This window comes from Streptomyces minutiscleroticus, assembly GCF_014650875.1.
GTDB classification, from domain to species: Bacteria; Actinomycetota; Actinomycetes; order Streptomycetales; family Streptomycetaceae; genus Streptomyces; species Streptomyces minutiscleroticus.
Genome location: NZ_BMVU01000003.1, coordinates 1 through 57,671 on the forward strand (window position 1 = coordinate 1; position 57,671 = coordinate 57,671).

The 57,671-nt window shown below is 76.4% G+C and carries 29 protein-coding genes (1 of these 29 running past the window's edge); 14 read left to right on the forward strand and 15 right to left on the reverse strand.

Translation table 11 applies throughout. The features are described from left to right. A partial coding sequence (locus IE271_RS05285; RefSeq protein WP_190189002.1) for an ATP-binding protein occupies positions 1–715 on the reverse strand: 715 nt, incomplete at its 3' end. 919 nt (positions 716–1,634) lie between these two features. Here IE271_RS05285 and IE271_RS05290 point away from each other — a divergent pair. From IE271_RS05290 to IE271_RS05305, 4 genes are all read left to right on the forward strand, one after another. Then, positions 1,635–7,106, forward strand: a complete 5,472-nt coding sequence (locus IE271_RS05290) for a type I polyketide synthase (protein WP_190189003.1) — start codon at positions 1,635–1,637, stop codon at positions 7,104–7,106. Next, positions 7,103–11,857 carry a type I polyketide synthase gene (locus IE271_RS05295; RefSeq protein WP_444546136.1) on the forward strand — a complete coding sequence of 1,585 codons (4,755 nt, stop codon included), beginning with the start codon at positions 7,103–7,105 and terminating at the stop codon, positions 11,855–11,857. Before IE271_RS05290 ends, IE271_RS05295 begins: the two co-directional genes overlap by 4 nt. 67 nt (positions 11,858–11,924) lie before the next feature. Further along, a complete protein-coding gene (locus IE271_RS05300; RefSeq protein WP_190189005.1) occupies positions 11,925–27,383 on the forward strand; it encodes a type I polyketide synthase in 15,459 nt (5,152 codons plus the stop codon). Between the two features lie 14 nt (positions 27,384–27,397). Beyond that, positions 27,398–31,267: a type I polyketide synthase gene (locus IE271_RS05305; protein ID WP_190189006.1), complete on the forward strand. Its 3,870-nt coding sequence runs from the start codon at positions 27,398–27,400 to the stop codon at positions 31,265–31,267. Between the two features lie 85 nt (positions 31,268–31,352). Here the strand turns inward: IE271_RS05305 and IE271_RS05310 are convergent, their stop codons facing one another. Then, on the reverse strand, positions 31,353–31,604 hold the full coding sequence (locus IE271_RS05310) for a hypothetical protein (protein WP_229919137.1): 252 nt from the start codon (positions 31,602–31,604) through the stop codon (positions 31,353–31,355). Positions 31,605–32,107: 503 nt separating this feature from the next. Between IE271_RS05310 and IE271_RS05315 the strand changes: the two genes are divergently transcribed. The 5 genes from IE271_RS05315 to IE271_RS05335 all read left to right on the forward strand — a co-directional run bounded on the left by IE271_RS05315 (position 32,108) and on the right by IE271_RS05335 (position 38,330). Next, positions 32,108–32,899: an ABC transporter ATP-binding protein gene (locus tag IE271_RS05315; RefSeq protein WP_190189007.1), complete on the forward strand. Its 792-nt coding sequence runs from the start codon at positions 32,108–32,110 to the stop codon at positions 32,897–32,899. Next, complete coding sequence (locus IE271_RS05320) at positions 32,899–35,397, forward strand: FtsX-like permease family protein (protein ID WP_190189008.1); 2,499 nt, start codon at positions 32,899–32,901, stop codon at positions 35,395–35,397. Before IE271_RS05315 ends, IE271_RS05320 begins: the two co-directional genes overlap by 1 nt. A gap of 86 nt (positions 35,398–35,483) precedes the next feature. Further along, a complete protein-coding gene (locus IE271_RS05325; RefSeq protein WP_190189009.1) occupies positions 35,484–36,782 on the forward strand; it encodes a sensor histidine kinase in 1,299 nt (432 codons plus the stop codon). Continuing rightward, the gene (locus IE271_RS05330) at positions 36,746–37,390 is read left to right on the forward strand and encodes a response regulator (protein WP_190189010.1); all 645 of its coding nucleotides are present in this window, start codon (positions 36,746–36,748) and stop codon (positions 37,388–37,390) included. The genes IE271_RS05325 and IE271_RS05330 overlap by 37 nt, the downstream gene beginning before the upstream one ends. A 175-nt stretch (positions 37,391–37,565) precedes the next feature. Continuing rightward, positions 37,566–38,330: a thioesterase II family protein gene (locus tag IE271_RS05335; protein WP_190189011.1), complete on the forward strand. Its 765-nt coding sequence runs from the start codon at positions 37,566–37,568 to the stop codon at positions 38,328–38,330. A gap of 25 nt (positions 38,331–38,355) precedes the next feature. On the opposite strand, the gene IE271_RS05340 is transcribed toward IE271_RS05335, so the two are convergent. The 3 genes from IE271_RS05340 to IE271_RS05350 form a co-directional block, all read right to left on the reverse strand. Beyond that, positions 38,356–40,449 (reverse strand): ATP-binding protein, encoded by a 2,094-nt coding sequence (locus tag IE271_RS05340; protein ID WP_190189012.1) that lies wholly within the window; start codon positions 40,447–40,449, stop codon positions 38,356–38,358. 190 nt (positions 40,450–40,639) lie between these two features. Next, positions 40,640–41,668 (reverse strand): DMT family transporter, encoded by a 1,029-nt coding sequence (locus IE271_RS05345; RefSeq protein ID WP_229919138.1) that lies wholly within the window; start codon positions 41,666–41,668, stop codon positions 40,640–40,642. Further along, positions 41,665–42,270 (reverse strand): TetR/AcrR family transcriptional regulator, encoded by a 606-nt coding sequence (locus tag IE271_RS05350; RefSeq protein WP_190189013.1) that lies wholly within the window; start codon positions 42,268–42,270, stop codon positions 41,665–41,667. Before IE271_RS05350 ends, IE271_RS05345 begins: the two co-directional genes overlap by 4 nt. Before the next feature lie 266 nt (positions 42,271–42,536). Between IE271_RS05350 and IE271_RS05355 the strand changes: the two genes are divergently transcribed. Beyond that, positions 42,537–43,391, forward strand: a complete 855-nt coding sequence (locus IE271_RS05355; RefSeq protein WP_190189014.1) for an alpha/beta fold hydrolase — start codon at positions 42,537–42,539, stop codon at positions 43,389–43,391. Positions 43,392–43,496: 105 nt separating this feature from the next. Further along, complete coding sequence (locus tag IE271_RS05360; protein ID WP_190189015.1) at positions 43,497–43,844, forward strand: VOC family protein; 348 nt, start codon at positions 43,497–43,499, stop codon at positions 43,842–43,844. A gap of 77 nt (positions 43,845–43,921) precedes the next feature. Here IE271_RS05360 and IE271_RS05365 read toward each other — a convergent pair whose 3' ends face one another. Beyond that, complete coding sequence (locus IE271_RS05365; protein ID WP_190189016.1) at positions 43,922–44,614, reverse strand: phosphodiesterase; 693 nt, start codon at positions 44,612–44,614, stop codon at positions 43,922–43,924. 581 nt (positions 44,615–45,195) lie between these two features. Here IE271_RS05365 and IE271_RS05370 point away from each other — a divergent pair. The 3 genes from IE271_RS05370 to IE271_RS05380 all read left to right on the forward strand — a co-directional run bounded on the left by IE271_RS05370 (position 45,196) and on the right by IE271_RS05380 (position 48,774). Then, positions 45,196–45,852 carry a DUF305 domain-containing protein gene (locus IE271_RS05370; protein ID WP_190189017.1) on the forward strand — a complete coding sequence of 219 codons (657 nt, stop codon included), beginning with the start codon at positions 45,196–45,198 and terminating at the stop codon, positions 45,850–45,852. A 752-nt stretch (positions 45,853–46,604) separates the two neighbouring features. Then, the gene (locus IE271_RS05375; RefSeq protein WP_190189018.1) at positions 46,605–48,146 is read left to right on the forward strand and encodes a hypothetical protein; all 1,542 of its coding nucleotides are present in this window, start codon (positions 46,605–46,607) and stop codon (positions 48,144–48,146) included. Between the two features lie 151 nt (positions 48,147–48,297). After that, positions 48,298–48,774, forward strand: a complete 477-nt coding sequence (locus IE271_RS05380; protein ID WP_190189019.1) for a spore-associated protein A — start codon at positions 48,298–48,300, stop codon at positions 48,772–48,774. 32 nt (positions 48,775–48,806) lie between these two features. Here IE271_RS05380 and IE271_RS05385 read toward each other — a convergent pair whose 3' ends face one another. The 9 genes in view from IE271_RS05385 to IE271_RS05425 are tightly spaced (each overlapping or abutting the next) and all read right to left on the reverse strand, a layout consistent with a single transcriptional unit that may run on beyond the window. Next, entirely contained in the window at positions 48,807–49,682 is an 876-nt protein-coding gene (locus IE271_RS05385; RefSeq protein ID WP_229919139.1) for a PIG-L deacetylase family protein, read from the reverse strand. Continuing rightward, entirely contained in the window at positions 49,679–50,959 is a 1,281-nt protein-coding gene (locus IE271_RS05390) for a glycosyltransferase family 4 protein (RefSeq protein WP_190189020.1), read from the reverse strand. Before IE271_RS05390 ends, IE271_RS05385 begins: the two co-directional genes overlap by 4 nt. Further along, positions 50,956–51,873: a sugar phosphate isomerase/epimerase family protein gene (locus tag IE271_RS05395; RefSeq protein ID WP_229919140.1), complete on the reverse strand. Its 918-nt coding sequence runs from the start codon at positions 51,871–51,873 to the stop codon at positions 50,956–50,958. The genes IE271_RS05390 and IE271_RS05395 overlap by 4 nt, the downstream gene beginning before the upstream one ends. Next, positions 51,870–53,357 (reverse strand): YcaO-like family protein, encoded by a 1,488-nt coding sequence (locus tag IE271_RS05400; protein WP_190189021.1) that lies wholly within the window; start codon positions 53,355–53,357, stop codon positions 51,870–51,872. Before IE271_RS05400 ends, IE271_RS05395 begins: the two co-directional genes overlap by 4 nt. Next, the gene (locus IE271_RS05405; RefSeq protein WP_190189022.1) at positions 53,354–54,181 is read right to left on the reverse strand and encodes an MBL fold metallo-hydrolase; all 828 of its coding nucleotides are present in this window, start codon (positions 54,179–54,181) and stop codon (positions 53,354–53,356) included. The genes IE271_RS05400 and IE271_RS05405 overlap by 4 nt, the downstream gene beginning before the upstream one ends. Next, a complete protein-coding gene (locus IE271_RS05410; protein ID WP_308435155.1) occupies positions 54,178–55,464 on the reverse strand; it encodes a Gfo/Idh/MocA family protein in 1,287 nt (428 codons plus the stop codon). The genes IE271_RS05405 and IE271_RS05410 overlap by 4 nt, the downstream gene beginning before the upstream one ends. Beyond that, on the reverse strand, positions 55,458–56,663 hold the full coding sequence (locus tag IE271_RS05415) for a class I SAM-dependent methyltransferase (protein ID WP_190189023.1): 1,206 nt from the start codon (positions 56,661–56,663) through the stop codon (positions 55,458–55,460). The genes IE271_RS05410 and IE271_RS05415 overlap by 7 nt, the downstream gene beginning before the upstream one ends. Beyond that, positions 56,660–57,607, reverse strand: coding sequence for a hypothetical protein (locus IE271_RS05420; protein ID WP_229919142.1), 948 nt, complete (start codon positions 57,605–57,607; stop codon positions 56,660–56,662). Before IE271_RS05420 ends, IE271_RS05415 begins: the two co-directional genes overlap by 4 nt. Beyond that, positions 57,604–57,671 carry the end of an inositol-3-phosphate synthase gene (locus IE271_RS05425; RefSeq protein ID WP_190189024.1) on the reverse strand. The gene runs 1,183 nt beyond the window's last position, so 68 of the gene's 1,251 nt are visible here — the last part of the coding sequence; its start codon lies beyond the right edge, outside the window; its stop codon occupies positions 57,604–57,606. The genes IE271_RS05420 and IE271_RS05425 overlap by 4 nt, the downstream gene beginning before the upstream one ends.

A 57,671-nucleotide genomic window follows, 5' to 3' on the forward strand; every position in this document is an offset into this window, starting at 1 on the left:
CGTCCAGCAGGGCGTGCACCAGCAGGGGACTGCCCGCGGTCGCCCGGTGGTAGGCGCGGCCGACGTTGCCGGGCAGCACGCGGCCCGCCTGGGCGGCGAGCAGTTCGCCGACGCCCTGTTCCGACAGGGGGGCGAGCCGTACGCGGTGGTGCGGCTGGCGGATCAGCTCCGCGTGGACACCGGTGCGCGCGGCGCCGGCCCGTCCCTCCGTGGCGCACACGACGAGCACCTTGCGGAAACGGCTGCGGCGCAGCAGCTGGACCAGCACGGCGAGCGACGCCCGGTCCATCAGGTGGGCGTCGTCGACGGCCACGACCAGGGAGCGCTCCCCGTCGGCGAGCCGCAGGAGGGCGTCGGCCGCCTCGTGTCCCACGGGCCCGAGAGCGGCTTTGCGCTTGTGCACGTCGAGTCGGGGGAATTTCTCCTCGGCGCCCCCCGCAGGACGCGTGCCGTTACACGTCGCGTACGCCATGTCGCCGTCGGGGGTTAATTGCCGTATCAGGCTCATCGGCCGGTCCTGATCGGCGGCGTTGGCCGTACCGGTCAGTATGCGGGTGCTCCCTCTGCCGAGCGTCGTCAGGAATTCATGAATGAGTTCGGTCTTTCCGGAGCCGGGGCCGCCCGTGACGATCACGAGCCGGCCGTTTCCGCGGGCGCTCTCGTCGAACGCTTCGCTCAGGGTCCGCAGTTCTCTGGTGCGGTCGAAAAGGCGCATCATGGTCCCCTGGTCCTGTTTCCCTGTGAGGTCGCGCCCCGTTTTCGTGTGTGACGTGGGGGGTGCGGTGCGACATGGTGTGGAGGGCCCGTGCGGGGCCGGCGCCGCCGCTGGACGGCGGCGTCGGCCCGGTCGGGCCCCGGCGGGGCGGTGCCTGACGGGACGCGTTGGGGGAGACGGGACGCGTCGGGCCGAAACCCTGGTCCGGGCCGGCGGTCCGGCCGTTCCGGCCCGTGCGAGGGCGCGTCCCGGGACGGGGCGTGCTCGTGCCGCCGCGGTGACTCCTCGCGCGCTCGCTCCTTCCGCCGGTGTGGTCAGAACGTGTGCCGTGGGAACGGCGACCCATCCTGGTGTTCCCCCGTTTTCCATCTGATGAAGACGGGCACTGCTTCATTGCAGTGCGGTGCCGGTTCGTTTCCGTTCGGTAACCGCTGCTTCGCCCGGAATACATGTGCGGAGTGGATCCCGGTCAATTCCGCTGTAATTCCATTCGGGCAGTTCGCGCTTTTATCGCCGGTCGGCGAAATCGGTCACCTGTTCATAGTGGGCAGAAAGGCTATCCGGCTGTTCCAATGTTGTCAACTGCACACTTGTGGCAGCCGGTTACTCCTTCAAGCCTCTCCCGCGGCACCCTTTCACATCCTATTGATTTACTGGTTTACCGGCCGGTAAAGGGTGGCGGGCGAGTGTGACGCTCGCGACATCGGGCACGAAGAAGCGTCTTCGTGCCCGTTCGGGCACCGCGCGCCGTGCTCCGGCCCCGGCGGGGCCCCGGGGCCCCTGGGGGCCGTAGGGGTATCGGGTGTCACCGCGATCTCCCTAGCCTCCGACAGCGGAGGGGGACAGCGGACCGGAACGCCGAGGGAGGCGGTCCGCACGACCGAGGCCCTCATTTCGATCTCGATCGGATGGCGCGCTGGTGAACAACGAAGAGCAACTGCTCGACTACCTCAGGCGGACGACCGCGGATCTGCGGGAGGCGCGGCGGCGGCTGCGCGAGAACGAGCAACGCGCACACGGCCCGGTCGCCGTCGTCGGCATCGGCTGCCGCTACCCCGGCGGGGTCACCACGCCGGAGGGCCTGTGGGACCTGGTGGCCACGGGCACCGACGCCGTGTCCGACTTCCCCGCCGACCGCGGCTGGGACGTCGACGCCCTCTACGACCCCGACCCGGCCAAGGCCGGCAGGACCTACGCCCGCACCGGCGGATTCCTGCACGACGCCGCCGACTTCGACCCCGACTTCTTCGGCATCGGGCCCCGCGAGGCACTCGCCATGGACCCCCAGCAGCGGCTGCTCCTCGAGACCTCCTTCGAGGCCTTCGAGCGGGCCGGCATCGTCCCGGCGTCCCTGCGCGGCAGCCGCACCGGCGTCTTCGCCGGCGTCATGTACAACGACTACGCCACCCGCCTCGCCTCCGTCCCCGACGACCTCGACGGCTACCTCGCCAACGGCAGCGCCGCGAGCATCGCCTCCGGACGCGTCGCCTACACCTTCGGCCTGGAGGGACCGGTCGTCACCGTCGACACCGCCTGCTCCTCCTCGCTGGTCGCCCTGCACTGGGCGGTGCGCGCGCTGCAGTCGGGCGAGTGCTCGCTCGCCCTGGCCGGCGGGGTCACCGTGATGTCCACGCCGGAGACCTTCGTCGACTTCAGCCGGCAGCGCGGTCTGGCACCGGACGGACGGTGCAAGGCGTTCGCGGCCTCCGCCGACGGCACCGGCTGGGGCGAGGGGGCCGGCATGCTGCTCCTCGAACGGCTCGCCGACGCCCGGCGCAACGGCCACCCCGTGCTCGCCGTCGTCCGCGGCAGCGCCGTCAACTCCGACGGCGCCAGCAGCCGCCTGACCGCGCCCAACGGCCCCTCCCAGCAGCGCGTCGTCCGCCAGGCCCTGGCCGGTGCCGGGCTCACCACCGCCGACGTGGACGTGGTGGAGGCGCACGGCACCGGCACCTCCCTCGGCGACCCCATCGAGGCGCAGGCCCTGCTGGCGACGTACGGCCAGGACCGCCCCGCGGACCGGCCGCTGCTGCTCGGCTCCGTCAAGTCCAACCTCGGGCACACGCAGGCCGCGGCGGGTGTCGCCGGCGTCATCAAGATGGTGATGGCCATGCGGCACGGCGAGGTGCCGCCCACCCTCCACGTCGACACCCCCACCGACCAGGTGGACTGGGACGCGGGAGCCGTCGAGCTGGTCCTGGAACGGCGCCCCTGGCCGGAGACCGGGCGGCCGCGGCGGTCCGCCGTCTCCTCGTTCGGCATCAGCGGCACGAACGCGCACGTCGTCCTCGAGCAGGCCCCCGCCGACGAGCCCGCGACCGCGGCCGGGCCGCAGGACGGACCGGACGCGGAACCGCGCGGACAGGGCGCGGAGCAGGGCGGACAGGGCGCGGTGCCGGACGGACGGGCCCGGGGGACGTTCGTGCCGTGGATCGTCACCGGCCGCACCCGCCGGGCCCTCGACGGCCAGCTGACGCGCCTGCGCGACCACCTCGCGGCGCACCCCGGCGAGCGCCCGGCCGACGTCGGGCTGTCCCTGGCCACCACCCGCTCCCGCTTCGAGCACCGGGCCGTCGCCGTCGGACGGGACACCGGCGAACTGCTCGCCGGGCTCACCGCCGCGCCCCCGCTCACCCGGACCGGCGGCAGGACGGCCTTCCTGTTCACCGGCCAGGGCTCGCAGCGGCCCGGCATGGGCCGTGCCCTGCACCGCGCCTTCCCCGTCTACGCCGAGGCGTTCGACGCGGTGTGCGCGCTGGCGGACCCGCAGCTGGAGCGGCCGCTGGCCGAGGTGATCGACCACGACGCGGACCTGCTCACCCGCACCGACTACGCGCAGGCCGCCGTCTTCGCCACCGAGGTGGCCCTCTACCGCCTCCTGGAGTCCTGGGGCGTGGTCCCCGACCACCTCGCCGGCCACTCCGTCGGCGAACTGGCCGCCGCGCACGTCGCCGGCGTGCTGTCGCTGCCGGACGCCGTCGCCCTGGTCCTCGCGCGCGGCCGGCTCATGGCCGCCCTGCCCGGGGGCGGCGCCATGGCGGCCCTGCGCGCGACCGAGGAGGAGGTCGCCCCGTACCTGGACGACCGGGTCGGCCTCGCCGCCGTCAACGGCCCCCGCTCGGTGGTCGTCTCCGGGACCGCGGAGGCCGTGGACGCGCTCGCCGCCCGCTTCGACCGGAGCAAGCGGCTGAAGGTGTCGCACGCCTTCCACTCGCCGCTGATGGAGCCGATGCTGGCCGACTTCGCCGAGGCCGCCGCCCGGTGCTCCTTCCACCCGCCGCGGCTCCCCGTCGTCTCCACGCTCACCGGCGCCGCCGCCGACCCCGCCCACCTGGCCACCCCCGGCTACTGGGTGGACCACGTCCGCCGCCCCGTACGCTTCGCCGACGCCCTCGGCACCCTGTACGGCCTCGGCGTACGGACGTTCCTCGAAGTGGGACCGGACGCGGCGCTGACCGCGCTCGCCGGGGAGTGCCTGCCCGAGGACGCCGTCGCCGTCGCCGGACTGCGCCGCGACGGCGACGAGGAGCGCGACCTGGTGGGCGCCGTCGCCCGGCTGCACGCGGCCGGCACCGCCGTGGACTGGGAGGCGTTCTTCGCCCCGCACGGCGCCCGGCGCACCGACCTGCCGACCTACGCCTTCCAGCGCACCCGCCTGTGGCTGGAGGCCGAGGCCGGCGGCAGCGGCGACGCGGACGGCCTCGGGCAGAGCGCCACCGGCCACCCGCTGCTGGCCGCGGCGGCCGACCTGCCCGACACCGGGGGAGCGGTCCTCACCGGCCGCCTCTCCCGCGCCACCCACCCCTGGCTGGCCGACCACGCCGTGCACGGGACCGTCCTGCTGCCCGGCACCGCCTTCGTCGAGATGGCCCTGCAGGCCGGGGAGCGCCTCGGCTGCGACACGGTCGGCGAACTCACCCTGCACGCCCCGCTGATCCTGCCCGAGCAGGGCGCCGTGGCCGTGCAGGTCGCCGTCGGCGAGGAGCGGGACGGGCAGCGGGAGGTGACCGTCTGGTCCCGCCGCGCCGACGCCCCGCAGACGCCGTGGACGCGCAACGCGGGCGGCGTCCTGACCACCGCCCCCGCCGACGGCGCGCCGCCGGCCGGCCTGACCGCCTGGCCCCCGGAGGGCGCCGAACCCGTCGACCTGGACGACCTCTACCCCGGGCTGGCCCGCACCGGCTACGGCTACGGAGAGGTCTTCCAGGGCCTGCGCGCCATGTGGCGCCGGGGCGACGAGCTGTTCGCCGAGGCCGCGCTGCCCGAGAAGGCCCGCGCCGGCGCCGCCGCGTTCGGCCTGCACCCGGCCCTGCTGGACGCCGTCCTCCACGTCAACCTGCTGGACCTGCCCGGTGGCCGGGCGGTGCTGCCGTTCGCCTGGGGCGGCGTCACCCTGCACGCGGCGGGCGCCGACGCCCTGCGCCTGCACCTGTCCCCGTCCGGGCCCGAGGCCGTGACCCTCGACCTCGCCGACGCCGCCGGCGCGCCCGTCGCCACCGTGCGCAGCCTCGTGGCCCGGCCCGTCTCCGCCGAGCAGCTCGCCGGGGACGCCGACGACCCGCTGTACCGGGTCGACCTCGTCCCGGCGCCCGGACCGGCGGACGCGCCCGTACCGGACCTGGCCGTGTGCGGCGACGGCGACGCCGGCCTCGACGCGCCCCGCCACCCGGACCTGGCCGCCCTCGCGGCCGCGGGCCCCGTGCCCGGCCTCGTCGTCCTGCCGGTGCCGCCCGCCCCCGACGGCCCGAGGGACCTGCCCGCCCTGGTGCGGGAGCGGGTGAACGCCACCCTGGACACGCTGCGCACATGGCTGGACGACGAGCGCTTCGCGGACCGCCGGCTGGCCGTGCTGCTGCGCTCCGGCGACCTCACGCACGCCCCGCTCCACGGCCTCGTACGCGCCGCCCACGCCGAGAACCCCGGACGGTTCCTGCTGGTCGACAGCGACGGCAGCGCCGCCCCCGGCCGGGCCCTCGCCACCGCCCTCGCCGCCGGGGAACCGGAGGTCGCGGTCCGCGACGGCGAGGTGCGCACCCCGCGGCTGGCCCGCGCCAAGCCCGGCGGCCCGCCCGCCTGGGACCCGGACGGCACCGTCCTGATCACCGGCGGCACCGGCGGCCTCGGCGCCCTGATCGCCCGTCACCTGGTCACCGAGCACGGCGTACGGCACCTGCTGCTGGCGGGGCGGCGCGGCGCGGACGCCCCCGGGGCGGCCGAGCTGCGCGAGGAACTGGCCGCGGCGGGCGCCGAGGTCACGCTCGCCCGCTGCGACGCCGCCGACCGCGACCAACTGGCCGCGCTGCTCGGCGCGCACGAGGTGCGGGCCGTGGTGCACGCCGCCGGCGTCGTCGACAACGGCGTCCTGGCCACGCTCGACGCGGACAAGGTCGCACGGGTGCTGCGGCCCAAGGTGGACGCCGCCTGGCACCTGCACGAGCTGACCCGCGACAAGGACCTGTCGGCGTTCGTCCTGCTGTCCTCCGCCGCCGGCCTGCTCGTCGGCGGCGGCCAGGCCAACTACGCCGCCGCGAACACCTTCCTCGACGGCCTCGCCGCCCACCGCCGCTCCCTCGGCCTGCCCGCCGTCTCCCTGGCGTACGGCCTGTGGTCGGAGGCGGGCGGCATGAGCGCCGGTATCGACACCGCCGACCTGGAGCGGCTGCGCCGGCTCGGCCTGCCGCCGCTCACCGCCGGGCAGGGGCTGCGCCTGTTCGACGCGGCACCCGGCGGCGAGGACGCCGTCCTGGTGCCCGTCCGGCTGGACGCCGCCGCGGTGCGGGCCCGCACCGACGGGGTCCCCGCGCTGCTGCGCGGCCTGGTGCGCCCCGCGCGGCGGCGCACCACCGGGTCCGCCGCGGGCGCGCCGGCCGCCTCCTGGCGCGAGCGCCTCGCGCCGCTGCCGGACGCCGAACGGGACCGCGCCCTGCTGGAGCTGGTGCGCACCCACGTCGCCGCCGTGCTCGGCCACCCCTCGCCGGAGGCGGTGGACCCGGGGCGCGCCTTCCAGGAGATGGGCTTCGACTCGCTCGCCGCCGTCGAACTGCGCAACCTCCTCGCCGGCGCCACCGGCCTGACCCTGCCGGCGACGCTGGTCTTCGACCAGCCCTCGCCGCGCGCGCTCGCCGCCCACCTCAAGGCCGCGCTCGTGCCCGGACCGGCCGACCTCACCCGGTCCGCCCTCGCCGGGCTGGACCGCCTCGAAGCCGAACTGCACGCCCTGCCCGACCGGGACGGCAGCCACGCCCGTGTCACCGCGCGTCTGGAGGCGCTCCTGCGCGGCTGGCAGGACACCCACGGCCGGAACGCCGAGCCCGTGCCGCCGGAGGACTTCGGCGGAGCCAGCGACGAAGAACTCTTCGCCAGGATCGACAACGAACTGGGAGCCCTGTGATGGAAGACCCGGCCACGGCGGACAAGCTCCGCGACTACCTCAAGCGGGCCACGACCGAGCTGGAGCGCAGCCGCCGCCGCGTACGGGAGCTGGAGGAGCAGGACCGCGAGCCCGTCGCCATCATCGGCATGGGCTGCCGCTACCCCGGCGGGGTGCGCACCCCCGAGGACCTGTGGCGCATCGTCGACGAGGGCGTCGACGTCGTCACCGAGTTCCCCACCGACCGAGGCTGGGACGTCGACGCGATCTACGACCCCGAGCCCGGCGCCCCCGGCAAGTCCTACGTGCGCCACGGCGGCTTCCTGCACGACGCCGCCGAGTGCGACCCGGCCTTCTTCGGCATCAGCCCCAAGGACGCGCCCGGCACCGACCCGCAGCAGCGGATGCTGCTCGAGGTCACCTGGGAGGCCTTCGAGCGGGCCGGCATCGACCCCACCACGGTGAAGGGCACCCCGACCGGCGTCTTCGTGGGCCTGATGCACCACGACTACGTCGGCGGCACCATCTCCGGCAGCATCGTCTCCGGCCGCATCGCCTACACCCTGGGCCTGGAGGGCCCGGCGGTCACCATGGACACCGCCTGCTCCTCCTCCCTGGTGGCGCTGCACCAGGCGATCCAGTCGCTGCGCAGGGGCGAGTGCTCCCTGGCGCTGGCGGGCGGCGCCGCCGTCATGGCGAGCCCCGAGATGTTCATCGAGTTCAGCGAGCGCCGGGCGCTGTCGCCCGACGGCCGCTGCCACTCCTTCTCCGACGACGCCGCGGGCGCCGCCTGGGCCGAGGGTGCCGGCATGCTGCTGGTGGAGCGGCTGTCCGACGCCCTGCGCAACGGGCACGAGGTGCTGGCCGTGGTCCGCGGCTCCGCCGTCAACCAGGACGGCGCCTCCAACGGCCTGACCGCGCCCAGCGGCCCGGCCCAGGTCCGCGTCATCCGGCAGGCCCTCGCCGACGCGCAGCTGGCCCCGCACCACATCGACGCGGTCGAGGCGCACGGCACCGGCACCACCCTCGGCGACCCCATCGAGGCCCAGTCCGTCATCGCCGCCTACGGGCAGGACCGCCCGGAGGGCCGGCCGGTCTGGCTGGGGTCCATCAAGTCCAACATGGGCCACCCGCAGGCCGCGGCCGGCGTCGGCGCCGTCATCAAGACGGTCATGGCGATGCGCCACGGCGTCCTGCCCAGGACCCTGCACGTGGAGAAGCCCAGCACCGCCGTCGACTGGAGTGCGGGCGACGTAAGGCTGCTCACCGAGGCCCGCCCCTGGGACACCGACGGCCGCCCGCGCCGCGCCGGGGTGTCCTCCTTCGGCATCTCCGGCACCAACGCCCACACCATCCTGGAGGAGGCGCCGCCCGTCGAGGCCGCCCCGCCGGCGGAGCGCGCCGCGCTGCCCGTCGTGCCGTGGGTCCTGTCCGGCAAGGGCTCCGACGCCGTACGGCGGCAGGCGGAGCGGCTCCTGGCGGTCGCCGGCGACCTGGACCCGTACGACGTCGGGTACTCGCTGACCACCACCCGCACCCTGTTCACCCACCGGGCCGCCGTCACCGGCCGCGACCGGGACGAGCTGCTGGCCGGCCTGCGCGCCGTCGCCGACGGCAGCCAGGCGGCCGTGACGGCCCCCGAACCGGGCCGGCTCGGCGTCCTCTTCTCCGGCCAGGGCTCGCAGCGGCCCGGCATGGGACGCACCCTGCACGCCGCGTTCCCGGTGTTCGCCGCCGCCCTCGACGAGATCTGCGCCGCGTTCGACGCCCACCTGGACCGGCCGCTGCGCGAGGTGATGTTCGAGGAGGCCGACCCGGCCTCCGCGGAGCTGAACCGGACCGTGTACACGCAGGCGGCCCTGTTCGCCTTCGAGACGGCCCTGTACCGGCTGCTCGAACACTGGGGCGTACGCCCCGACCTGCTCGCCGGGCACTCCATCGGCGAGGTGGTCGCCGCGCACGTCGCGGGCGTCCTGGACCTGGAGGACGCGGTCACCCTGGTGGCCGCCCGCGGCCGCCTCATGCAGGAGCTGCCGGCCGGCGGCGCGATGGTGTCCCTGCTGGCCGCCGAGGCCGAGGTCGCGCCGCTGCTCACCGACGGCGTCGACGTCGCGGCCGTCAACGGCCCGCGCGCGGTGGTCGTCTCCGGCGACGAGGAGGCCGTCCTCGCCGTCGCCGCGCGGGTGGAGAAGTCCACCCGGCTGAAGGTCTCGCACGCCTTCCACTCCCACCGCATGGAGCCCATGCTGGAGCCGTTCCGCCAGGTGCTCGCGGGCCTCACCTTCCACGAGCCCGCCCTGCCGGTCGTCTCCAACGTCACCGGTCGGATCGCCGACGAGCTCACCTCGCCCGAGTACTGGGTGCGCCACGTGCGCGAGGCCGTCCGCTTCCACGACGGCCTCACCTCCCTCGCCGCCGAGGGCGTCACCCGCTTCCTCGAGGTCGGCCCCGACGCGGTGCTCACCAACCTGGCGCAGGACGTGGTGCCGGACGCCGTCGGCACCCAGCGCCGCGACCGCCCCGAGGACGCCGCCCTCGTCGACGCCCTGTGCCGGCTGCACCTGACCGGCACCGGACCCGACTGGCGCACCGTCTTCGCCGGCGGCCGCAGGGTCGACCTGCCCACCTACCCCTTCCGCCGGGACCGGCACTGGGAGGACGCCCCCGTCCTGCAGGCCGAGCGCTCGGCCGCGGCCCGCTCGGGCGGCGACGCGGCCGACCCGTTCTGGGAGCTGGTGCGCGCGCAGGACGTGAGCGGCGTCGCCGCCGTCCTCGGCGTCGAGGAGGAGACGTCCGTCGCCGCCGTGGTGCCCGCCCTGGCCTCCTGGCACGAGCAGAACCGGGCCAACGCCGCCGCGGACGCCTGGCGCTACCGGGTCGCGTGGGAGCCGCTGGCCCCCGCCGCCACGCCCGCGCTCGGCGGACGCTGGCTGGCCGTCGTGCCCGCCTCCGCGGTCAGCGACCCGTGGACCACGGCCGTCCTGAGCGGCCTCGCCGACCGGGGCCTGCACGTCGAGACCCTCATGGTGTCCGACACCGCGGACCGGGCGGAGTTCGCCGAGTCGCTCGGCGGGCGCGGCGCCGTCGACGGCGTCCTGTCCCTGCTGGCCCCGGCGACGGAACTCACCGCGACCGCCGCCCTCGTGCAGGCCCTCGGGGACGCCGGGACCGACGCCCCGCTGTGGTGCGTCACCCGGGACGCCGTCGCCCACGGCACGACCGCCGCCGTCACCGGCCTCGACCAGGCGGGGGTGTGGGGCCTCGGCCGGGTCGCCGCCCTCGAGCACCCCGACCGCTGGGGCGGACTGGTGGACCTGCCCGCCGAGGTCGGGCCGCAGAGCGTCGCCCGGCTGGCCGCGCTGCTCGGCGACCCGGGCGGCGAGGACCAGGTCGTCGTCCGCGAGTCCGGCGCCTACGGCCGGCGCCTGGAGCACGCCCCCGCCCGCGCGGGCGCGCCGTGGAAGCCGTCCGGCACGGTGCTGGTCACCGGCGCCACCGGCGCGGTCGGCACCGCCGTCGCCCGCCGGCTCGCCGCCGAGGGCGCCGACCACCTGCTGCTGGTCTCCCGCCGCGGCGCGGACGCGCCCGGGGCGGCGGACCTGCGCGCGGAGCTGACCGCCGCGGGCACCCGGGTCACCCTCGCCGCCTGCGACGTCGCCGACCGCGCCGAACTGGCCGCGCTGCTGGACTCCGTACCGGCGGAGCACCCCCTGACCGCCGTGCTGCACCTGGCAGGCGTCCTCGACGACGGCGTCCTGGACGCGCTCACCCCCGACCGGTTCGCCAAGGTCCTCGCGCCCAAGGCGGACGCCGCCCGCACCCTGCACGAACTCACCGCGGACCTGGACCTGTCGGCGTTCGTGCTGTTCTCCTCCCTGACCGCCACCGTCGGCGGCGCGGGCCAGGCCAACTACGCCGCGGCCAACGCCTTCCTCGACGCCCTCGCCGAGCACCGGCGCGCGGCCGGACTGCCCGCCACCTCGGTGGCGTGGGGCCCCTGGGGCGGCGAGGGCATGGCGGCGCACGGCTCGGTGCGCTCGGCGGCCCGCGCGATGGGCATGTCCCTCCTCGACCCCGACCGCGCCCTCACCGCGCTGCACCGCGCCCTGGAGAGCGGCGACACCACCGTCACCGTCGCCGACGTCGACTGGTCGGTGTTCGCGCCCGCGTTCACCGCGACCCGGCCCAGCCCCCTGCTGTCCGCGCTGCCCGAGGCGCGCCCCGGTACGGGCGGGCAGGCCGCGCAGGCAGAGACCGACGGCTTCGCGCAGAGGCTCGCCGGGCTGACCGGCGGGGAGCGCGAACGCGCCCTGGTGGACCTGGTGTGCGGGCAGGCCGCCGCCGTCCTCGGCTACGGCGGAGCCGACGCGGTCGAGCCCACCACCGCCTTCCGCGACCTGGGCTTCGACTCGCTCACCTCGGTCGACCTGCGCAACCGCATCAGCACCGCCGCCGGGGTGGCGCTGCCGGCCACGCTCATCTTCGACTACGCCACCCCCGCCGCCCTCGCCAAGCACCTGGGCACCGAACTCGCGGGCGCCGACACCTCCGTGGACTCCGTCCTCGCCGAACTGGACCGGGTCGCGGCCCGGCTCGGCGGCCTGACCGCCGAGGACATCGAGCAGGGCCGGATCACCACCCGCCTGCAGACCCTGCTCAACGACCTGAACAAGACCCTCGGCCAGGACGACGGCGCCGTCACGGGCCGCCTGGAGGACGCCTCCGCGGACGACGTCTTCGCCTTCATCGACAACGAACTCGGCTCGGCGTGACCCAGCCCTCCCACGGCACCCCGGCCCGACCGCAGTCCACCTCTTCGCACAGGAGTGGCGACACCCGATGACCAACGACGAAAAGCTGCTCTCCTACCTCAAGCGGGTCTCCGCCGATCTGCACCAGACCCGTCAGCGGCTGCGCGAGGTGGAGACCCAGGACCGGGAACCCATCGCCATCGTCGGGATGAGCTGCCGCTTCCCCGGCGGTGTGAGCACGCCGGAGGAGCTGTGGCGGCTCGTCCACGACGGCACCGACGCCATCGGGGACTTCCCCGGCGACCGAGGCTGGGACGTCGAGGGGCTGTACGACCCCGACCCGGACGCCACGGGCAAGAGCTACGTCACACGCGGCGGGTTCCTGGACGACGCGGCGGGGTTCGAGCCGGACTTCTTCGGCATCAGCCCGCGCGAGGCGGTCGCGATGGACCCCCAGCAGCGGCTGCTGCTCGAGGTGTCGTGGGAGGCGCTGGAGCGGGCGCGGATCGCCCCCGACTCGGTGCACGGCGGCCGGGTCGGGGTGTTCGCCGGCACCAACGGGCAGGACTACAAGGACCTGCTGGCGAAGATGGAGCAGGACACCGAGGCGGCCCTGGGCACCGGCGCCCTGGCCGCCGTGATCTCCGGCCGGATCTCCTACACCCTGGGCCTGGAGGGCCCGGCCGTCACCATCGACACCGCGTGCTCCTCGGCGCTCGTCGCCGTGCACCTGGCCGTGCAGGCCCTGCGCAACAAGGAGTGCACCCTCGCCCTGGCGGGCGGTGCGACCGTGATGTCCACGCCGAACAACTTCATCGCCTTCAGCCGCCAGCGGGGGCTCGCCCCCGACGGCCGCTGCAAGTCCTTCGCGGACTCCGCCGACGGCACCGGCTGGAGCGAGGGCGCCGGCATGCTGCTCCTGGAGCGGCTGAGCGACGCCCGGCGCAACGGGCACGAGGTGCTGGCCGTGGTCCGCGGCTCCGCCGTCAACCAGGACGGCGCCTCCAACGGCCTGACCGCGCCCAACGGCCCCTCCCAGCAGCGCGTCATCCGCGCCGCGCTCGCCGGGGCGCAGCTGACCCCCGCGGACGTGGACCTGCTGGAGGCGCACGGCACGGGGACGACCCTGGGCGACCCGATCGAGGCGCAGGCGCTGCTGGCGACGTACGGGCAGGACCGCGAGGAGGACCGGCCGCTGTGGCTGGGCTCGGTGAAGTCCAACATCGGGCACACCCAGGCCGCCGCCGGCGTCGCCGGCATCATCAAGGCCGTCATGGCGATCCGGCACGCCGTCCTGCCGAAGTCGCTGCACGCCGACGAGCCGTCCACGAAGGTCGACTGGGACCAGGGCCGGGTCCGGCTGCTGACGGAGAACCGGCCCTGGACCGACCCCGGGCGCCCGCGCCGCGCCGCCGTCTCCTCCTTCGGCGCCAGCGGCACCAACGCGCACACCATCCTGGAGGAGGCGCCCGCCGAGGAGCCCGCCGAGGACGGGCCCGCGGAGCGCACGGCGCCGCCGCTCGTGCCCTGGGTGGTCTCGGGGCGCACCGAGGAGGCCCTGCGCGAGCAGGCCGCCCGCCTGGTGGCCGCCGCCGGCGGGCAGGACCCGGTGGACGTGGCGCACTCCCTGGCCGCCACCCGCACCGCCCACCGGTACCGCGCGGTGGTGCTCGGCGCCGGCCACGACGCGCTCGTGGAGGGCATGACCCGGGTCGCCGAGGGCGGCGGGGGCGCCGCGCTGGGCCGGGTCCGCAAGGGACAGACGGCCTTCCTGTTCACCGGCCAGGGCGCGCAGCGCGCCGGCATGGGCCGGGAGCTGTACGCGCACTTCCCGGTCTTCGCCCGCGCCTTCGACGAGATCTGCGCGCTGTTCGGCGACGACCTGCGCGCGACGGTGTTCGGCGACGACCCGGAGCCGCTGAACCGCACCGCGCGCACCCAGAGCGCGCTGTTCGCCTTCGAGGTCGCCCTGTACCGGCTGGTGGAGTCCTGGGGCCTCGCGCCCGACTACCTCGCCGGGCACTCCATCGGCGAGATCGCCGCCGCGCACGTGGCGGGCGTCCTGGACCTGAAGGACGCGACCGCGCTGGTGGCCGCCCGCGGCCGGCTCATGCAGGCCCTGCCCGAGGGCGGCGCGATGATCGCCGTACGCGCCACCGAGGACGAGGTCCGCCCGCTGCTCACCGGGCGGGTCGGCATCGCCGCGGTCAACGGGCCCGCCTCCGTGGTGGTCTCCGGCGACGCCGCCGAGGCCGAGGCGGTGGCCGCCCGCTTCGCCAAGAGCCGGCGGCTGAAGGTCAGCCACGCCTTCCACTCGCCGCTCATGGAGCCGATGCTGGCGGAGTTCGAGGCCGTCGCCTCGTCCCTGACCTGGCACCGGCCCACCGTTCCGGTGGTCTCCAACGTCACCGGCGCCCTCGCCGGGCAGGAGATCGCCACGCCCGGGTACTGGGTGCGGCACGTGCGCGAGGCGGTCCGCTTCCACGACGGGATACGCACCCTCGCCGCCGAGGGCGTCACCCGCTTCCTCGAACTCGGCCCGGACGCGGTGCTGACCGCCATGGCCCGCGAGTGCCTGGCCGACGGCGACGCGGACGTCCAGGACGCCGTGCTGGCGGCCGCCACCCGCCGCGAGCGCGACGAGGCCGAGACCCTGCTCACCGCCCTGGCCCGGTTGCACGTGGGCGGGGCGGAGGTCGACTGGACCGCGCTGTTCACCGGCGCCCGCACCGTCGACCTGCCCACCACCGCCTTCCGCCGCGAGCGGTTCTGGCCCGAGACGGCCGACCCGGTCGGCGACGTCGGCTCCGCCGGCCTGGACCCCGCCGACCACCCGCTGCTCGGCGCCGCCACCGTGCTCGCCGGCTCCGACGGCGCCGTGCTCACCGGCCGCCTGTCCGTGCGCACCCACCCCTGGCTCGCCGACCACGTCGTCGGCGGGTCGGTGGTGGTGCCCGGCACCGCCGTGGTCGAGCTCGCGGTCCGCGCCGGCGACCAGGTCGGCTGCGGCCGCCTGGAGGAACTCGCCCTGGAAGTGCCGCTGGTGCTGCCCCCGGACGGCGGCGTCCGCGTCCAGGTCGCCGTCGGCGCCCCCGACCCGGCGGGCGCCCGCACGGTCCACGTCTACGCCCGCGCCGAGGGCCTGCCCGCCGACGAGCCGTGGACCCTGCACGCCTCCGGCCTGCTCGGCACCGGCACGGACGGACCCGGAGCCCGCCTGGACGTCTGGCCGCCCGAGGACGCCGAGGAGGTGGACATCACCGGCCTGTACGAGCGGCACGCCGCCTCCGGCCTGGAGTACGGGCCCTCCTTCCGGGCGCTGACCGCCGTCTGGCGGCGCGACGGGGAGCTGTTCGCCGAGGTCCGGCTGCCGGAGCGGCCCGCCGCCGACGCGCCGCGCTTCGGCCTGCACCCGGCCGCGTTCGACGCCGCCCTGCACTCCCTGGCCCTGCTCGGCGACGGCTCCGACGACGAGACCGCCCGCCTGCCGTTCATGTTCGCGGGCGTCACCCTGCACGCCGTCGGCGCCTCCGTGCTGCGGGCGCGGCTCGTGCCCGCCGGCGCCCACGCCTTCGCCATCGACCTGGCCGACGCCGGCGGCGCCCCCGTCGCCACGGTCGCCTCGCTCGCCGCCCGCCCGCTCGGCAACCTGCGGGCCGAGCGCGACCCGGCCGCCGACGCCCTGTTCGCGCTCGACTGGCACCCGCTGCCGCTGGAGACCGACGCGCCCGACCCCGGCCACCGGGTGCTGGAGACCGAGCCCGGGACGGACGCCGACGCCGTACGGCGGGCGCTGCACGCCGTGCTCGCCGCCCTGCAGGACGACGACCCCCGCCCGCTGGCCGTCGTCACCCGGGGCGCGGTGAGCGTCGCGGGCGAGGACGTGACCGACCTGGCCGGCGCGGCCGTATGGGGTCTGGTGCGGTCCGCGCAGTCGGAGAACCCGGACCGCTTCGCGCTGGCCGACCTCGGCCCCGGCACGGACGCCGGCACGACGCTGCCCGCCGTCCTCGCCTCGGGCGAACCGCAGGTGGCGGTGCGCTCCGGGGCCGCCCACGCGGCCCGCCTGGTGCGCGCCGAGGTGCCCGCCGACGCCCCCGGCCTCGTCCTGGACCCCGAGGGCACCGTGCTGCTGACGGGTGCCACCGGAGGTCTCGGCCCGGTGCTCGCCCGCCACCTGGTCACGGCGTACGGGGCGCGGCGCCTGCTGCTGCTCAGCCGGAGCGGCGCCGCCGAGGACCTGGTCGCCGAACTGACCGCGCTGGGCGCGCAGGTCACCTCCGCCGCCTGCGACGTGGCCGACCGCGACGCCCTCGCCGCGGTCCTGGCCGCCGTCCCCGACGCCCACCCGCTCACCGCGGTCGTGCACGCCGCCGGCGTCCTGGATGACGGCGTGGTCCCCTCGCTCACGCCCGAGCGGCTCGACACCGTGCTCGCGCCGAAGGCGCTCGGCGCCCTCCACCTGCACGAACTGGCCGGGGACCGCCCGGCGTTCGTGCTGTTCTCCTCCGTCGCCGGCACCGTCGGCGCGCCCGGCCAGGGCAACTACGCCGCCGCCAACGCCTTCCTCGACGCCCTCGCCGCGCACCGGCACGCCCGGGGCCTGCCCGCCCTGTCCCTGGCCTGGGGCCCGTGGGCGCCCACGGGCGGGATGACCGGCTCGCTGACCGAGGCCGACCACGCCCGCATGGCGCGCGGCGGCATGACGGCGCTGTCGGCCGAGGAGGGCACCGCCCTGTTCGACCGGGCGGTGCGGGCCGGCCGGGCCGCGCTGGCACCGGTGCGCCTGGACCTGCCGGCGCTGCGGGCGCAGGGCGCCGCCCTCGCCCCCGTCCTGCGCGCGCTCGCGGGCCGCCCCGTGCGCCGCGAGGCCGCCGCCGAGGACGCCGACGTCACCTTCGCCGACCGCATGGCCGCGCTCGGCGAGGAGGAGCGCGCCGAGGCGCTGCTGCGCACCGTGCGCACCCACGTCGCCGCCGTGCTCGGGCACGCGGGACCGGAGACGGTCGAGACCGACCGGGCCTTCAAGGACCTCGGCTTCGACTCGCTCGCCGCGATCGAACTGCGCAACTCCCTGTCCGCGGAGACGGGGCGGCGGCTGCCCGCCACCCTCGTCTTCGACCACCCCTCGCCCGAGGCGCTCGCCGCGTACCTCGGTACGCTCGTCACCGGCGCCAGGACGGGGGCGCGCCGCGGCCGGCGCGCCGGGAGGGCCCGCGCGGACGAGCCGCTGGCGATCGTCGGCATGGCCTGCCGCTACCCCGGGGGCGTCCGCTCCCCGCAGGACCTGTGGCGGCTGGTCGCCGACGGCACCGACGCCATCACACCGTTCCCCGCCGACCGCGGCTGGGACGCCGACCGCCTCGTCGACCCCACGCGGCAGCGCCCCGACACCAGCTACGTCGGCGAGGGCGGGTTCCTGCACGACGCGGGCGACTTCGACGCCGCCTTCTTCGGCATCAGCCCCAAGGAAGCCCTCGTCATGGACCCGCAGCAGCGGCTGCTGCTCGAGGCGTCCTGGGAGGCGCTGGAGGACGCGGGCATCGACCCGCACACCCTCAAGGGCAGCCGGACCGGGGTGTTCGCGGGCGTGCAGTACCACGACTACTTCGGCAGCTTCGGCTCCGGCAGCATCATCTCCGGCCGCGTCGCCTACACCCTGGGCCTGGAGGGCCCGTCGCTGTCCGTCGACACCGCCTGCTCCTCCTCGCTGGTGGCGCTGCACCTGGCCGGCCAGTCGCTGCGCCAGGGCGAGTCCACCCTCGCGCTGGTCGGCGGCGTCGCCGTCATGGCCACCCCGGAGACCTTCGTCGAGTTCAGTCGGCAGGGCGCGCTCGCCCCCGACGCCCGCACCCGCGCCTTCGCCGACGCTGCGGGCGGCACCGTGTGGGGCGAGGGCGTCGGCGTCCTCGTCGTGGAGCGCCTGTCCGACGCCCGGCGCAACGGGCACGAGGTGCTGGCCGTGGTCCGCGGCTCCGCCGTCAACCAGGACGGCGCCTCCAACGGCCTGACCGCGCCCAACGGCCCCTCCCAGGAACGCGTCATCGCCGAGGCGCTGGAGAACGCCCGCCTCACCGCCGCCGACGTCGACGTGGTGGAGGCGCACGGCACCGGCACCACGCTGGGCGATCCGATCGAGGCGCAGGCGCTGCTGGCGACGTACGGGCAGGACCGGCCCGAGGACACCCCGCTGTGGCTGGGGTCGGTGAAGTCCAACATCGGCCACACCCAGGCCGCCGCGGGCGTCGCCGGTGTGATCAAGATGGTGATGGCGATGCGGCACGGGGTCCTGCCGCGGACGCTGCACGTGGACGAGCCGTCGACCAAGGTGGACTGGGAGGCGGGACAGGTACGGCTGCTGACGCAGGAGCAGGAGTGGCCGCGGGCCGGGCGCCCGCGCCGGGCCGGCGTGTCCTCCTTCGGCATCAGCGGCACCAACGCCCACGTCATCGTCGAGCAGGCCCCGCCCGCGCCGGCCCCGGCACCCGCCGAGCCCGGCCCGGCCGGAGGTCTCGCCGTGCCGTGGCTGCTCACCGCGAAGACGCCGGCCGCGCTCGCCGGCCAGGCCGCCGCCCTCCTCGGCCACCTCGACACGCACCCCGACGCCGACGCCTCCGACGTCGGCTGGTCGCTGGCCACCACCCGCGCCCACTTCGCGCACCGCGCCGCGATCACCGGCGCGGACCCGGCCGAACTGCGCGGCGCGCTGGCCGCGCTGGCCGACGGCGGCACCGCGCGCAACCTCGCCGTCGGCACGGCCGCGGGACGCGCCAGGCCCGTGTTCGTCTTCCCCGGCCAGGGCTCCCAGTGGTCCGGCATGGCCACCGAGCTCCTGGACGGCTCCCCGGTCTTCGCCGCCCGCATGGCCGAGTGCGCCGCCGCCCTGGAGCCGTACACCGACTGGGACTTCCACGCCGAGCTGCGCGGCTCCCTCGACCGCGTCGACGTCGTCCAGCCGCTGCTGTGGGCGGTCATGGTGTCCCTGGCGCACACCTGGAGCGCGTACGGCGTCGCCCCGGCCGCCGTCATCGGCCACTCCCAGGGCGAGATCGCCGCCGCGTGCGCCGTGGGCGCGCTCTCCCTGGAGGACGGCGCCCGCGTCGTCGCGCTGCGCTCCCGGGCCATCGCCGAGGTGCTGTCCGGCTCCGGCGGCATGATGTCCGTCGGCGAGGGCGCCGACGCGGTCCGCGCCCGGCTCGCCGCCTGGGAGGGCCGGCTGTCGGTCGCCGCGGTCAACGGCACCGCCTCGACCGTCGTGTCCGGCGACGCCGACGCCCTGGACGAGCTCCTGGCGCGGCTGCGCGCCGAGAAGGTCCGCGCCAAGAGGCTGCCCGTGGACTACGCCTCCCACAGCGCCCACGTGGAGTCCCTGCGCGAGCGCCTGGCGGAGGTCCTCGACGGCATCCGGCCGCGCAGCACGGACGTGCCCTTCTACTCCACGGTCACCGGCGGTCCCGTCGACACCGCCACGCTCGACTCCGGGTACTGGTACACCAACCTGCGCGGCACCGTGCTGTTCGAGGAGGCCGTGCGCGCCGCCGTCGCCGACGGGCACGCCCTGTTCGTCGAGTCCAGCCCCCACCCGGTGCTGACCGTCGGCATCCAGGAGACCGACGCCGCCGTGGCCGCCGTCGGCTCGCTGCGCCGCGACGAGGGCGGCCGGGACCGACTGCTCGTCGCCCTGGGCGAGGCGTTCACGCACGGCGCCGCCGTCGACTGGGCCGCCGTCGCCGAGGGCCGCGCCCCGCGCCGCGTCCCGCTGCCCCGTTACGCCTTCCAGCACGAGCGGTACTGGCTCGACAGCACCGCGGGCGCCGCCGACGTCACCTCCGCCGGCCTCGCCCCCACCGAGCACGCCCTGCTCGGCGCCGCGGTGGTGCGGGCCGACAGCGAGGGCGCCGTCCTCACCGGCCGCCTCTCCGCCTCCGCCCAGCCCTGGCTGGAGGACCACCGCGTCGGCGGCCGGCTGCTCTTCCCCGGCACCGGCCACCTGGAGCTCGCGCTGCGCGCCGGCGACCAGGTCGGCTGCGGCGACGTCGTCGAACTCACCCTCCAGGCACCGCTGGTCCTGCCCGACCGCGGCGCCGTCCAGCTCCAGGTCGTCGTCGGCCCGCCCGAGGGCGACACCCGCCCGGTCACCGTCTGGTCCCGCCCGGAGCACCCCGACGAGGAGCTGCCCTGGACCCGGCACGCCGACGGCCTGCTCGCGCCCACCGGCACCCTCCCCGGCACCGCCGACCCCCTCACCGCCTGGCCGCCGCCGGGTGCCGAACCCGTACCGCTCGACGGCCTGTACGACGAGCTGGCCGCCCTCGGCCTCGGCTACGGACCGCTCTTCCAGGGGCTGCGCACCGCCTGGCGCACGGAGGACGGCCTGTACGCCGAGGTCGCCACCGACGCCGCGCCCGACGGCTTCGGCCTGCACCCGGCCCTGTCGGACGCCGCCCTGCACACCGTCGGCCTCACCGACGCCGCGGGCGACGAGGCCCTGCTGCCCTTCGCCTGGTCCGGGGTGCGCCTGCACGCCACCGGCGCGACCGCGCTGCGCGTACGGGTCCGGCCCACCGGCGAGGGCACGGTCTCCCTGGCGCTCGCCGATCCCGCCGGCGCGCCCGTCGCCACGGTCGGCTCGCTCACCCTGCGGCCGCTGCGGACCGAGGCGCTCGACGCGGCGGCCCGCCCGGTCCACGGGGGCGCGCTGCACCGGGTCGACTGGGTCCCCGCCCCGGCACCGGCGGACACCGTCCCCGCCCTGGAGGTCCTGCGCGCACCGGCCGGCGTCTCCGCCGCCGACATGCGGGCCGCCGTGGACGCGGTCCTCGACGGGCTGCGCACCCGGCTCGCCGACGAACGGCTCGCCGACACCACCCTGGTCGTCGTCACCGGCCCCGACCCGGCGGGCGCCGCGGCCGGCGGCCTGGTCCGCTCGGCCCAGTCGGAGAACCCCGGCCGCATCGTCCTGGTCGAGGCCGACGCGCCGGACGAGGCCGGCGCCGACCGCCTCGCCGAGGCGGTGGCCACCGGTGAGCCGCACCTGGCGCTCCGGGACGGGGCCTGGCGCGTGCCGCGGCTGACCCGCGTCGCGCCCGCCGACGCCGACGCCGACACCGGCACCGGAACCGGCACCGGACAGGACTCCGGAGCGGGGTCCGCCCTGGGCTCCGGCACCGTCCTGCTCACCGGCGCCACCGGCGCCCTCGGCCGCGTCGTCGCCCGCCACCTGGTCACCGGGCACGGCGTCCGGCACCTGCTCCTGCTCAGCCGGAGCGGCGTCCCCGACGACCTGACCGCCGAACTGACCGCCCTGGGCGCCGAGGTGGCCTCCGCCGCCTGCGACGTCGCCGACCGAGAGGCGCTCGCCGCCGTCCTGGCCGCCGTACCGGCCGACCGGCCGCTGACCGCGGTGATCCACGCGGCCGGCGTCCTCGCCGACGGCGTGCTCGCCTCCCTCACCCCCGAGCGGCTCGACACGGTGTTCCGGCCCAAGGCCGACGCCGCCTGGAACCTGCACGAACTCACCGCGGACCTGGACCTGTCGGCGTTCGTGCTGTTCTCCTCGGCCGCCGCCACCCTCGGCTCACCGGGTCAGGGCAACTACGCGGCGGCCAACGCCTACCTCGACGCGCTGGCCGGGCACCGGCGCTCGCTCGGCCTGCCCGCGCACTCCCTGGCCTGGGGCCTGTGGGCGCAGGCGAGCGGCATGACCGGCACGCTCGACGACACCGACCGCACCCGCATCGCCCGCGGCGGCGTCGCCCCGCTGGAGAACGAGGAGGGCCTGGCCCTGTTCGACGCCGCCCTGCGCGGCGACGACCCCGCGGTCCTGCCCGTGAAGCTGGAGACGGCCGCCCTGCGTGCCCAGGGCGCGGGCCTCGCCCCGCTGTTCCGCTCCCTGGTGCCCGTCCGGCGCGCCGGCGCCGCGGCCGGGCGGGCCGCGGCCGGCGGCGCCGACGCGCTGCGCGAGCGGCTCACCGGACTGCTGGAGCCCGAGCGCGAGCCCTTCCTCACCGAACTGGTCCAGGGCCACGTGGCGACCATCCTCGGCTACCGCTCCGCCCAGGACGTCGGCCGCACCCTGCCCTTCAGGGAACTCGGCTTCGACTCGCTCGCCGCCGTGGAACTGCGCAACGTGCTCTCCGCGGCCACCGGACTGCGGCTGCCCGCCACACTCGTCTTCGACCACCCCACCCCGGCGGAGCTCGCCCGCCACCTGCTCGGCGAGCTCACCGGCGCCCTCTCGGGGACGCCCGTCGCCCGCACCGCCGTCCGGAGCGCCGGCGCCGACGAGCCCATCGCCATCATCGGCATGGCCTGCCGCTTCCCCGGCGACGTGGCCTCCCCGGAGGACCTGTGGCGGCTCGTCGCCGAGGGCCGGGACGCGATCGGGGAGTTCCCCGCCGACCGCGGCTGGGACGTCGAGAACCTCTACGACCCCACGCTGGACCGGCCCGGCACCAGCTACACCCGGCACGGCGCCTTCCTGTACGACGCGCCCGACTTCGATCCGGCCTTCTTCGCGATGGACGACGAGGAGGCCCTGGTCACCGACCCGCAGCAGCGGCTGCTGCTGGAGACCTCCTGGGAGGCGCTGGAACGGGCCTCCATCGACCCCGCCACCCTGCGCGGCTCCGACACCGGCGTCTTCGCGGGCGTCATGTACCACGACTACTTCGGCAGCTTCGGCTCCGGCAGCGTGGTCTCCGGCCGGGTCGCGTACACCCTCGGCCTGGAGGGGCCGACGCTGTCGGTCGACACCGCCTGCTCCTCGTCGCTGGTGGCGCTGCACCTGGCCGCCCAGGCGCTGCGGCAGGGCGACTGCTCCCTCGCGCTGGCCGGAGGCGTGACCGTCATGGCCACCCCGGGCACCTTCGTGGAGTTCAGCCGGCACCGCGGCCTGTCCCGCGACGGCCGCTGCCGGCCCTTCGCGGACGCCGCCGACGGCACCGGCTTCGGCGAGGGCGCCGGCGTCCTGATGCTGGAGCGGCTGTCCGACGCCCGCCGCAACGGCCGGAACATCCTCGCCGTGCTGCGCGGCACCGCCGTCAACCAGGACGGCGCCTCCAACGGCATCACCGCCCCCAACGGCCCCGCCCAGCAGCGCGTCATCCGCCGCGCCCTGGAGGCGGCCGGCGTCCCGGCGGGCGAGGTCGACGTCGTCGAGGCGCACGGCACCGGCACCACCCTCGGCGACCCCATCGAGGCCCAGGCGCTGATCGCCACCTACGGCGCGGAGCACAGCGAGGAGAACCCGCTGTGGCTCGGCTCGGTCAAGTCCAACCTGGGCCACACCCAGGCCGCCGCCGGCGTCGCCGGCGTCATCAAGATGGTGGAGGCGCTGCGCAACGAGACCCTGCCGGCCAGCCTCGGCGTCGACCGGCCCTCCCGGCACGTGGAGTGGGAGGGCGCGGGCGTGCGCCTGCTCACCGAGAACCGGCCGTGGCCCGACCCCGGGCGCCCGCGCCGCGCGGGCGTCTCCTCCTTCGGGATCTCCGGCACCAACGCCCACGTGATCGTCGAGGCCGCGCCCGCCGAGCGGCCCGCCGAGCCGCCCGCCGCCCCGGCGGCCGGCACCGTGCCGTGGCTGCTGTCCGGCCACACCCCGGACGCCCTGCGCGCCCAGGCCGGCCGCCTGCTGGACCACCTGTCCCGGAACCCGCAGGCCGACCCGCACCGGATGGCCGGCGCCCTCGCCAACGCCCGGACCGCGCTCGCCCACCGCGCCGCCGTCCTCGGCGCCACGGCGGACGACCTGGCCGAGGGCCTGCGGGCCGTCGCGGAGGGCCGCACGCCCCCGGCCGGCGCCCTCGGCACCGCCGCCGACGGCAGGCTCGCCCTGCTCTTCTCCGGCCAGGGCTCCCAGCTGCCCGGCATGGGCACCCGCCTGGCCGAGGAGTTCCCCGTCTTCGCCGCCGCCTTCGAGGAGGTCCGCGCCCACCTGGACCCGCTCCTGGACCGGCCGCTCGCCGAGGTCCTCGGCTCCGCCGAGCTGCTGGAGCGCACCGAGTACACCCAGCCCGCGCTGTTCGCCGTGGAAGTGGCCCTGTACCGGCTCCTGGAGTCCCTCGGGGTCCGGCCCGACCTGCTCGCGGGGCACTCCGTCGGCGAGTACGCCGCCGCCCACGTCGCGGGCGTCCTGGACCTGAAGGACGCCTGCACGCTGATCGCCGCGCGGGGCCGGCTCATGCAGGCCCTGCCCGGAGGCGGCGTGATGATCGCCGTACGGGCCGCCGAGGACGAGGTCGCGCCGCTGCTCGCGGACGGCGTGGGCATCGCCGCCGTCAACGGGCCCGCGTCCGTGGTCGTCTCCGGCCCGGCGGAGCCGGCCCGCGCCCTGGCCGCCCGCTTCGAGCGCACCAGGGAGCTGGCCGTCAGCCACGCCTTCCACTCGGCGCTCATGGAGCCGATGCTCCAGGAGTTCCGCGAGGTCGCCGCGTCGCTGTCGTACGGCACCCTGCGCATCCCGCTGGTGTCCACCCTCACCGGCGCCCCGGCCGCGCCCGACGAGCTGTCCGACCCCGAGTACTGGGTGCGCCACGCCCGCGAGGCGGTCCGCTTCGCCGACGCCGTGACCGCCCTGCACGACGCGGGCGTACGGCACTTCGCCGAAGTGGGCCCCGGGGCCGCGCTCACCTCGGCGGCCGGCGAGTGCCTGCCCGAGGGGAGCGCCGTCGTGCCGCTGCTGCGCAAGGACCGCGAGGAGACCGAGGCCCTGCTCGCCGGGCTAGCCTCCCTGCACGTGCACGGCGCGGCCGTCGACTGGGCGGCCCTGCTGCCCCACCGCGACGGCTCGGACCTGCCCACGTACGCCTTCCGGCGCGGCCGCTACTGGATGACCGGCGACAGCGGCCTGCCGCGCCCGGCGGACCACCCGCTGCTCGGCACCGCCGTCGAGCTCGCCGGCGCCGACGGCACCCTGCACACCGGCCACCTCTCGCTCGCCGAACACCCGTGGCTGGGGGACCACCGCGTCGGCGGCGTGGCGCTGCTTCCGGGCACCGCCTTCGCCGAGATGGCCCTCGCCGCCGGCGCCCGGCTGGGCTGCGGCACGGTGGAGGACCTGACCGTGGCCGAACCGCTGGTGCTGCCCGAGGACGGCGCCGTCCGCCTCCAGTGCACCGTCGGCGAGCCCGACGCCGCCGGCGCCCGCGCCTTCCACGTGTACGCCGCGGCGGGCGACGGCGAGCCGTGGACCACCCACGCCACCGGCGTGCTGCGGCCCGCCGGGCACACGCCGGGCCACGACCTCACCGCCTGGCCGCCGCCGGGCGCCGAACCGGTCGACGTGGACGGCGTCTACGACCGCCTCGCGGAGCTGGGCGCCGAGTACGGGCCCCGCTTCCAGGGCCTGCGCGCCGCCTGGCGGCTCGGCGACGAGGTGTACGCCGAGGTGGCCGTGGACGACGCCGCCGGCGGCTTCGGCCTGCACCCCGCGCTGTTCGACGCCGCCCTGCACGCCGTCGGGCTGCGCGCGGGAGCCGAGGAGCGCATGTCCCTGCCCTTCGCCTGGAACGGCGTGGAGCTGTACGCGCGGGGGGCGACGGCCCTGCGGGTGCGGATCGCCCCGCTCGGCTCCGGCGCGGTGCGCGTCGAGGCCGCCGACGGGAGCGGCCGGCCGGTGGCGCGCGTGGCGTCGCTGTCCCTGCGGGAGGTGAACCCCGAGCGGCTCGCCGCGGCCGCCTCCGGCGGGCACGACGACCTGTTCGCGCTCGACTGGGTGCCCGTCCCGGTGCCCGCGGCCCCGCAGGCCGGACGGTGGACCGTGCTCGGCCCGGACCGCGGGGAACTGACCGGGGCACTGGCCGGCGAGGTCGCCGAGGTGACGGTCGCCGCCGGTCTGGCGGAGGCCGCCGCGCAAACCCCCGACGCCGTGGTCGTCGCCCACACCGGCGGCGACGGACCGGACGGTGTCCGGGCCGGTCTGCAAGAGCTGCTCACCCGGGTGCAGGACTGGCTGGCCGACGAGCGGTTCGCCGGCACCACCCTGGTGGTGGTCACCCGCGGTGCGGCCGGGCCCGGCGCCGCGGACGTCACCGACCCCGGCGCGGCCGCCGCGTGGGGCCTGCTCCGCTCGGCCCAGTCCGAGCACCCCGACCGCCTCGTCCTCGCCGACGTCGACGGCTCCGCCGCCGCCCACCGGCTGCTGCCCGCCGCCGTGGCCTCCGGCGAGCCCCAGCTGGCGCTGCGCGAGGACGGCGTGAGCGCGCCGCGGCTCGTACGCGCGCCGCGCACGGACGGCCCCTCCGGCGTCGACTGGTCCGGCGGCGTCCTCGTCACCGGCGGCACCGGCGCCCTGGGCCGGCTGGTCGCCCGGCACCTGGTCACCGCGCACGGCGCCGACCGGCTCGTGCTGCTCAGCCGCGGCGGTCCCGACGCGCCCGGTGCGGCCGGACTGTGCGAGGAACTGACCGCGCTGGGCGCCGAGACGACCGTCGTCGCCTGCGACGCGGCCGACCGCGCCGCCCTCGCCCGGGTCCTGGACGAGCACCCCGTCTCCGCGGTGGTGCACACCGCGGGCGTCCTCGCCGACGCCGTCCTCACCTCGCTCACGCCCGAGCGCCTCGACGAGGTGCTGCGGCCCAAGCTGGACGCCGCCTGGCACCTGCACGAGCTGACCCGGGAGCGGCCGCTGACGGCGTTCGTGCTGTTCTCCTCCGCGGCCGGCCTGCTCGGCAGCCCCGGCCAGGCCGGTTACGCCGCCGGCAACGCCTTCCTCGACGCCCTCGCCGCGCACCGCAGGTCCCAGGGCCTGCCGGCCGTCTCGCTGGCCTGGGGCGCCTGGGCGGGCAGCGGCGGCATGGCCGACCGGCTCGACGGCACCGACGCCCGCCGCATGGCCTCCGGCGGCGTGCTCGCCCTGGACGCCGACGCGGGACTGGCCCTGTTCGACACGGCCGTGGGCCGCGACGAGGCGGTCCTGCTGCCCGCCCGGCTCGACCTCGCCGCCCCGCGCGAGGCCGGCCGCGTCGCGCCCCTGCTGCGCGGTCTGGTACGGGCCCCGCGCAGGACCGCCCGCACGGCGCCGGCCGCGTCCGCCGAGCTGCGCCGCGAACTCGCCGGTCTCACCCCCGAGGAGCGGGCCGAGCGGCTGCTGCGGCTGGTGCGGGACGAGGTCCGGCAGGTGCTCGGCACCGAGGAGTTCGAGGCCGGGCTGCCGTTCAAGGACCTCGGCTTCGACTCGCTGAGCGCCGTGGAGTTCCGCAACCGGCTCAACGAGACCACCGGGCTGCGGCTGTCCGCCACGCTCGTCTTCGACCACCCCAGCCCGGCCGCGCTCACCGACCACCTCGCCGCCGAGCTGGCCCCGCGCACCGGCGACGGCCCGCGCGGCGAGGAGGACGCCGTGCGCGCCGCGCTCGCCGCCGTCCCGGTGGCCAGGCTCCGCGAGGCCGGCCTCCTGGACAGCCTGCTCGAACTCGCCGGAGTGCGGCCCGCCCCCGGGCCGGCCGCGGACGGCGGGACCAACGGCGCGCAGATCGACGCGATGGACGCCGAGAGCCTGATCAGCATGGCGCTCGACGACCTCGTCGGGGACGACGACGCCCTGTGACAAGGGAGAGGACCATGGCCGAGCCGGAGAAGCCGGACAGCAGGATGGTGGAGGCGCTGCGCGCCTCGCTGAAGGAGATCGAGCGGCTGCGGGAACGCAACCGCGCCCTGACCGCCGAGGCCCGCGAGCCCGTCGCGATCGTGGGCATGGCCTGCCGCTACCCGGGCGGCGTCCGCTCGCCCGAGGACCTGTGGCGCCTCGTCGCGGACGGCGGCGAGGGCATCACCCCCTTCCCCGACGACCGGGGCTGGGACCCGGACCTGTACGACCCGACGCCGGGCACGCCGGGCCGCTCCTACACCGGGGAGGGCGGGTTCCTGCACGACGCGGGCGACTTCGACGCCGCCTTCTTCGGCATCTCGCCCCACGAGGCCCTCGTCATGGACCCGCAGCAGCGGCTGCTGCTGGAGGGCTCCTGGGAGGCGCTGGAGGACGCGGGCATCGACCCGGTGTCGCTGCGCGGCAGCCGCACCGGGGTGTTCGCGGGCGTCATGTACCACGACTACTTCGGCAGCTTCGGCTCCGGCAGCATCGTCTCCGGCCGCGTGGCCTACACGCTCGGCCTGGAGGGGCCGACGCTGTCGGTCGACACCGCCTGCTCCTCGTCGCTGGTGACCCTGCACCTGGCCGCCCAGTCCCTGCGCCAGGGCGAGTGCACGCTCGCGCTGGCCGGGGGAGTGACGGTGATGGCCTCGCCGGGCACCTACGTGGAGTTCAGCCGGCAGGGCGCGCTCTCCCCGGACGGCCGCTGCCGTGCCTTCGCCGACGACGCCGACGGCACCGGGTTCTCCGAGGGCCTGGGCGTGCTGGTCCTGGAGCGGCTGAGCGACGCCCGGCGCCTGGGGCACCGGGTGCTGGCGGTGCTGCGGGGCTCGGCGGTGAACCAGGACGGCGCCTCCAACGGCCTGACCGCGCCGAACGGCCCGTCCCAGCAGCGGGTGATCCGCCAGGCCCTGGCGGCGGCGCGGCTGGCGGCGGGCGACGTCGACGTGGTGGAGGCGCACGGCACGGGGACGACCCTGGGCGATCCGATCGAGGCGCAGGCGCTGCTGGCGACGTACGGGCAGGACCGGCCCGAGGACACCCCGCTGTGGCTGGGGTCGGTGAAGTCCAACATCGGCCACACCCAGGCCGCCGCGGGTGTCGCCGGTGTGATCAAGATGGTGATGGCGATGCGGCACGGGGTCCTGCCGCGGACGCTGCACGTGGACGAGCCGTCGACCAAGGTGGACTGGGAGGCGGGACAGGTACGGCTGCTGACGCAGGAGCAGGAGTGGCCGCGGGCCGGGCGCCCGCGCCGGGCCGGCGTGTCCTCCTTCGGCATCAGCGGCACCAACGCCCACGCGATCGTCGAGGAGGCGCCCGCCGACGAGGAGCCCGTGGCGGACACGGAACCGGACGCCCCCGCGGTCGTGTGGCCCCTGTCGGCCCGTTCCGCACGGGCCCTGCCCGCGCAGGCCGAGCGGCTGCACGCCTTCCTGGCGGACCGCCCGGAGTGGCGGCCCACCGCCGTCGCCCGCGCCCTGGGCACCCGGCGCGCCGTGTTCGAGCACCGGGCCGCCGTGACCGGCGCCGACCGGGAGCAGCTCCTGGCGGGGCTGCGCGCCCTCGCCGCGGGGGAGCCCGCACCCACCGCCGTCACCGGACGGGCGCGCACCGGGGGCCGTACGGCGTTCCTGTTCACCGGCCAGGGCGCCCAGCGCCTCGGCATGGGGCTCGAACTGCGTGCCCGCTACCCGGTGTTCGCCGAGACCTTCGACGAGATCGACGCCCGCACGGGCCTGGACCTCGCGGGGGTCCTCGCGGGCGACGACGCGGAGGCCGTGCACCGCACCCAGTACGCGCAGGCGGCCCTGTTCGCCTTCGAGGTGGCGCTGTTCCGGCTCCTGGAGTCCTTCGGGATCCGGCCGGACGTGCTGGCCGGGCACTCGATCGGGGAGCTGGCCGCCGCCCATGCGGCGGGCGTGCTCGACCTGGCGGACGCGTGCACCCTGGTCACCGCCCGCGGCCGGCTCATGCAGGCGCTTCCCGAGGGCGGCGCGATGGTCGCCGTACGGGCGGCCGAGGACGAGGTGCGGCCGCTGCTGGACGAGCGGGTCGGACTCGCCGCGGTCAACGGCCCGGACTCCGTGGTCCTCTCGGGGGAGCGGGACGCGGTGCTCGCCGCCGCCAAGGGCTTCGCCAGGACCAGGCGGCTCAGCGTCTCGCACGCCTTCCACTCGCCGCTGATGGACGGCATGCTCGACGCGTTCCGCACCGTGGCCGAGGGGCTGGCCTTCCACGAGCCGCGTATTCCTGTGGTGTCCGCGCTCACCGGGCGCCCCGCCTCCGGCGAGGAGCTGCGCGACCCGGAGCACTGGGTGCGCCACGTCAGGGAGACGGTGCGGTTCGCCGACGCCGTGGCCGCCCTCGCCGGCTCCGGGACCACCCGCTACGTCGAACTCGGCCCCGACGCCGTCCTGACCGGCCTCGCCCGCGAGTGCGCGGGCCCCGACGGCACGGCCTTCGTGGCCCTCGGCCGGCGCAAGGGCGGCGAAGCCGCCACGCTCCTGTCCGGCCTCGCCCAGCTGTACACCGAGGGTCTCGCCCCCGACTGGGCGGCGCTGTTCCCCGGCACGGCCCGCGCCGAGCTGCCCACCTACGCGTTCCGGCACGAGCGGTACTGGATGGGCGCGGACGCGGCCCTCACCGCGGCCCCGCTCGCCGGCCCGTCGGCCGCCGCCCCGCCCGGACCCGCGGACGACGGGCCGCTGCTGGAGCGGCTGGCCGCGGCCCCCAGGGCCGAGCGCGAGGCGGCGCTGACCGAGGTGGTGCGGGCCCAGGCCGCCGCGGTCCTCGGCCACGCGGGCCCGGAGGAGATCGAACCCGACGCCCGCTTCCTGGAGATCGGCATGGACTCGGTCTCCGCGGCCGAACTGCGCGGCGCCCTGGGCCGGGTGCTGGGCACCCCCCTGCCCGCCGGCGCCGTCTTCGACCACCCCACCCCGGCCGCGCTCGCCGCCCACCTGGGGGCGCTGCCCGCCGCGGGCGGTGCGCCGGCGGCGGGCGGGGACGACGACGTCGAGTCGGTCGGCGGACTGGTGCGGCGCGCCGCGGCCGAGGGGCGGATGGCGCAGGCCATCGAGCTGCTGCGGAACGTCGCCGGCATCCTGCCCGGCTTCGACTCGGCGGCCGGACTCGGCACCGTGCCCGACCCGGTGCGGCTGGCCACGGGCGACGCCGCGCCGCGGCTGGTCTGCCTGCCCTCGCCGATGGCGCTCGGCGGCGCCCACCAGTACGCCCGCTTCGCCCGGCACTTCCAGGGCCGCCGCGACGTCCTGGTGCCCGCGGTGCCCGGCTTCGCCCCCGGCGAGGCGCTGCCCCTCTCGGTGGACGCGGTGGTCGAGGTGGTCGTCGAGGGCATCCGCCGGGCCTGCCCGGACGAGCGGCCGTACGTGCTCCTCGGGTACTCCTCCGGCGGCCAGTTCGCCCACGCCGCGGCCGAGATCATGGAGAAGGCCGGCCGTCCGGCCGCCGGTGTGGTGCTGCTGGACACCTATCTGCCCGGCGACGACGGCAAGGACGGGCTGTGGCGGCAGATGTTCGACGGCATGCTGGACCGCGAGTCCTCCCTCGGGGGCTTCGGCACCGCGCGCCTCGCCGCGATGAGCCGGTACAGCGACCTGATCCAGCACTGCCTGCCGGGCGCCCTGTCCGCGCCGGTGCTGTTCGTGCGGCCCGGCGAGTCGTTCGCCACCGGCGCCGACGACTGGCGGGCCACCTGGGCCGGCGAGCACGACCTCGCCGAGGTGCCCGGTACCCACTTCACGATCCTGGAGGATTTCGCGGTGGCCACCGCCGAGGCGGTGGACGAGTGGATCACCACCGCCGTCACCACGGACTGACCGAAAAAGACGGGCGAATACATACAGCGGAGCGACGCACCGCGAGGCGCGGCGGCCGAAGGGCCGCCGGCGCCCCGCGCTTTCTTCACGCGTCGGCCTCACGGAAATGCGCCGACCATGCTTCGATATCGCACCGGATACTGTCCGGATCGACACCTAATTGCGCGGCGATTTCCTCCGCGGCCAATGTCGGTTGCCAATCGCTGCGCTGGAGGGCGAGCCACATCGTCGTGCCGCGCGGGCCGCACCGGTGCCGCTTGCCCGTACGCGGGGAGAACAGCTCCAGGTACCCGTCCGGCAGTACCCGCGCGACCAGCTCCCGGTCATGCCGCATCATGCTCCGAACCTCCGTGTTCTTCCGGTGTGACCTGCGGCGGGACATGTGCTGCCGTTATCCGCCGGACCGGCGGACGATCGTGCCGGACACCGCGTGTCACCCGGTGCTCCCGTTCGGCCCTGAGAAGGCCGGCTGTCCTGGCCACAGGAATTCCCATCACTCGGAGGTTCTTCTGACACCTCGACGTTACCGGTCGCGGCGTGTGATGGCACTGACACTGACAGGAATTCACGGGGTGGCTTCAGCTATGCCTACCGGGGTGGTGCCGTATGCCGGACGAAGGGAATGTTTCTCACCCTTGACAGACCGTGCGCGGCGGCTTCTCGGAAACATCGCCGATACCGCCCCGCAAACCGCTCGCGGCCACCATGTCCCTGCCGTGCCGAGGTGGAGAAAGTTCTACCTCGCATCGGCCTGGCAGTGCCAATGTGCCGGAGCCGCGACCTTCCTAACCTGGTCCGCAGACACCGCGTAAGAAGCGCGTATCTCATGGGGAGCCCGCAGTGCACACATCTCACGACCTCCGCCGGGCGGAGGCGGTACGGCTGGACGCCGTGACGAAGACCTACGGCCGGGGGGACGGCCAGGTGGCCGCCCTCCGCGGGCTCACCATGAGCTTCGCCGACGCCACCTTCACCGCCGTCATGGGCCCGTCCGGGTCGGGCAAGAGCACCTTCCTGCACTGCGCGGCGGGACTGGTCCAGCCCACCTCCGGCACCGTCACCGTCGGCGGCCAGGACCTCTCCGGCCTGGACGACACACAGTTGACCAAGTTGCGCCGGGACCGGATCGGCTTCATCTTCCAGTCCTTCAACCTGCTGCCCGCGCTGACGGTGATGCAGAACATCACGCTGCCGCTGCAACTGGCGGGGCAGCGGCCCGACAAGGCGCTGATCCGCAACGTGGTGCAACGGGTCGGCCTGTCCGAGCGGCTCGGCCACCTGCCGTCCCAGCTCTCCGGCGGCCAGCAGCAGCGCGTCGCCATCGCCCGCGCCCTGGTGACCCGTCCCGCCGTCGTCTTCGCCGACGAGCCCACCGGCGCCCTGGACACCCGCACCGCCTCCGCCGTCCTCGCCCTGCTGCGCGAGTCGGTCGACACGGCCCGCCAGACGCTGGTCATGGTCACCCACGACCCGGTCGCCGCCTCCTACGCCGACCGCGTGGTCTTCCTCGCCGACGGCGCCTTCGCCGGCGAGCTGCACCGGCCCACGGCCGACGCCGTCGCCGCCCGTATGACGCGGCTCGGCGCCTGGCAGGACGAGACCGCTCCGCTGGCCGCGGGAGGGCTGCACTGATGTGGCGCCTTGCACTGCGCACCCTGAAGTTCCGCAGGACGAGTTTCGTCGCGACCTTCCTCGCCATGTTCCTCGGCGCGGCGATCGTGATCGGCTGCGGCGGTCTGATGGAGACCGGTGTCCGCATGGCGGCCGAACCCCAGCGCCTGCGGGAGGCCCCGGTCGTCGTCACCGGCGAGCAGACCCGGGACGGGACCGCCCTGACGGAGCGCAACCGCATCGACGCCGCCCTGGTCGGCGAGGTGGCCTCGGTCCGGGGCGTCGGGAAGGCCGTCGGCGACGTGTCCTTCCCGGCCACCGTCCTCAAGGACGGGAAGCCGGTGACCGGTGAGTCTGACTCCCACGGCCACGGCTGGGCGAGCGCCCGGCTCACCCCCTACACTCTCGCCGCCGGTGGATCCCCCGCCGCCGGCGGCGAGATCGTCCTCGACGCGGACCTCGCCGAGCGCGCCGGGGCCCGCCCGGGCTCCTCGGTCGACGTCGTCGTCCAGGGCGTCACCCGGCAGTTCCGGGTCAGCGGCGTCGCCGAGCCGGGCGGCGGCCGCGACCCCGGCGCCGCGGTGTTCTTCACCGACGACGAGGCGCGCGACCTGGCCGGCGGCCGCATCGACTCCATCGGCGTGCTGCCCGCCCCCGGCGCGGACACCGCCGCCGTGGCCGAGGCCGTCCGCTCCGCGGTCGGCGACCGGGCCGAGGTGCTCACCGGCGAGCGGCGGGGCCTGGCGGAACTGCCCGGCACCCTCGCCGGCCAGCGCACGGTCGTCATCCTCGCAGCGGTCTTCGGCTCGGCGGTGGTGCTGATCGTGATGTTCGGCGTGGCCTCCACCCTCGGTCTGTCGCTCCAGCAGCGCGCCCGGGAGATGGCCCTGCTGCGCGCGGTGGGCTCCACCCCCCGGCAGCTGCGCCGCATGATCCTGACCGAGACGGCCTTCCTGTCCGTCGCCTCCGTCCTGCTGTCCCTGCCGCTCGGCTACGCCATCGGCCGGCTGCTGTTCTCCGTGCTGACCGGGAGCGGCGTCGTGTCGTCGGCGGTCGTCTACCACGCCGGCTGGGTCCCGATGGCCGTCGGGGCGGTGGTCACCGTACTGGCCGCGGCCGGCGCCACCCGCTTCGCCGGCCGGCGGGCCGCCCGCACCGAACCGGTCGCCGCGCTGGCCGAGAGCACCGTGGGCACCCGCTGGTTCAGCGTGCCGCGCCTGCTGGTCGCGCTGTTCTTCCTCGCCAACGGCATCGGCCTGGCCGTCGCCACCGCCACCGTGATGGAGGACGGCCCGACCCTCGCCAGCACCGCCGGACCCGCCTCCGTGCTGTTCTGCATCGGCCTGGCGCTGCTCGCCCCCGGCATCACCAAGGCGATGGTGGCGCTCCTGAAGCTGCCGGTGCGCCTGCTCTCCGGGCTCTCCGGACAGCTCGCCCTGCGCAACGCCGCCACCGCCAACGTCCGCATGGCGGGCGCCGTCGCGCCGATCGTGCTGCTCATCGGCATCGCCACCGGCACCCTGTACATGCAGTCCACCGAGAACCACGTCTCGCGCAGCTCGTACGACCGCAACATCCTCGCCGACCACGTCCTGGACTCCACCACCGGCGGCTTCGCCCCCGGCGTCGTCGAGCGGGTCCGGGCCGTGCCCGGCGTGGCCGGGGCCTCCGAGTTCGTCACCAGCCGCGGCCTGGTGGACGGCGCCGACGTCGACCTGCGCGGCGTCTCCGCCGAGGGCGTGCGGCGCACCCTCGACCTGCGTACCGTCGCCGGGGACCTCACCGGTCTGCGCGGCGACACCGTGGCCCTGTCCGACAAGAAGGCCGAGGAGTACGGCGTGCGGGTCGGCGACCGGCTGCCGATGCACCTCGGCGACGGCACCGCCGTACGGCCGGAGGTCGTGGCCCTCTACGCCGACAACCCCAAGCAGCAGTACCTGACGCTGCCCGCGGCGGCCCTCGCCCCGCACACCGTCGACGGACTGCCGCACCAGATCCTCGTCCGCTCCGAGTCCGGCGCCGCCGCCGCGGTCCAGGACCGGCTCGCCGAGCTGGCGGCCGGCGTACCGGGCACGGAAGTGGACGACAGCTCCTCGCTGGCCGGCCGGAACAACCAGATCCAGCAGATCCTGGTGTCCGCGAACTACACGATCGTCGCCATGATCGTGGGCTACGCCGCCATCACCGTCGTCAACACCCTGGTGTCGGTGACCAGGAAGCGGCAGTCGGAGTTCGGCCTGCAGCGGCTCACCGGCGCGACCCGCGCCCAGGTGCTCGGCATGCTGACCGCCGAGGGCGCGCTGATCGGCGTGGTCGCCACCGTCCTCGGCACGATCGCCTCGGCGACGACCATCGTCCCCTACAGCCTCGTCAAGAACGACTCGTACCTGCCCGCCGGTTCCCCCGGCATCTACCTCGCCATCGTGGGCGGGTCGCTGCTGCTGGTCTTCGGCGCCACCCTGCTGCCCTCGTGGCGCGGCATGCGCAACCCCGCCGTCGACATGGTGAAGGCGGCATGAGCCACTCCTGCGCCGGGCCGCCCCCGCCGTCCCCGGGCGGGGGCGGCCCGTCCGCCGTCGCCGTCCGGGGATGGGAGCATGACGGCATGAACACCGTTCCGGCCGCCTTACGTCCCCGACTCCGCCGCGCCGCCGTGGACACGCTGGTCGGCACCGCGATCGCCGCCGGGGCCATGCTGTCCGTGGTCCTGTTCCTCACCACCACGTACTTCGTGATCCTGTGCCTGATCGGCATCGGCTTCGTGGCGCTGCCCTACCTGACCACGGCGGTGCGCCGGCTGTGCGACCTCGCCCGGCGCGCCGCCGCCCGCTCCGGCGTCCCCGTGGAGCGGCCCTACCGGCCCGAACCGGAGGAGATCGAGAGGGACATCGTCGGCTGGATGCGCCGCTGCAAGTGGATCCTCGCCGACCCCGCGACCTGGCGGGACCTGCTGTGGCTGCTGCTCAACTCCGTCGTGGGCCTCGCCGGGTTCGCGCCGGCCGCCCTGCTGTACTACGCGGGGGAGGGGCTGGTCCTGGCCGGCGGCCTGTGGCGGCCCCTCGCGGAAGACGGCGAGGGACGCTGGTACGCCTCCGTCACCGTCGACAGCTGGCCGGCCGCGCTCGCCGCGGCCGCCCTGGCGCTCGTCGTACTGGCCGGCTGGGTCCTCCTGAGCCCGCCGGTGCTCAAGGGCTACGCCCACTTCGTCCGCTTCCTCCTGGGGCCGACCCGGCGGTCGGAGCTGGCCTCGCGGGTGCGGCACCTGTCCGAGACCCGCTCCGGCGCCCTCGACACCCAGGCCGCCGAACTGCGCCGCATCGAGCGCGACCTGCACGACGGCGCCCAGGCACGGCTCGTCGGCCTCGGCCTCCAACTCGGCGCGGTGGAGCGGAAGCTGGGCCCGGACGACGAGGAGGCGCGCCAGTTGCTGCGCGAGGCGCGCACCTCCTCCGTGCAGGCCCTGCGCGAACTGCGCGACCTGGTCCGCGGCATCCACCCGCCGGTCCTGGCCGAACGCGGCCTCGCCGACGCCCTGCGCGCCCTCGGCCTGGCCAGCCCGCTGCCCGTCACGGTGGTCGTGGACCTGCCCGGCAAGCTGCCCGACCCGGTGGAGTCGGCCGCCTACTTCTCGGTGTCGGAACTGCTCACCAACGCGCTCAAGCACGCCGACGCCGAACGCGTCGAGGTCGTCGCCCACTACGCCGACGGCGCCCTGCGCGCCCGGGTCACCGACGACGGGCGCGGCGGCGCACGGGCGTCGGCCGGGAGCGGGCTGGAGGGCATCCGGCGGCGGCTGGCATCCTTTGACGGCGTCCTGGAGATCGACAGTCCCCCGGGCGGCCCGACCGTGATCACAATGGAGTTGCCGTGCGCGTTGTCCTCGCCGAAGACCTCTTCCTCCTGAGGCAGGGAATCATCCAGCTGCTGGAGGCATACGAGTTCGAGGTGGTCGCCGCCGTCGACAACGGCACGGATCTCGCCGCCGCGATCGAGGAGCACCGGCCCGACGTGGCCGTGGTGGACGTGCGGTTACCGCCCACCTTCACCACCGAGGGCCTCCAGGCCGCGCTCGGCGCCCGCCGCAAGCGGCCCGGCCTGCCCATCCTCGTCCTCTCCCAGCACGTGGAGCAGATGTACGCCCGCGAGCTGCTGGCCGACGGCACCGGCGGCATCGGCTATCTGCTCAAGGACAGCGTCCTGGACGACGAGCAGTTCATCGACGCGGTGCGCCGGGTCGCGGCGGGCGGCACGGCCATGGATCCCGCCGTCGTCGCCCAGTTGATGACCAGTCACTCCCGTGACGAGCCGCTGGCCGCGCTCACCGCGCGCGAGCGCGAGGTGCTGGAGCTCATGGCGGAGGGCTGCTCCAACACCGCGATCGCGCAGCGGCTCACCGTCACCGAGGGGGCGGCGGCGAAGCACATCTCCAACATCTTCACCAAGCTGATGCTGCCGCCGTCGAGCGACAGCAACCGCCGTGTGCTGGCGGTGCTGGCCTACCTCAACGCCTGAGCCCGCAGCGGACCGCGGGGCCGCTGGACCGCTGGGCCGCGGTGGCGGCCACCGCCGGGGGCCGCGCAGGTGGGGCGGATAGGGGTGGCCGTCCGCTCCCGCGCACCGCAGACTGCTGGGGCACGTCCCGCGTCCGCGCGCGGGACCCCGCCGTCAGAGAGGGAACGCCCGTCCCATGAGCACGCCCGCCGAGCACGACCGCCTCTGGATCCGCCGCTACCACCCCCGTCCGGACGCGGCGATCAGGCTCGTGTGCCTGCCGCACGCGGGGGGCTCCGCGAGCTTCTACCACCCGGTGTCGGCGAACCTGCCCGCGTCGGTGGACGTGCTGGCCGTGCAGTACCCGGGGCGCCAGGACCGGCGCAACGAGCCGTGCGCCGCCACCATCGGGGAACTCGCCGACGCCGTCGTGCCGGTCCTGCTTCCGTACACGGACCTCCCCCTGGTCCTCTTCGGGCACAGCATGGGCGCGACCCTCGGCTTCGAGGTCGCCCGCCGGCTGGAGCGGGACCACGGCGTCGTCCCGCACGCGCTGTTCGCGTCCGCCCGCAGGGCTCCCTCCTGCGCGCGCGACGAGACCGTCCACCTCCGCGACGACGACGGACTCGTGGCGGAGATGCGGGAGCTGAGCGGGACGGACGCGGCGATCCTCGACGACGTCGAGCTGATCCGCATGGCCCTGCCGGCGATCCGCGCCGACTACCGCGCCGCCGAGACCTACGTCTACGAGCCGGGCCCCGCGCTGAGCTGCCCCGTGTGGAGCCTCGTCGGCGACGCCGACCCCAAGGTCACCCTCGACGAGGCGCGGGCCTGGTCGCGGCACACGGACGCCGCCTTCGAGTTCCGCGTCTTCAAGGGCGGCCACTTCTACCTCACGTCCCATCAGGACGAGATCCTCGGCCTGCTCGCCGCCCAGGCGCCGGCGCGGAGCCCTCGCTGAGACCGGACCGGCCCGCCGGGGCGGGTCAGGAGCCGGGCGGGACGAGGGCTTCGGCGATGCCGGTGTCGGGGTCGGTGTCGTGCCCGGCGGCGAAGGCGGCCCGGTAGACCTCGTCCCCGAGGAGGCCGCGAGCCCGCTCCTCGCACGCGGTGCGGGCGGCGACGAGTTCGGGCGAGCCCATCCGGGGGGAGCCGAGGGCGTGCCAGATCTGCTCGGCGAGGCCGAGGAGGCGGGCGGCCGGTTCCGCGCGCCCGGCGGCGAGGGTCGCGGAGGCGAGCACGTCGACGGCCAGGGCGATGCCGAGGCTGTCGTGCAGGCGGCGTTTGCCGTCGAGGGCGGTACGGGCACGGGCCGCGGCCTCCTCGGCCCGCCCCAGTCCCAGCGCGGCGAGGGCGTGCACGTAGTCGCCGTAGGCGCGGGCCCAGGTCTCGCCGTGCCGGGCGCACTCGGCGCCCAGCTCCTCGGTGACGGCCAGGGCGTCGGCGTACTCCCCGAGGTGCACGTGGACGAAGGCCCGGGCGATCCGCACCGGGAACCACTCCGCGGCGTACCGCCCGGGGCCGGGCCGGGCGCGCGGCACCGCGTCCAGCACCGCGGCGGCCTGGTGCTGCCGGCCGAGCATCGTCAGACCGCAGCCCTCCAGGAACGCCGCGGCGAACACGGCGGTCCCGTCGGCCTCCTCGGCCACGGCCTCCCGGAAGACGCCGGCGAGGCGCAGGCCGGTCTCCGCCTCGCCCAGCACGATGGCGGCGCGGCCGCAGGCCCACAGGGCCCTGGACCAGACCGGTCCGGGAAAGTCGGCCAGGGCCAGGGACCGGTCCAGATAGCGCCGCCCCTCCTTGGCGAAGCCGCAGGCGGACCAGAGGAACCACAGGGCCCCGCCCAGCTCCAGCGCGCCGTGCCCGTCCTCCTCGGCGAGGCAGAAGTCGAGCGCGGCGCGCAGGTTGGCGTGCTCGGTGACCGTGCGGTCGTACCAGGCGGTCTGCTCGGGTCCGATCCAGGCGGCGTCGGCGGCCTCGGCCAGGCGCAGGTAGTGGTCGCGGTGGCGGCGGCGCACCACGGACTCCTCGCCGAGGCCGTGCAGCCAGTGCGCGCCGTACTCGCGGACGGTGTCCAGCATCCGGTACCGCTCCCCGGCCCCGGTGGGCGTCCACTCCACGATCGAGTCCCGCACCAGCGCGGCCAGGAGCCGGGGGACCTCCCGGGCGGGCAGGTGTTCGTCGGCCAGCACCCGGCCCGCCGCGTCGGCGTCGAAGCTCCCGGCGAACACCGACAGCCTGGCCCAGGCCAGCCGCTCGGCGGGGGTGCACAGCTGGTGGCTCCAGCCGATCGCGGTGCGCAGCGCCTGGTGCCAGGGCGGGTCGGCGTCGTAGTCCTCGTCCTCGGTGTCGCCGAGGACCGCGTAGCGGTCGGCCAGGCGCCGGTTCAGCTCGGCCACCGGCAGGTCGTGCAGCCGCGCCGCGGCCAGCTCCAGGGCGAGGGGCAGCCCCTCCAGACGGCGGCACAGCCGTACGGCCTCGGTCCGTTCGGCCGGGGTGCGGGGGAAGCCGGGCACGGCCGCGTCCGCCCGGTCGGCCAGCAGCGCGAGCGCGTCGTCGGCCCCGGCCGCCGCGCCGTCGGCGGGGACCGGCAGCGGGTCCAGGCACAGGACCTCCTCGGCGGGCAGGCCGAGCGGGCGGCGGCCGGTGGCCAGGATGTGCAGGCCGGGCGCGGCGGCCAGGAGCGCGGTCGCCGTCTCCCGGCACTCCCCGACGAGGTGCTCGCAGGTGTCCCACACCAGCAGCGTCCGCCGTCCGGCGAGGTACTCGGCCACCACCTCCAGCATGGGCCGGGTGCTCTGGTCGGCCAGCGGCAGCACCTCGGCGATCGTGTACGCCGGCGCCTCCCGCTCCGGGGGCAGCGGGGACAGCTCCACCCACCACGCCCCGTCCGCGAACCCCGGCCGCAGCTCGTCCGCGGCCCGCCGGGCCAGCCGGGTCTTGCCGACCCCGCCCACCCCGGTCACCGTCACCAGCCGGGACCGCGCGCACAGCCGGGCCACCTCGTCCAGCTCCGCCCGCCGTCCGACCAGGCGGCCCCTCTCCGCCGGCAGCCGGCCCACCTGTCGCTCCGCCGCCATCGCGACCGCCCCCCTTCCCGGTCCTGAGCGGTCCTCGCTCACGGGTGACTCGGTGTTAGCAGAACACCGTGTGCACCCGCAGGACTTCGAAGGCTTCGCCCACGGCGCGCCACCGGAAGTGGAAGAGTGTGATCTCCCTGCCGTACGCGACGGTGCCCTCACTCCGGGGCGTCCTCGCTCCGCAGTGTTCTCACTCGGGGCGGGCGGGGAGCGGAACGGTGGTGACAGCGTCCTGGCGTGCTCCGTCGCGGTGCTCCGGGCCGGTCCCGCTCCGCCGCTGCCGCCGGCGCCGTACGGGGCCGCCCGCCGGGACGGTGAGGACGGCCAGGCAGGCGACGACGAGCGCGATGCCCGCCCAGCCGGCGGCGGGCAGGCGCTCGCCGACGACGAGGACGGCGAGGACGGCCGCGACGGCCGATTCGAGCAGGGAGAGCGTGGTCGCGGTGCTGGCGGGCACGCGCGCCAGTCCCCAGCCGAACAGGACGTAGCCGGCGAACATCGGCACCAGCGCCATGTAGGCGCCGACGGCCAGGTTCGACCGGGAGTCGAGCAGCGGGGCCCCGGTGGCCAGGAGGACGGGCACGAGGAGCAGTCCGCCCAGGCCGAACACCGCGCCCATCGCCGCGCGGGAGGCGATCCCGCCGGTGATCAGCCGGTGGGCGGCCCAGGAGTAGAGGGCGTAGGCCATGGCGGCGACCAGGCCCAGTGCCACGCCGAGCACCGTGGCGCCCGCGGACGCCCGCTCCGGTCCGCCCGGGGCACCGCCGGCGTCGGCGGCGCACAGCAGGACGGTGCCCAGGAGGCCCAGCGCGGCGCCGAGCCGCCAGCGGCGGGTCAGCCGGTGCCCGTCCACGACGCGTTCGACCACGGCGGAGACGAGCGGGGCCGCGCCGATCGTCACCACGGTCCCCACGGCCACCCCGGCCAGGTGCATCGAGCTGTAGAACGCCAGGGGGTAGGCCGCCACCGTGACCGAGCCGAGCAGCACGGTGCCGCGCCGCGCACGCAGCAGCGGGGCCTGCCGGACGATGCGGGGAGCGGCGAAAAGCGCCTGGAGCAGCCCGCCGAGCCCCATGGCGACGGCGCCGACCGCGAGCGGGCCGACGGCGGGGGCGAAGGTCGCCGCGGTGCCGGTGGTGCCCCACAGCGCGGACGCGGCGAGCACGCAGGACGATCCGACGGCCACGGAGCGGGAGCCGTGTCCCGCGGGCTGCCTCACAGGCTGTCCAGCAAGGCCGCCGCCATCGCGCGGGCGTGCTGCAGACGGCTGCCGTCGCCCTCCAGGCCGGCCCGCGCCGTCGCGCCCTCCAGCAGGAACGACAGGTGCTCCGCCAGGGTGCGGGCGTCGTTCGGGCGTTCGGGCAGCAGGTGCTCCAGATGCCCGGCGATCAGCCGCTCGACCTCCTCCTTGTGGCGGCGTACGACGGTCCGCCCCTCGTCCCCGGCGGGCAGCTCGGCCGCCGCGTTCAGCAGGCCGCAGCCGCGGAAGCCGTGCTCGTAGGCGGACTCCGCGTGGTCGGCGTAGGCGTCGAAGACCGCGAGGACGCCGTCGCGGGGGCCTTCGGCCCGCTCCAGCCGCGACCGGTACAGCGCGAGCCACTCCTCGTGCCGGGCGTCGAGGTAGGCCCTGACGAGGTCGGCCTTGGAGGAGAAGTTGTTGTAGAGGCTCATCTTGGCCACGCCGGCCTCGGCGGTGATCGTGTCGATCCCGGTCGCCGTCACACCGTCGGCGTAGAAACGGCGGGCCGCGGCCGCCAGCAGGCGCTCCCGGGCCGGCCGCCGCCTCCCGGACCCCGCCGCCCTCGCGTCGGTCTCAGTCATCGCACACCCCGGAAATCGACTAGGTAGGTCTACCTAGTCTATGTCGTGGGACGGGCCGGTGCGAGGCCCGGGGCGGGCCGGCGGACAGCGGGGGACCCGGGCCGGATTACGGCGCGCCGTCGGGGGCACCTCGTAACTAGACAGATCTGTACAGTCAGTGTGAGGGGACGGACCGGTGCAGCCGGCGGGGGCGTGTGCCCGCGACCGCCGCCCCTGCCCGCGTCCGCGTCCGTTCCCACGCCCATCGAGACCAAGGGAAGAGCGGCATGACGTTCCTGACCGATCACCTCGTCGTCGACGGAGTGCGCATCGCCTGCCGTGATCGCGGCCGGGGCGAGCCCGTGGTGTTCCTCCACGGCACGCCCTCGCACTCCTACGAATGGCGCGACGTCGTCCCGCGGGTGGAGGCGGCCGGCCACCGGACCATCGCCTACGACCTCCTGGGGTACGGACTGTCCGAGCGGCCGGCGCACCGCGACACGTCGGTCGCCGCCCAGACGGAACTCCTGGAGCGCGTCCTCGACGCGCTGGGCGTCGGCGAGGTCGGCATCGTCGCCCACGACATCGGGGGCGCCATCGGCCAGCGCTTCGCCCTCGCCCACCCCGGACGCGTGCGGCGGCTGATGGTCGTCGACACGGTCAGCTACGACTCCTGGCCGTCCCCGACCTGGCGGAAGATCATCGACGAGGAACTGGACGACCACGCAAGCCTGTCGCAGGACGCGTTCGACGCCCTGCTCACCCGGCAGCTCAGGATGGCCGTGGCGGACGAGGCGGTGATGACCGGCGAGGTCCTCGACGCGTACCTGGCGCCTCACCGCTCGGCCCTCGGACGGGCCTCGTTCTTCGAGCACCAGGTGCGGCACTACGACGCGAAGTACACCGAGGAGATCAGCGGCGAACTAGGCGCCCTGACCATGCCCGTCCGCATCCTCTGGGGCGAGCGCGACCGGTGGCAGCCCCTCGACTACGCGCGGCGGCTCGCCGCCGACATCCCCGGCGCCGACCTCGTCGTCGTCCCGGGGGCCGGGCACTTCGTCATGGAGGACGCCCCCGAACGCGTCACGCGCGAGATCGTCGACTTCCTGGCCGCCCCGGTCCCGCGCACCGGGCCGGAGTGACCACGGCCGGCGCGGACAGGAGTGGGTACCGGGCACGGTCACGGGCGGGTGGAACACCGCCCGGGCACTCGCGGCCACCGATCGACACCATGTGAGGTAGCGGGAATGCGTACACGGCTGGACGAGATCGTCCTCGACTGCGGCGACCCGCAGGAGCTGTCCCGGTTCTGGGCGCTGCTCCTGGACGGGGAACCGGTGCGGCGGAGCGCGGACTGGAGCTACGTCGACCCGCCGGACCTGCCCCGCCTGGCCTTCCAGCGGGTCCCCGAGTCCAAGACCGTGAAGAACCGGGTCCATCTCGACCTGCTGGCGGACGACATCCCCGCGGCCACGGCCGAGGCCGTCCGGCTGGGCGCGACGGCCGTCGGCGAAGTGGTGACGACGCCGTACGGGCGCTTTCAGGTCCTGGCCGACCCCGAGGGCAACGAGTTCTGCTTCGTCAGCGGGCACTGACCCGGCCCCGGGGCGCCGGGGCCACGGCCCGGGGCGGAGCGGACCTCGTCCGACGCCCCGGGGGGCGCCCGCACGGTTCACGAGGTCCCGGCGGTCCGGCCGTGGCGGGAACCGCTGTAGGCGGCCTTGCGCAGACCGCTCCACCGGTCGGTGGGACGCAGCTCGGGCAGGTTGTGGATGTACGGGTCGTAGGAGACCGTGCTGCGCTCGGGGACGGGGTGCGCCGCCCCGAGGACGAGGGTCGCGAAGAGGCGCCAGGGCTCGTCGGGAGCGGCCGCGCACAGCTCGAAGCGGACGGGGCCGCGGGCGAGCGCCCGGCGCAGCGACGGCAGGCCGGCGCCCACCGGGCCGTGGGCGCCGCGCACGGGAAAGGCCGCCAGCACGCGTTCGCGGTCGCCCGCCCGGTAGGACACGAGGGTGGAGTAGGGCCCGGCCAGGGCACGGTGCCGCAGCACCGGCACGTGGCGGCCCAGGCGCCCGGCCCGGCTCGAGGTGAACAGCAGGTCCAGCGCCGTTCCGGAGCCGTCGGCGTCCTTCGCCCGCAGGGCCAGGCCCAGGCCGTCCGGCAGCCCCCCGGGCAGGCCGAGCGCCCGCGACCAGCGCACGGTCGCCTCGTAGGAGCCCCGGCGGTCCAGCCACGGCGCCGCCCAGTGCCCGTCGTCGCTGCCGGGCACGTGCAACTCGCCGGCGCACGTCACCCCACGGGGGTGGAAGGCCGGAGCCGATCGCCGCTCGGCCAGCCGGAGGGTGAGGTCGTGTACCGCTTTCACATGCGTCCTTGTCTCTTCTGAGGCTCTTCTTGTCCTGCGCGGGTCTCTCGTCGTCCACATATGCCCTTGTTCCGCCCGCCGAGTGTCCGCGGGAGACGGAGGTCATGCCTTCGGGCGGACGGCGCGCGCACGCGGCCACCCGCCGTGGCGTGTGACGCGTGACGTGTGACGTGTGACGTGTGACGCGTCCGCGGAGTGCCGCGCTCCCGTGCCGCAGTGGGGCATCGGTGGGCGCGGCCCTGCGCGGTACGGCGCGGTTCCCGTGTCGGGGGAGCGCGAGGCCCTACGGTGAGGCCATGACGTCCAGGGCCCGCACCTGCTCCGGGACGAGCGGTGCCCGGCGGGCGGTGCCGCCGACCCCGCCGCCGGTCCGCGCCGGGGGGAGAGCCCCGGCGCGCGGCGGTGCCGTCGTCGGCGCGGACGACGGGAGGGCTCCGTCCGATCCCCCCGAACCGGAACTTCTCCGGATACGGAGGGCCCGCGCGGCTACCCGGTCCTGAGACGGCGTGCCGCGGAGACGTCCCGCCGTCCGTCCTTTCCGTCCGCCGTCCGCGCGGGTACCTCAAGGAGCTGCACTACCCATGGCATCTCGCCGTTCCCCCCTCTTCCGCACCGCCGTGCCGATGGCGGCCCTGGCCGCCTCGCTGGTGCTGGCCGGCTGCAGCGACAGTGCCACGAACTCGTCCGGCATGGGCCACGAGACGGGCCCGGAGTCGCAGTCCGCCACCGCCTCGGCCTCCGCCTCGCAGGGCACCCACAGCGAGCAGGACGTGTCGTTCGCGCAGGAGATGATCCAGCACCACCGGCAGGCGGTGGCCATGGCGGAGGCGGCGCCGTCACGGGCGGAGTCGCAGGAGGTGAAGGACCTCGCCGCCAAGATCAAGGACGAGCAGGGGCCCGAGGTCACCACCATGTCGGACTGGCTCAGGGCCTGGGGCGAGGACGTCCCGGACGAGGACATGTCCGGCCACGCGTCCACGCCGAGCGCGTCCTCCTCCTCGTCGATGTCCGGCATGACGTCGGACGAGGACATGAAGAAGCTGGAGAAGCTGTCCGGCACCGCCTTCGACCGGGCGTTCCTGGAGATGATGAGCGAACACCACGAGGGCGCCGTGGAGATGGCGAGGACCGAGCAGACCAAGGGCTCCTACGGCCCGGCCAGGGACCTGGCCACGTCGATCGTCGACTCGCAGACGGCCGAGCTCGACCGGATGAAGAAGCTGCTCGACAAGGAGTAGTCCCGCTGCCGCACGACTGCCGCGGGGGTGGGCGCCGTCCAAGGCGCCCACCCCCGCGGGCGGTTCTCCCGGCGGCGCCGGCGGCCGGAGCGGACGGCCGCCGCGCGACCTCGTCCCCGTCCCGTCACCGCGGCCCCGCCCGGCGTGGCCGCCGCATGGACAACCGGTGTCGACGGCGGTCGGGCCGCCCCTGCCGTTCCGCTCCATGGACGACACCACTCCGCCACGGCCGACCCGGCTCGCCCTCCACGGTCCCCTTGCCAGGAGCGGGCCGGCAGGACGATCCGCCGGCTCGCCTCCCGGACCGCCCCGGTCTCCCCGGCTCCTGCGGCCACCGTGCTGGACATCGGCTGCGGACGGGGCGAGTTCATGCTCCGCCTCCTCGCGGCGGACCCCGGCGCGATCGGCGCCGGGACCGACGTCGACGAGGACGAGCCCGCCCGCGGCGCACCGCCGTCGAGGCCCGCGGACCGGCCGGAGGGGGGCCGCTTCGTCCGGGGCGGCGGCCGGCGCACCACGGCTGACGCGCGTGCCCGGCGGCGCGGGAGGAGCGGGGCGGACAGCGGTCGGCGGGGCGGACAGCGGTTATGGTGGGCGTGGCCGCCGCGCGTCGGCCTGACTCCGAGTCGGTCCCCGCCCACGCCGGGAACCGGCGAGCGAGGACAAGGGGCACCGCCTCACGTGCCGCGTCCGCCTGTCCGTGGTGATCTCCGGGGTGGGGTGCGTGGGATCTCCACCGGCAAGGGGACTCCATGACCAGTGACAAGCAGTTCAAGAAGGCCGTCCGCGCCCTCGCGGCCCGGGAGGGCATCTCCTACACCGCCGCCCGCCGCCGCCTGACGGCCGCGACCGAACCGCCGCCCGCGGCGCCGGGGCCGGACGCGGCCCGGTACGGATGGGACGGGACCGCGGTGGCGGCGCTCCGCGACGTCGTCGGCCGGCGGGGAACCGTCCCCGTACGGGTGGTGGAAGCGGACGGAGCACCGTCGAGCGCCTTCCGCCAGGGCCGTCGGGGTGTGGCCGAGCCGACGGCCGACGGTTACGTGATCCACGAGCTGCCCCACCGGCGCATGCCGGCCCCGGACCCGGCCGCCCGGGTGCCCGTGCCGTACCGCGCCGCCGACGGCCGGGTGGCGGTGGCTGCCCTGTGGCCGCTGGTGTGGCGGCCGCGGCACGACGCCCTGTGGCGGTGGGTCCACAACGGGTGGGCCGTCGAGCGGCCCGGCGACCTTCCCGACGGCCCCCACCCCGTCCGCCCCAGCCCGCACCTGCCCTACGAGGTGCGCGTCTTCCACGTCCCCTACGGAATCCTCGGCGGCGAGCACCGGGGTGCCGTGCCGAACTGGCTCACCTGGGGCTGGTGCTCCGATCCGGAGCGGGCGCGGGAACTGGCCGACGCCATGGTCGCCCACCGGCTGTCCGGTCCCGTGGACCCGCACGACGTCGAGGCCGGGTACGTGCGGGCCCAGGTCTGGCACCACGGCACCGCCGGTCCGGGCGCCGCGCCCGGCCGGATTCACCAGGCCGACGCCGCGCCCGGCCGACCGGTGGTGCCGCGACCGCCGCTCGGCAGCCGGCCGCCGGGCCGGCCGGGGCCGGCGCGCCCCGCACCGGAACCCGCCTGGACCCACGGCGGGAGACCGCCGGCCCTGGAGTTGAAGACGTGGTCCGCGGCCGACGGGTGGGTGTCGCACACCTGGTTCCCCGGCGGCCGCGACAGCGCCGCCGTCACCGCCGTCCTGCTGCGGGTCGGCGCCGGCGGCCGGTGGGCGTTCGCCGAGACCTGGGAGCCGCGCCGGCCCGACGCCTGGGCCGGCGACTGGACCCAGGCGGGCCGCGCGCCGGTCGACCACCATCCCACGATGGGCACCGCCGAGCGGGCGGCCCGGATCGAGGCCCTGCGCCGGGCGGAGACGGACCGCCTGGCGGCCGCGCTCGCCGGACGCAGCCAGGGCGCGCTCACCGCCGGGCAGGCCGCCGCCCGGCTCCGCGCGGGCGGGGCGGAGTACCGGGACTTCCTCCGCACCGGCGCGGCCTGCGTCGCCGAGGCCCTGCACCGGGCGCGCCGCACCGCCCGGGGCGCCGAGCGGCTGCGGCTGCGCGAGGCGCTGGACGCGCTGGAGGAGCGGCACGAGGTGGCGGACTGGGTCGTCGACCTCACCCTCGACCACCTCGCCGCCGACCCCGACGCGCACCTCACACCGGAGGCCCGTGCCCACCGCCGCCGGGCGCTCCAGGAGTACCTCGCCCCGGACGCGGACGCCGGCCGCGTCCCGGGTCCCGGTGCGGGCTGAGGGACGGGACCGGCTCCTGCGGAAGGTGTTACTCCGCAAAAGGTGCCAAATTCCCGCATGCTTCGTACAACCCCTGGCCGTATACGAAAGTCTCACCAAGTGGCTTCAGCAACACCATGGGGAGGCCGATCAATCTACGGATCGAGGTGCCATGAAGCGCTCGACACATGCCGCCGGGGCGGCACTGCTCACCGTCGCGGCCGTCGGAGCCGGGGTGCTGGCGACGGCTCCCGTCGCCTCCGCCGCGCCCGCCGGCGCGACAGCGGCGTACAACGGGGCCTGCGGCTCCGGCTACAGCAAGGTGAACTCCATGCCCGTGGGGAACGTGGGGACGGTCTACCTCACGTACAACTCCTCGAACGGCAGAAACTGTGTGGTGACCATCCGCAACACCTCGGGCTCACCGACGTACATGGTGTCCTACCTGAGCAACATCGAGACGGGCGACACGTCGTACGACGAGGGCGAGTACCGCTCGTACGCGGGTCCCGTGTACGTGTCCGCGCGCGGTGAGTGCGTGGAGTGGGGCGGGGTCATCGGCAACGTGCAGGCCTGGAACTACGGCTCCAACTGCGGGACGCTCGCTGCCAAGAAGGACCAGAAGGACTGGTTCGCCGGCGAGCGCTGACGCCTGAGGGACGGGCGCGGTCGCGGGGGGCCTCACCCGGACGGGGCGGCCCTTCGCGACGTGCGTCCGGAGTGACGGCCCGCCGGCCGGCGGTCCCGCAGGGACTCCAGTGCCCGTCCGGCCGTGCGCCCGGTCCGCAGCACCTCGGCGTGGGCGCACGGCGCTCCGGTGCGCAGGGCCTCGGACCGGGCCACGGCGGACAGCACCTCGCCGGTCCGCCCGGGGCCGCCGAACTGGAAGCCGAGCTGCGTGGTGTAGCACCGCGCGGCGGCGGCCTTGTCCGGCAGGACGGCCCCGATGTCGACCGTCGTCTCGACGGCCCCTTCGGGTCCTGCGCGCTCCGGTCCGCCGGCGGACCGGAGCGCGCGGGCGACATAGGGCACGTCGCGCCACCACGCGATCCGCGCGCGGGGCGCGGCGGCGGCGACCGCGCGGGCGGTGAGCAGGTGGTCGACGTGGTCGCCGATCGCCTGCGGGGCGAGGACGAGGTCCGCCGGCGCCAGGTGGGGACGGAGGAGCCGCGCCAGTTCCGTCCCCGCCGTGTCGCCGGGGCGGGGCGGGGTGAACAGCTCCCTCGGGCTGCCGTACCCCCTGTGCGGGGCCTCGGGCAGCGGCAGGTGGACCGGGGGCAGCGTCCCCAGTCTCCGCTGGGCGGCGGCGTCCTCGGCACGGCGCAGGGCCATGTAGTCGGCGTCGGCGGGCAGCCCCTTGTCGAGCTGGGTGGACAGGGCGAAGGGACCGGGGTCCTCGACCGTCGCGGTGAAGCAGGTGACGACGCGTACCCGCCAGCCCGCCCGGGCCAGGAGCGCCAGGACGCCCCCGGCGGAGAAGACCGCGTCGTCCAGGTGCGGGCTGACGGCCACAGCGGTGCGGGGTCCGATGGCCGTGCCGGTGCCGGGCGCGCTCACAGCAGGTGGGGTTCCCGGCGGAACCGGCAGCTCAGGTCCACGGCCGGGGCCGTGGGCCCGTCGGCCGGAGCCCCGCGGGACGTCGACGTCGTCGGCCACTGGGCGCACACCTCCTCGTACACGGCGCCGATGCGCGCGGCCGCCACCGGCCACGACCACTCGTCCAGCACCTGAGCCAGTGCCGTCCGCGCCAGGCGGTGCCGCAGCGGCGCGTCGTCGAGCATCCGGGCGACGGCCCCGGCCAGCGCGTGGGGCGCGTGCGGCGGCACCAGCAGCCCGTTCACCCCGTCGCGTACGCAGTCCACGACCCCGACCACGTCGGTGGAGACCACCGGGAGCCCGCTCGCCATCGCCTCCAGGATGGTGTTGGAGAAGCCCTCGGCCCAGGTGGGGCTGACGAAGACGTCGCCCCTGCGGTAGACCGCGGGGGCGTCGTGGTAGCCGGTGGGGCCCAGCACCTCCACCGCGTCGGACAGGTCGGGCCGCCGGGCCCGGCGGGTCAGCCGGTCCAGGTCGGGGCCGGTGCCGGAGACCAGCAGCCGCAGCCGCCTGCCCCCCTCGCGCAGCATCCGCACCGCCTCCAGCAGGTCCAGCACGCCTTTGCGGGCGTCGATCCGGCCGTGGTAGAGCAGCACCGGCGGATCGCCGAGGGCCCCCGGCTCCCGTCCGGGCGCGGGGCGGAAGCGGTCGGTGTCGGTGGCGCCGGGGACCACGGTGAAGCGCTCGGCCGGCACCCGGTGGCGGGCGGCGACCTCGGCCTTGAAGGAGGGGGAGCCGATCAGCAGGGCGGGGGTGTCCCGCAGCACCCGCCGGATCGCCGCGCGGTGGGTGGCGCAGCACGTGCCGACCCAGTGGCCGTCCCCGCCCTGGATGGAGACCACGGCCGGGACGCCGAGCAGGTCGGAGGCCTCCAGCGCGGCCAGCCCCGGCGGGTAGCCGTACTGGGCGTGCAGCACGTCCAGCGGTGCGCGGGCGTGCAGGCCGGTGATCGTGTCGCGCAGCGCGGCCACGTCGGCCTCGAAGTCCGCGGGCCGCCCCTCGCCGACGGCCTGCTCGCCCAGGGACTCCAGGGCCACCAGGCGCACCCCGTCGGGGACCCGCTCGGGCGGGGGAGGGCCGCCGCCGTAGACGGCGCGGCCCCGCCGGTCGCCGCGGTACTGGGAGACCAGGGTGACCTCGTGGCCCGCCGCGGTCAGGGACCGCAGCAGGTTCTCCGCGTAGGCGCTCATGCCCGACACGGCGGGCCAGTAGCGCCGCGAGACGAAGCAGACCCTCATCGCGCACTCCCCGGGGCGGCGCCGTGCAGGGCGGGGACGTCCCGGAAGCCCTCGGCCCCGGCGCGCTCGGCGCGCCGCAGCGCCTCCAGAGCCCGGGGCACGAGGACGTCGGCGCGGTGCGCGTCGCGGGACAGCTCCAGGCTCACCAGCCCGCCGTACCGCACGGCGCGCAGCGCGCCGAGGACGGCGGGCAGGTCCATGTCGCCCTCGCCCGGGGCGCGGTGCTCGTGCCGGCCGTACGGCATGTCCTCCACGGCGACCGCCCCGAGGTCCCCGGCGTGGCGCAGCACCGCCTGATCCGGCGTCAGGTCGCCGGACACCAGGCAGTGCCCGGTGTCCAGGGCCAGGCGCAGGCCGGGGACGAGGGCCGCGAGGCGGGAGAAGCCGGCGCAGTCCTCGACGAGCATGCCCGGCTCGGGTTCGAAGGCCGCCGCCGCGCCGCGTTCGGCCGCGTACGCCACGACGGCGCCCACCCCCTCCGTCAGGTGGCCCCAGGCCGTCCCGCCGGGGGAGACGTCCGTGCCCGGCGCCGGTACGCCCGCCCAGAACGAGACCGCCTCGGCGCCCAGGTCGGCGGCGACGTCCACGCACAGGCGCAGGAACGCCAGGCGGCGGGCCCGCCCCGCCGGATCGGCGGTGACCAGGGTCGGCTCGTGCTTGCGCCGCGGGTCCAGCAGGAAGCGCGCGCCGGTCTCCACGGTGCTGCCCAGGCCAAGGCGGTCCAGGCGACGGGCCAGCGCCGCGGTGCGCAGGGCCAGGCGCGGGGCGAAGGGGTCGTGGTGGGCCACGTCCACGGTGAGCGCGACCCCGTCGTACCCGGTGTCGGCCAGCAGCGCCAGCGCGTCGTCCAGCCGGTGCGAGGTCATGCCGTTGGTGTTGTAGGCGTAGCGCAGCCCGCCGGCGGCCGGGGTCACCGGAGCGCGCCTTCGGCCGTACGGGCCACCGCGTGGCGGTCGGGCTCGCGGTAGAGGGGGTACAGCGCCCCCACCGTCTCCCGCGCGGCGTCGACGTCGAACCAGGCCGGGCCGCCCAGGCGCGCGCGGGCCTCCGCCGTGAGGTGCACCGGCCGTGCTCCGGAGTGGGGGAGGGGCCCCACCCCGGCCAGCGGGCGCTCGCGTTCGCTCAGCCGCCGTACGCCGCGCTCCCCGATCCGCGCGTACGACATCGTCTCCACCTCCATGCCGGGGACGAGCACCTTGACCGCGTGGGCCCCGGGGCCGCCCGTGGCGACCACCAGGACGTCGAAGTCCGCCAGCCGCCGCAGCAGGTCGTCGAGGAGCGCGGCCGGGTCGTCCAGCGAGCCGGGCGGCACGGTGGGCAGGGCGGAGAAGGGCACGGTGGAGCGGCGGGACAGGACGGTGGGCTCCAGCAGCTCGCGCAGCCGCGCGGTGTCCAGGGCGGCCCACGCCGTCATCGCCCGCAGCGCCCGCGGCTCCTGCGCCGCCAGGGGCGCGGACAGTTCGCGCTCCATATAGCCGGGCGGGGCGATCCGGGCGGCGGCCGCCAGCGGGCCGTGGAAGAAGACCTTGCGCGCGCGGGAGGAGACGTACTCCGACAGCGCCTTGCGCAGGGCCGCCTCGCGGTCCGGGTGGGCGGCCTCGCCGCACGCGGTGAGTGTCAGCGGTGTCGGGCTCCCCTCCGCCGCGCCGTCGGTCTCCGAACCGACCACGTGGACGTCGGCCAGGCCGAACTGGGTGGAGGCGAGCTTGGGCAGCACCTCGACGCCGGCGTCCCGCAGCCGGTCGAGGACGGAGCGGGTGACCGGGTCGGTCACCTCGTCCGGTTCGATGACCACGCCCTCGTCCATCGCGCGGTGCGCGGTGGCGTTGCCGTCGCGCTGGAGGATCTCCAGGAGCGCGTGGGACAGGGCCCGCTCCAGGGTGTCGCCGGCTCCCAGTCCGTTGGTGACCGGCGTGGTCAGCCAGCCGTCCGGCGGGGGACCGCCGGGCAGGTCCGAGCCGCAGGCGGCGGCGAACTCGGCGGGCACCAGCACCTCCTCGCCGGTGCGCAGGCGGCGCGCGGGCACCCACTCCAGCGGCCGGTCGGGACCGTAGTCCGCGCCGGCGGGCAGGACGAGCTCCACCGGGTCGGCGACCCGGTCGCGGCCGCGTTCGCGCACCAGCTCCGCGTAGGAGGCGCTGCGGCGCGGGGTGCGGGCCAGGTGCCGGGCCAGCAGCACCTCCTCGGCGAGTTCGCCGTAGGCCCCGACGCGGGCCTGGGCGGAGTCCGCCCCGTAGCCGCAGGCGCCCTTTCGGACGCCGGCCGTGTCCAGGTGGTCGGCGGAGACGACCGGCAGGCCGGTGCGGTCGGCGGCGCCGATGTCGAAGTCCTGCTGCTCACCGGGGGCGAGCGCGTCGCGGTAGGCCCGCACCACCGGGTGTTCCGTGGCGGCGTTCATCGGAGGTCTCCCATCGGGACGGCGGCCGTGCCGGGCGGTCCGGCCAACTGGTGGTCGAACAGGCGCAGGACGTCCGCGGTGGTCACGGGGGCGGCGAACTCGAAGGGGGTGGCCACCGCCTCGAAGTCCAGCTCGCCGAGGATCGCCCGGTAGCTGCGCACCTCGTCGTGCGAGAGCGGGATCCGGGCGTGGAAGGCCTTGTGGCACGACAGGGCGCGGGGCGCGGTGCCGTCCAGGTCGACCTTGAGGGCGTCACCGCAGAAGAGGATTCCGCGGCGCGCGTCGTGCAGCACGCAGTGGCCGTCGAAGTGGCCGCCGGTGCGGTGGACCGTCAGGCCGGGCGCCAGTTCCAGGGTCTCGTCCGCCGGCCAGGTGACCCGGAACGCCTTCGTCCAGGCCAGGTCCTGCACGCCGACGGTCACCACCGGCGGGTCGAAGTGCCGCTGGAGCTGCCACAGGGCCCCGTAGCCGTGGACGTGGCTGGCGCCGAGCGCGGCGATGCCGCCGAGGCGTTCGATCTCGGCCAGCGCGTCGGGCGGGTAGTAGGGGGCGGCCTCCCAGGCGACGTTGCCGCCCTCGGCCTCGATCAGCCAGCCCGTCGACCCCAGGCCGAAGGACGGGACGGCGCTGAAGCCGGTGACGCCCGGGACGGGCCGGTGCCAGGCGGCGGTCAGGAGGGCCTCGACCTCCCGCTCCCAGGCGAAGTCCCAGCCCTCCTCGGGCAGCGCGTTGCGCACGTCGCAGCAGACCGGGCAGGCGGGCGGGGGCCCGAACCACCGCTGCCAGTGGCCGCAGTTGGCGCACGCGTACATCGACAGGGTCATCGTCGGCCTTCCTCGACGGTGGACGGGGCGGCGACCGGAGCCGGTGCCGGGGCCGGCGCGACGGTCCGCGGAGCGGTCGCGCGGGCGCGGGACAGCGCCTCGAGCAGCAGCCGGTGCAGGGCCAGGTCCCGGCGCAGCGGCCACGGCCAGGCCCGCTCCACCGGGGTGCCGGCGCGCACCGCGGCCACGGCCGCGGAGAACTCCCGGACCTGGACGGCGAAGGGCGAGGCGTGCGGGTCGAAGGGCACGGGCACGCGTTCGGCGGTGCGCGCGGCGGTGAGCCACAGCGTCCCCCCGGCGTCCTGGCCGAGGGTGTCGTCGGCGGTCAGCTGCCCGTGGGTGCCCACGACCTCCAGGCGGCGGCGGGGCAGCGTGTCCGGGGTGTTGTAGGCGACGTGCAGGCAGACCAGGACCCCGCCGCCGGTCCGGCCGGCCAGCACGGCGCCGTCGTCGACCGGGTAGGGGTGCACCCGGTGCTGCACCAGCGCCGTCAGCGCCGCCACGTCGTCCCCGCCGAGCAGGACGCCCGCCAGGTCGAGGCCGTGCGGCGCCAGGTCGAGCGCGGCGCCGCCGCCCGCCCGCGCCGGATCGGCGCGCCAGTTGTCGTACGGGCGGCCGTCCGGCGACCAGGCGGGCGGCAGCCAGCAGCAGTAGGTGATCCGCACCGCGGTGACCGTGCCCAGGGCACCGGAGGCCACCACGGCCCGCGCGGCCCGGTGGGCCGGGTGGAAGCGCTGGTCGTAGGCGGTCGCCGCGAGGGTCCCCGCCCGGCGGCAGGCGGCGACCAGCCGTTCGGCGTCGGCGAGGTCGGCGGCCAGCGGCTTCTCGCACAGCACCGCCGCCCCCGCCGCGGCGGCCGTCGCGACGGCGGGGCGGTGGGCGTGGTTGGGCGTCGCGACGTACACGGCGTCGGGCCGGTGGAGGGCGAGCAGGTCCGTGAGGCCGGCGGCGGTACGGGCACCGGGGGCCAGGGCGGCCAGCCGGGCGGCGGCCGCGGGGTCGACGTCGGTCGCGGCGACCAGACGGGGCACCACGGCACCGGCGGCGGTCCCGGCGGCACGGGCAGCGTTCCAGGCGGCGTCCGCGCCGGTCCCGAGGGCACCGGCACGGGCACCGGTTCCGGCACCGGCATGCGCATCGGCCCCGGCGGCACCGGTACCGTTCCCGTTCCCGGCGGCTTCGAGGAGGCCGGGCAGGAAGTGGTCCCGGGCCACCCATCCGCATCCGGCGACCGCCCACCGGCACTCGGCCGCGGGGGCGGCCCGCCCGCCCGCGCTCACCACCGCTCCGGCAGGTCGAGGAGGACCCGGCGGCGGGCGAGGCCGGTCACCTCGGGCGTCAGGCGCCCGGCCCGGGCCGCGGCGAGCAGCGCGGGGGAGAGCTCGACGCGGCCGGGCAGGTAGGCGGCGGCGCCGGGCCCGTACTCGTCGCGCCAGCGCGCCCCCGGCCAGCGCAGCACACCGCCGCGGTAGAGCGGGTTCGGCCGCAGGGGCCGGCCGGGCACGGGCCGGTCGGGGGAGAGCGAGCGGTACGCGGGGGGCGGGGGCGGGGCGCCGACCAGGGCCATGGCCTCGCACCCGGCCAGCTCGCCGGGCGGGCGCGGGCGGGGAGCGGTGCCCTCCAGCAGGGCGCGGGTCAGGTCGGCGTCGTCGTAGCAGAGGGCCCCGGGGAGCAGCGCCTGCCAGCCGGCCGGGTCCAGCGGCAGGCCGGATACGGGCCCGGGCACGAGGGAGTTGTGGCAGTGGCCCAGGACGACGCCGCCGCCGTCGGCGTACGCCAGCGCGCGGCGCACCACCTCCTCCTTGTCCGGCAGGAAGTACAGCGCGTCGTGGCAGGCCACGTAGGCGGGGCGGCCCGGGGGACGCAGCGGCCACGGCGCGGTGACGTCGGCGCACACCAGCCGGGCCCGGGGGGCGACGAAGTGCCGGGCCAGCCACAGCTTGGCGAAGACCACGTCGATGCCGGTCAGGTCCCGGTGCCCGCGCAGCTCCAGCTCCCGCAGCAGGTGCCCGGCGCCGCACGCCAGCTCCAGGACCGGCAGGTTCCCGGGGAAGTGGCGCGCGGTCAGGGCGAGCACGGCCAGCCAGGTCGGGTCGCTCCACCGGTGCACGAAGTACTCGCCGACCCGGCCCATGCCCAGCAGCCGCACGGCCTCGCGCAGGGTGGCCGCCCGCAGCGCGGCGCGCAGTGCGGCGGGGGTGGGGGCGGGGCCGTCCCACCAGGCGTCGGCGTCGGCGAGCAGGACGACGGCGGCGCCGTCCTGGTCGCCCTCCTCGACGTGGCGCACCGCCCGTTCGCGCAGCTTCTCGCGGCCGGTGCGCAGCCAGGGGATGCCCGCCACGACGGGCCAGCGGCGTTCGCCGTCGGACAGGAGCCCCGGCCCGCAGGGCCGCAGCGGGGCTCCGTTGCCCGGGCTGAGCAGACCGGCCGCGGCCGGCGCCGCCGCGTGTCCGGCCGGCGCGTGCCGCGCCGGGCCCCTCACGTCGCCCCCGCCGCGTCCAGGACGGCCCGGTGGAAGCCGGACACCGCGCAGGGGTGCACCAGGTCCAGGTCGTCCAGGGCCTGTTCGGCGGTGAAGGCGGCGGCCCGCGCGTGGTGGCGCACCTGCAGGACGCGGTCGAGGACGTCGGCGGCGTGGAAGGCCCGGGCGGCCGGGGCCGCGGCCTCCTCGCGCAGGGCGAGCAGCGGACCCAGCCGCGCCGCGAGGGGACCGGGGAGGGCCGCGAGCTGATGCTCCGTCAGCCGTGCGACGACCGCGGGCAGATGCCCGCCCAGCAGCTCCTCCCCGGCGAAACCCGCGTCCGGCAGCACGGCGTTGTGCAGGTGGTGCCCGAGGCCCAGCAGGAAGGCGTCGCCGGGGTCGGCGCCGAACGCCCCCGCCAGCAGCACCCCGTACACCGCCACCGCCCAGCAGTGGTCGCCGTGGCTCTCGGGCGGCTCGACCATCAGGCGCGGACGCCCCGGACAGGTGGCGCCCGCCCGGGGCTGGGCGCACAGGGCCGCCGCGAACTCCGGGACCGGGCCCTGGCGCGGTTCCCGCACGAGGTCCGGCAGCGCCCCGCGCAGCAGGCCGGCGGTCACCGGGTCGATCCGGTCCGCGTGCTGCGCGACCGAGCGCTCCAGTACGGCCACCGCCTCGCCGGCGGTCAGTCCGCACCGCCGCAGCACCGGGCCGTCGATCCCCGCCAGGCGCGCCCCGGCCACGGCGGCCGCGCACGCGCGCACGGCGGTCCGGCCGGGGTCCTCGCCCCGCGCCAGCTCCGCCCACGAACGGCGGAAGGCGCGTTCCGCCATCGAGGCGTCGCCGTCGGCCGTACGGACCCGCTTGAGGTCCCCGATCTCACGCAGCAGCGGGACGGCCGCCCGCAGGACCCGGCGCGGCACGCCGGTCTCCCGCCGCGCCGGGCGGGGAGCGGCCTGCGTCACGACCGCCCGCTCCCCGCGGCGCTCGTCCCGCCGTCCAGCCAGTCCAGCAGGATCTGCTCCTGAC

Coding starts and splice junctions, on each gene's coding strand:
- IE271_RS05300 (WP_190189005.1), top strand. CDS start 11,925: ATGACCAACGACGAAAAGCTGCTCTCCTACCTCAAGCGGGTCTCCGCC.
- IE271_RS05305 (WP_190189006.1), top strand. CDS start 27,398: ATGGCCGAGCCGGAGAAGCCGGACAGCAGGATGGTGGAGGCGCTGCGC.
- IE271_RS05310 (WP_229919137.1), bottom strand. CDS start 31,604: ATGATGCGGCATGACCGGGAGCTGGTCGCGCGGGTACTGCCGGACGGG.
- IE271_RS05320 (WP_190189008.1), top strand. CDS start 32,899: ATGTGGCGCCTTGCACTGCGCACCCTGAAGTTCCGCAGGACGAGTTTC.
- IE271_RS05325 (WP_190189009.1), top strand. CDS start 35,484: ATGAACACCGTTCCGGCCGCCTTACGTCCCCGACTCCGCCGCGCCGCC.
- IE271_RS05335 (WP_190189011.1), top strand. CDS start 37,566: ATGAGCACGCCCGCCGAGCACGACCGCCTCTGGATCCGCCGCTACCAC.
- IE271_RS05340 (WP_190189012.1), bottom strand. CDS start 40,449: ATGGCGGCGGAGCGACAGGTGGGCCGGCTGCCGGCGGAGAGGGGCCGC.
- IE271_RS05350 (WP_190189013.1), bottom strand. CDS start 42,270: ATGACTGAGACCGACGCGAGGGCGGCGGGGTCCGGGAGGCGGCGGCCG.
- IE271_RS05355 (WP_190189014.1), top strand. CDS start 42,537: ATGACGTTCCTGACCGATCACCTCGTCGTCGACGGAGTGCGCATCGCC.
- IE271_RS05360 (WP_190189015.1), top strand. CDS start 43,497: ATGCGTACACGGCTGGACGAGATCGTCCTCGACTGCGGCGACCCGCAG.
- IE271_RS05370 (WP_190189017.1), top strand. CDS start 45,196: ATGGCATCTCGCCGTTCCCCCCTCTTCCGCACCGCCGTGCCGATGGCG.
- IE271_RS05375 (WP_190189018.1), top strand. CDS start 46,605: ATGACCAGTGACAAGCAGTTCAAGAAGGCCGTCCGCGCCCTCGCGGCC.
- IE271_RS05380 (WP_190189019.1), top strand. CDS start 48,298: ATGAAGCGCTCGACACATGCCGCCGGGGCGGCACTGCTCACCGTCGCG.
- IE271_RS05390 (WP_190189020.1), bottom strand. CDS start 50,959: ATGAGGGTCTGCTTCGTCTCGCGGCGCTACTGGCCCGCCGTGTCGGGC.
- IE271_RS05400 (WP_190189021.1), bottom strand. CDS start 53,357: ATGAACGCCGCCACGGAACACCCGGTGGTGCGGGCCTACCGCGACGCG.
- IE271_RS05405 (WP_190189022.1), bottom strand. CDS start 54,181: ATGACCCTGTCGATGTACGCGTGCGCCAACTGCGGCCACTGGCAGCGG.